Genomic DNA, 54,608 nt, shown 5'->3' on the forward strand with positions numbered 1-54,608 from the left:
GTGGCGTGTGCTGACGTTGGCCAGGGCGGCCAGGGCGGGGGTGGAGTGGTGGGCGGCCGGGTCGGCGGCGATCGCGTCGAGGACGGCGCGGAGCCGGTTGTCGCGGGTGGGCGGGGTGCGGGAGGGTGCGGAGAACTGGGACTGTCCGCCGGGGCGGTGGAGGAAGACGACCAGGTCGCGGGCGGTGTCGCGGGCGGGTTGGGGGCCGTGGTCGTCCTCGACCAGGGACAGGGTCAGGTCGATGCCCGCGCTGACTCCGGCTGAGGTGAGGATGTGGCCGTCGCGGACGTGGAGGGCGTCGGGTTCGACGCGGACGCGGGGGTGGACGCGGGCCAGGAGGGCGGTGTGGCGCCAGTGGGTGGTGGCGCGGCGGCCGTCGAGGAGTCCGGCGCGGGCCAGGGCGAAGGCTCCGGTGCACACCGAGGCGACGCGGGTGGCGCGGTCGGCCAGGGTGCGGAGGGCGGTGGCGAGCCCGTCGGGGGTGGGGGTGCGGGGCAGGGTGGGGGATCCGGGGACGATGAGGGTGTGGAGGGTGTCGATGTCGGTCGCCGCGGTGTCGGCGACCAGGCGGGTGCCGGTGGCGGTGGTGACGGGTCGGCCGTCGGGCGAGCAGAGGACGGGGCGGTAGTGGGCGCCGAGCCCGGAGGCGGTGCTGAGGACCTCCAGGGGTGCGGTGACGTCCAGCAGGCGTGCCCCGTCGTAGGCCAGGACGGCGATGGTGCGTGGCGGCATGCGGGGTACGGTACCGCACCGTCGTGTCCGAATGTGTGGGTTTGATGTCGGTTGGGACATCGTGCGTGGAGTGGTGGTGCGGGCAGTCTCGGTGTCGTTGGCGAGGTTGCGAGTATGAGGAGAGTTGGCCATGAGTCGTCCGCCCGTTCCGCCGTTCACCGAGTCCGATGCCAGGGTCAAGGTGCAGGCCGCCGAGGACGCGTGGAACACGCGTGAGGCGGCCGGGGTGGCGTTGGCGTACACACCGGATTCGGTGTGGCGCAACCGGGGCGAGTTCGTCACCGGCAGGGCCGGGATCGAGGCGTTCCTGCGGCGCAAGTGGAAGCGTGAGCTCGACTACGCGTTGCGTAAGGAGCTGTGGGCGTTCGGACCGGACCGGATCGCGGTGCGGTTCCAGTACGAGTGCCGTGATGCCGGGGGCCGGTGGTGGCGCAGTTACGGCAACGAGCTGTGGGAGTTCGACGGGCAGGGGTTGATGCGGCGCCGGGAGGCGAGCATCAACGACGTGGAGATCGCTGAGGGCGAGCGGCGGATCTTCGGTCCCCGTCCGGTCGGGGAGCACGGGAGGCCGTTCCCGCTGGCGTGATCAGCGGTGGGGCGGGGGCGGGTGCTGGGCGAGGTGGTCGGCGAAGGTGGTGCGCCCGACGTCGCGTGCGGGGGTCAGGTGGTGTCCGGCCGCGTAGGCGGCGTAGGCCGCTCCGGGCAGGCGCACGGGTAGGACGCGGTGGTGGTCGCCGGTGGCGTCGAGGTAGGCGCGGGCCAGGTCGGGCATCGACTCCACGCGGGGGCCGCCCATGTCGGGGACGCGTCCGGCGGGGTCGTGCCCGGCCAGGTGGGCCAGGCGGGCGGCGACCTCGCCGACGGCGACGGGTTGGACGTCGACGTCGGGTACGGGCACCAGGGGCAGGCGGGCGGCCGCGGCGAGGACCCGCACGATCAGGTCGTGGAACTGGGTGGTGCGCAGGAGGGTCCAGCCCAGACCGGAGGCCTCCAGGGCGCGTTCGACCGTGTACTTGGCCCGGTGGTGGCCCAGGGGGATGCGGTCGGAGCCGACGACGGAGATGTGCACGAGGTGGGCGACTCCGGCGCGGCGGGCGGCGCGGATGAGGTGGGTGGCGGCGCGCAGGTCGCCGCCGGTGGGGGTGGCGGCGCAGTGCACGACGGTGTCGGCGCCCTCGACGGCGTCGTCGAGTCCGGTTCCGGTGCGCAGGTCGACGGCGTGGGGACGGGGGTCGTCGGGGTGGGGGTGCCGGCTCAGCGCGCGCACGTGGTGTCCGGCCTGGCGTAGCCGGGCGGTGACGGGTCGGCCCAGGGTTCCGGTGGCGCCGGTGACGAGGATCGTGCGCATGGGTCCCCCTCCTCGCGTGCCGGGTTTCGACGCTAGCACCCGGGGTGGGGCGGGTCCGGGTTGTGGTGCCGGGGTGTCGTCGGTGCGCGGGTCAGACGGGTTGGAGCGGGATGTGCGGCCCCTGTGGCGGGTGCACGGTGATGTGCATGCCGGGTTCGACGGTTCCGCTGGTCAGGACGGTGCCCATGATTCCGGCTCGGCGGGTGATGGTGCCGTCGTCCTCGCGGCGGACCATGTGCGCGAGGAGGCCGGGGGCGAAGTCGTTGATCTGGGTGCAGGGGTTGCGCAGCCCGGTGACGCGGACCCGGGCGTCGGGGCCCAGGTGCAGGACGGTTCCGGTGGCCAGGGAGAGCGGGTCCAGGCCGCGGGTGGTGATGTTCTCGCCGAGTTGGCCGGGCCGGACGCGAAACCCTGCGGCGGCGACCTCGTCGAGGAGTTCGGCGTGGATGAGGTGGACCTGGCGCAGGTTGGGTCGGCTGGGGTCCCGTGCGACGCGGGAGCGGTGCTGGACCGTGGCGCCCAGGTGGGCGTCGCCCTCGACGCCGAGTCCGGCCAGGAGGCGGACGCTGGTGTGGGTGGGTTTGGTGAAGGTGTGGGTGGGGTGGGCGCTGACCGCGGTGACGGTGGGGTGCATGTTGGCCCTTCACGCTCGGGGTGTGGCCGGGGCTCGGCACGGGCGCATGGTGGCACGTGGGGCGGGGTGTTCGTCGCCGCGGGGTCAGGGGGTCAGGCGTGCCGGGAAGCCGGTCCAGCGCAGGTCGGCGTCCAGGTGGGAGACGTCGTTGTAGGCCAGGAGCGCGGGGGCGCGGTCGGGGGCGTAGCGGATGACGGTGAGTGCCGCGTTGGCGGGGGCGAGGCCGGTCCAGGACCAGGCCGGGGCGCCGAGGGCCGCGCACACGATCCACCCGACGAGGTAGGCGTGGGTGATGACGATGTCGTGGACGTCGTGGTCGCCGTCGGCGGGGCCGGTGAAACGGGCCAGGGCGCGGCGGGCCAGCGCGGGGCCGGGGTCGCGTTCGTCGGCCGGGTGGGCGTGGACGAAGTCCAGGATCCGGTCGGCGTGTTCGGGGGGTAGTTCCTGGCGGGTGGGGGTGTGCGGTACGTAGTCCCCGGCCTCGGGAGCGGGGTGGGGGTGGACACCGGGGAGGTGGTCGGCGATCAGGCCCGCGGTCCGGGCGGCGCGGGGCAGGGAGCGGGGGCTGAGGGCGCTCAGGCGGTGGCCGAGTCGGGCCGCCTGGCGTCGTCCCTGTTCGGTGAGGTCTCCCGTGGCGGGGTCGGCGTTGGCGTGGCGGGCCAGGTAGAGGTGGCGGGCTGCGGGCATGGGGGGTCCTCGGAATGGGCCGGGGCGGCGGGGTGTCCGCCGCCCCGGGTGGGTCGTTCACTCCTGGTGTTCGGGTTCCTCGGGGTTGCGGCGCAGGTTGACGATGGCCGCGGCGAGGCCGCCCCAGAGCAGGACGATGGAGACGACCATCATGACGATGGCGCTGGTGGACATCACTGGTCCCCTTCCGTGGTGGGGGTCTGGTCGGCGCGCGCGTCCTGGGCGGCGAGTGCGTCGGCCCGCCTCCAGGGCACGAGCGAGACGATCACGCCGATGACGATGGCGCCGATGGCCACGCCCCAACCCGCGCTGAGCAGGAAGGACTCGGGGTAGTCGCCGTAGGCGGCGGTCAGTTCGGTGCGCAGGCTGTCCCACATCATGATGCCCAGCAGGACGGGGGTGACCACGCCCAGGGTCAGGCGCCACCACAGTCCCAGGTGCAGGGAGGACACCGCGTTGGCGTGGTCCTGGAACAGCGGCAGCTTCCGGGCGATCCAGGCGACGGTGACGATGAGGACCAGACCGGCCAGGGCGATGCCGTACTGGTTGATGAAGTGGTCGAACACGTCGAGGAAGAACAGTCCCTCGTGTGTGGGGAAGAGCAGGATCGAGGCCAGGGCGGTGGCGCCGCCGACGGTCAGGACGGTGGGGACGCGGCCCAGGCCGGTGCGTTCGTGTACGGCCGAGACGATGACCTGGACGATGCTGAGCAGGGAGCTGATGCCGGCGACGACCAGGGAGCCGAAGAACAGCACGCCGAAGAGGTCGGCGCCGAGGGGCAGGCTGGAGATGATCTGGGGGAAGGCGACGAAGGCCAGTCCCAGCCCGGAGGTGGCGACCTGGTCGACGCTGGTGCCCGCGCTGGTGGCCATGAAGCCCAGGGCGGCGAAGACGCCGATGCCGGCCAGGAGTTCGAAGGAGCTGTTGGCGAAGCCCGCGACGAGGGCGGAGCCGGTCAGGTCGGACTTGCGGCGCAGGTAGGACGCGTAGGTGACCATGATGCCGAAGCCGATGGACAGGGAGAAGAAGATCTGTCCGTAGGCGGCGATCCACACGCTGCCGTTGAGCATGGCCCCCCAGTCGGGGGTGAACAGGGCGTTGAGGCCCTGGCTGGCGCCGTCGAGGGTCAGGGCCTGGACGACCATGACGAGGAAGAGGACCAGCAGCAGGGGGATGAAGATCCGGTTGGCCTTCTCCACGCCGTTGCGGATGCCCAGGGCCAGCACGCCCAGGACGACGACCCAGACGCCGATGAGGGGCCAGGCCACGCCGGAGACGTAGCCGGAGACCATGCCGGGGGTGTCGCCGACCTGTAGGAACTCGCCGAAGAAGAAGGCGTTGGGGTCATCGCCCCACTGCTGCCCGAAGGAGAAGACGGTGTAGCGGATCGCCCAGGCGATGATGACGGCGTAGTAGACGGCGATCACGAAGCAGATCGCGACCTGCCACCAGCCGATCGCCTCGGCGGGGCGGAAGAGCCTCCGGTAGGACAGGGGCGCTGAGGAGCGGTACCGGTGTCCGATGGCGTATTCGAGGATCAGCAGGGGGATGCCCGCTGTGAGGAGGGCGACGAGGTAGGGCACCAGGAAGGCGCCGCCACCGTTCTCGTAGGCGATGTAGGGGAATCGCCAGATGTTGCCCAGGCCGATGGCGGATCCGATCGCCGCCATGAGGAAGCCCGCGCGCGTCCCCCACTGCTCGCGCGTCTGTTGGACCATGTTCAGGTCTCCTAAATCATCACGTTGTTCGCGATCCGCACGCTAGCAGGAGTTGGCCGGTTGGGCACTGTCGAAGGGTGCGGAGCGACGTGTTGTCATGCCCTGTCGGGTCGCTTGGCGGAGATTGTCTAGCGTCCGGGGCGCGACGGCAAGGGCAACCCGGACTTACCGGGGGGTTTCAGAAGGACTGTGGTGCCGACGGACCCGGTCGGCCGCGCCCCCCGGTTCGGTGCGGGCCGCGGGGAGCCCTCAGGGACGGTGGCGCGGGCGCGGGCGCATGCGGGCGGTGGGCAGCTCCGGTGCGGGTAGCGCCGGTCCGGGGTCGCCGGTGACGGGGGTGAAGCGGGTGCCCTGGCCGGTGCGGTCGCGTTCCCAGTCGGCGCGGGCCCGGACGATCTCGTCGTGGTCGCGGCCGACCAGGTTCCACCACATGAGCAGGTCCTCGGTGAAGGGGACGCCGCCGATGAGCAGGAGGCGGGCGCGGACCGGGCAGGTGAGGCCGATACCGGTGCGTCCGGGTCCGAGGTAGAGCAGGGCCCCGGGGTCGACACGGTGCCCCAGGAGGTCGAGCGGGGTGTCCAGGGGCAGGACGCCGTGTTCGAAGTCGGGGTTCAGGGGCAGGTCCAGGCGGGCGCCGGGGTCGAGGACGACCTCGGCGCCCATGAGCGGGGTGTGGACGCGGGCGGGTGAGGAGTGGCCGTCGACGGTCCCGGCGATGACCGTGACACGCGCCCCGGGGCGGGTCAGGACGGGCAGGTCGGCGTGGTGCGCGAAGGCGGGCTCGCCGTGGCGGTCGGGTTCGGGCAGGGCGATCCACAGTTGGGCGCCGTGCAGGACCGGTGGTGCGTCCCGGGGTGTGCGTTCGGAGTGGGCGATGCCGTGGCCGGCGGTCATGATGCTGAGTTGGCCGGGCCGGACGATTTGGTCGGAGCCGAGGCTGTCGCGGTGGCGCACACGCCCCTCGACCAGCCAGCTGACGGTCTGCAGGCCGGTGTGGGGGTGCGGGGGGACCTGCATACCCGCCTGGCGGGTGAGGTCGGTGGGGCCGTAGACGTCGGCGAAGCACCAGGCTCCGACCATGCGGCGGTTCCTGCCCGGCAGGGAGCGCAGCACGGGCATGGCGCGCGGCCCGCCCAGGGGGACCTCGCGGGGGTGGAGGAGTTCGGTGTCCGGGCAGGTGGCGGGGGGCTCGGCGGTGCACACGCGTTCTTCGCCGGGGTGGCGTTCCTGGTTACTCACGCGGTCGACCGTAGCCCGGAGCGGTGCGCGGTGGCGGGGTGGGCGTGCCGACGGTGACGCGGAAAAGGGATGGCGGACCCGGCGGCGGCGTGTGAGGGTGAGGGAACTCTCCAGCCAGGAGGCCTCTGTGAGCGACTGCGTGTTCTGCCTGATCCGGGACGGTCGGGCCCCGGCGAGCCCGGTGTACTCCGACGACCTGGTGCTGGCGTTCATGGACCTGTACCCGGTGACTCCGGGGCACATGCTGGTGGTGCCGCGTGAGCACGTGGTGGGGCTGGGCGAGGTCGACGACGCGGTGGGCGCGCGGATGTGGCGTACGGCCCGCCGGTTGGGCGGGGCGCTGCGCGGCGGCGCGGTGCGCTGTGAGGGAGTGAACCTGTTCCTGGCCGACGGGGAGGCCGCGGGGCAGGAGGTCTTCCACGCCCACCTGCACGTGTTCCCCCGGTTCGCGGGGGACCCGTTCTCGGTGCACGCCATCTGGGACCGGGCCGAGCGCGCGGTGTTGGACACCCAGGCCGAACGGTTGCGCGGGTTGTTGGGCGCGGCCGGGGGCTGACCCGGGGAGGGCGGGGCGTGTCGTGAGTACGCCTACCCAGGAGCGGTGGGTGCGGGTACCGATGTGGCGGGCCGGGGCGCGCGCCTAGGTTCGGTGCATGTTCTCCCTCCTGGTGGGCCATACGGCGATGGCCCTGCACTTCGCGTTCCTGTCCTTCGTGGTCTTCGGCGGCTTCCTGACCTGGCGGTGGCCCCGGATGTGGTGGGTGCACGCGGGGGTGGCCGCCTACGCGTTGGGGATCGTGATCGTGGACTGGCCGTGTGTGCTGACCGAGGTCGAGAACTGGTCGCGGGCGCGGACGGGGCGGGCGGTGATGGAGACGGGGTTCCTCGACCACTACCTCACCGGGACGCTGTACCCGCGCGAGCACGTGCTGACGTCACGGGTGGTGATCGGTGCGGTCATCGGCCTGTCGTGGGCGGGGGCGCTGTGGCGGTCCCGGCGGCGCGGCCGGGGACCGTCCCGGAGCGACTCAGCGCTGGAGGGCCGGGTGCCCCTGGTGTGAGGGGATGGTTTACCGTACGCTGGAAAGCGCTTTCACACGGAAAGGCGGTAACCACCCATGGGTGATCACGTGCTGGGTGTGGCCATGAACGGCGTCACCGGACGCATGGGGTACAGGCAGCACCTGACCCGGTCGATCCTGGCCATCCGCGAGGCGGGAGGCACACCCCTGCCCGACGGGACCCGGGTCGTCCCCGAACCGATCCTGGTCGGGCGCTCCGAGCGCAAGCTCCGCGAGATCGCCGAGCGCCACGGGGTCGAGCGCTACTCGACCGACCTGGACGCGGTACTGGCCGACGACGACGTGTCGATCTACTTCGACGCGCAGATCACGCACGCCCGCGAGGCGGCCGTGCGTTCCGCGATCGCCGCGGGCAAGCACGTCTACGTCGAGAAGCCCACCGCCGGCACCCTGGCCTCGGCCCTGGAGCTGGCCAAGCTCGCCCGCGACGCCGGGGTGCGCAACGGGGTCGTCCAGGACAAACTCTTCCTGCCCGGCCTGCTCAAACTCCGCCGCCTGATCGAGTCCGGCTTCTTCGGCCGGATCCTGTCGGTCCGCGGCGAGTTCGGCTACTGGGTCTTCGAGGGGGACTGGCAGCCCGCCCAGCGGCCCAGCTGGAACTACCGCGCCGAGGAGGGCGGCGGCATGGTGCTGGACATGTTCCCGCACTGGCACTACATCCTGGAGCACCTGTTCGGCCCGGTACGGACGGTCACCGCGAAGGTGGCCACCCACATCCCGCTCCGCTGGGACGAACAGGGCCACCGCTACGACGCCACCGCCGACGACTCCGCCTACGGCATCTTCGAACTGGACGGCGGCGTCATCGCCCAGATCAACTCCTCCTGGAACGTGCGCGTGGCCCGCGACGAACTCGTGGAGTTCCAGGTCGACGGCACCCACGGCAGCGCCGTGGCGGGCCTGCGCACCTGCCGCGTCCAGCACAGGTCGGCCACGCCCAAGGCGGTCTGGAACCCCGACGTCGAGGACCCGGGCCGCTACCGCGACCAGTGGGAGCAGGTGCCCGACAACACCGAGTTCCCCAACGGCTTCCGCGCCCAGTGGGAGGACTTCCTCAGGCACGTCACCACCGGCTCCCCCTTCCCGCACGACCTGCTCTCCGGTGCCCGCGGCCTCCAGACGGCCGAGGCCGGGCTGCGGTCGGCGCGCACCGGTTCCACCGTCGAACTGGACGAGGTCACCCTGTCGTGAACACCCTGCGCATGCCCACCGCCGAGGGCGGTGTGGAGGACTACACGCTCACCGGCACCCCCGTGGACACCGCGCCCGCGCCCCCCGCGCGGTCCCGGACGGCCTACGCCGCCGCCCACGTGGTCGCCGACCCCCTGGCCCCCAACGCCCCGGGAGCACCCGCCCGCCTGGACTGGGACGCCACCCTGGCCTTCCGCCACCACCTGTGGGACCAGGGGCTGGGCGTGGCCGACGCCATGGACACCGCCCAGCGCGGCATGGGGCTGGACTGGGCGGCCACCGCCGAGCTCATCCGCAGGTCGGGTGCGGAGGCCGCCGCGCGCGGCGCCCCCCTGGCCTGCGGGGTCGGCACCGACCAGGCCGATCCTTCGCACGCCAGCTTGGAAAGCGTTATCACGGCGTACGGGGAGCAGCTCGACGTCGTCCAGGGCGCCGACGCCACACCCGTCCTGATGGCCTCCCGCGCCCTGGCGGCCGTCGCCTCCGGGCCCGACGACTACGCCGGGGTCTACGCTCACCTGCTCGGCCGGGCCGACCGGCCGGTCATCCTGCACTGGCTCGGCACCCCCTTCGACCCCGCACTGGCCGGGTACTGGGGGTACGCCGACCCGGCCGAGGCGATCGAACCGGTGGCCGCCCTCGTCGCCGAGCACGCGGAGAGAGTGGAGGGCGTCAAGGTCTCCCTGCTGGACGCCTCCCTGGAGATCCGGTTGCGCCGCCTGCTCCCCGAGGGGGTGCGCCTGTACACCGGCGACGACTTCAACTACCCGGAGCTGGTCCTGGGCGACGGACACGGCCACTCCCACGCCCTGCTCGGCATCTTCGCCGCGATCGCCCCGGCCGCCGCGCGGGCGCTGGCCGCCCTGGACGAGGGCGACACCGCCCGCTACCGGGCCCTGATGGACCCCACCGTCCCCCTGGCCCGGCACCTGTTCGCCGCCCCCACCTTCTACTACAAGACCGGGATCGCCTTCCTGGCCTGGCTCAACGGCCACCAGAAGGGGTTCCACATGGTGGGCGGCCTGCACAGCGCCCGCGACCTGCCCCACCTGGCCCGGGCGGTGCGCCTGGCCGACGCCGCCGGAGCCCTGGGCGACCCCGACCTGGCGGTGGCGCGCATGCGCTCCCTGCTGCGGGTGTCGGGGGTGGACCAGTGAGCACGGTTGCCTCCTCCACCCCCGCGGGCACGGGTCGGGTCGTTCCCGCCGCCGTGGACCTGCCCTCGGGGCGGCCCGCCGCGGTGCCCACCCCCCGGCCCGGGGACCCGGCCCTGTCCCGGCTGTCCCTCAACCAGGCCACCGTCAAGTACTGGAGCCTGGTCCAGGCCGTCGACGGCTGCCTGCGCGCCGGACTCCCCGCCATCGGCGTGTGGCGCGAGCCGGTCGCCGAGCTGGGACTGGCCCAGTCCGTCCGGCTGCTGCGCCGGTCGGGGCTGCGGGTGTCCTCCTACTGCCGGGGCGGGTTCCTGACCGGCCCCGACCGGAGCGCGGCCCTGGACGACAACCGCCGGGCGATCGACGAGGCCGCCGAACTGGGCGCTCCCTGCCTGGTCATGGTGGTCGGGGGACTGCCTGAGGGAGAGCTCGACCTGGCCGCGGTGCGCGGGCGGATGGTCGGGGCCCTGGCCGAGCTGGTGCCCCACGCCCGGGAACGCGGGGTCCGCCTGGCGTTGGAGCCCCTGCACCCGATGTTCTGCGCCGACCGCGCGGTGCTGTCCACCCTGGGCCAGGCCCTGGACGTGGCCGAGCGGTTCGACGCGGCGGAGGTGGGCGTCGTGGTGGACGCCTACCACGTGTGGTGGGACCCGGCGGTCCGCGAGCAGATCGCCCGCGCCGGTGCGGGCGGGCGCATCGCCTCCTTCCAGGCCTGCGACTGGGAGCTGCCGCTGCCCGCGGACACGCTGCTGGGCCGGGGCATGGTCGGTGACGGCCACGCCGACGTGCGCGGGCTGCGCCGGGCCGTGGACGCGGCCGGGTACACCGGCGACATCGAGGTGGAGATCTTCAACGAGCGCGTCTGGGCGGCCGACGGCGACGAGGTGATCGCGACCCTGGCCCGCCGCCACGTGCAGTACGTCCTGTGAGGTGCCCGGGGCGCGGAGCCCCCGGGCCCCGGCGACAGGCCCTCATCCACCGATCACACAGCGCACCTACCGAGGAGCGGTATGAACTTCGACGGAATCCTGTTCTTTCCCCTGACCCCCTTCGACACCCGGGGGCGGGTCGAGGAGGACGTGCTGGCCGAGCACGTGGCCTCGGGGGTCGGGCACGGCGCGGGCGGCGTGTTCGCGGCGTGCGGCACCGGTGAGATCCACGCGCTGTCGGCCGCCGAGCACGCGGCCGTGGTGCGGCGCTCGGTGGAGGTCACCGCGGGCCGGGTGCCGGTGGTGGCCGGTGCGGGCGGCAGCGTGGGCACCGCCGTCGAGCAGGCGCGCGCGGCCGGGGAGCTGGGCGCGGACGCGGTCCTGCTGCTGCCGCCCTACCTGGTGGGCGCCCCGCAGAGGGGGCTGGTGGAGTACGTGCGCACCGTGGTCTCGGCGGTGGACGTCCCGGTGATCGTGTACCAGCGCGGGTCGATGGTGTTCACGCCCCAGAGCGCGGCCGAGCTGGCGTCTATTCCGGCAGTGGTGGGGATCAAGGACGGTGTGGGCGACCTGGGGCGGATGCACCAGATCGTGCTGGCGGTGCGTGGGGTGCGGGGGGAGGGGTTCACCTTCTTCAACGGGCTGCCCACGGCGGAGCTGACCGTGCCCGCCTACCGGGCGGTCGGGGTGCCGCTGTACTCCTCGGCGGCGTTCGCGTTCGTGCCCGAGGTCGCCACCGCCTTCCACACCGCCGTCCGTTCCGGCGACCCGCTGGCCGAGACCCTGACGCGCGAGTTCTTCGAGCCCCTGGTGCGGTTGCGCGACCGCACGCCGGGGTACGCGGTGTCGCTGGTCAAGGCGGGGGCTCGGGTGCGCGGTGTGGACGTGGGCGGGGTGCGTGCCCCGTTCGTGGACCCCACCGCCGAGGAGGAGGCGGCCCTGGCCGCGCTCGTGGAGACCGGTCTGTCGCTGGTGGGGCAGGGCTGAGCGGCGTGCGTGTGAGCGAGGTGTCCGCGCGGGCCCACCGGTTGCCGCTGCACCGGGCGTGGGACGGGGGCGTGGACCGCAACGACCTGGTCGTGGTGCGGGTGCGTACCGACACCGGGCTGGTCGGGACGGGGTTCGCGTGGACGCCGCTGATCGGTGCCCGGGCGGTGGAGGCGCTGGTCAACGACGACTGTCCGGCGGCTCTGGTCGGGCGGGAGGCGCATCCGGCGCGGTGGGAGGAGTTGTGCTGGCATCTGCGTGAGGCGGGCACCAGCGGTCTGACGCTGATGGCGGTGGCGGGTGTGGACATCGCCCTGTGGGATCTGGTGGCGCGGTCGGCCGGGGTGAGCCTGGTGGACCTGGTGGGCCGGCGGCGGGACGAGGCGCGGTCCTACGGCAGCGGGGTGAATCTGGACTATCCGCTGCCGGACCTGCTGGAGCAGGTGCGGGGGTGGGTGGCGGCCGGTCACCGCGCGGTGAAGATCAAGGTCGGGTCGGCGGAGGTGGGCCGTGACGTGGAGCGGGTCGCGGCGGTGCGGGAGGTACTGGGCCCGGACCGGTTGCTGATGGTCGACGCCAACCAGCGGTGGGACGTGCCGACGGCGGCCCGGGCGCTGGCGGCGCTGGAGCCGTTCGACCTGCATTTCGTGGAGGAGCCGTTGGTGGCGGGGGATCTGGCGGCGCACGCGCGGCTGCGGGCGCGGACGGGTGTGCCGTTCGCGGTGGGTGAGAACCTGCGGACGGTGGAGGAGTTCGAGAGGGCGGTGGAGCTGGGGGTGTGTGACGTCGCCCAGCCCAACGTGGTGCGGGTGGGCGGGGTCACGCCGTTCCTGAGGATCGCGGAGTCGATGGCGCGCCGGGGTGTGCCGGTGGCTCCGCACCTGTTGCCCGAGCTGTCGGGGCAGTTGGCGCTGTGTCTGCCCCGGGTGGCGATGGTCGAGGACGTCGACCGGGCCTCCTTCGCCGCGCTGGGTGCGTTGGCCCGTCCCAGCGGGGTGGAGTTCGGCGGGGGGCGGGTGCGTGCCGACACCGGGCCCGGCCACGGCCTGGTGTTCGCCGACACGCTCGCCCCGGTCGTGTCCGCCTCCCCCTAGCAGCAACGGCGCGACCGGTGGGCCGGGGTGTCCCCCGTGTGGGGGCGCTCCGGCCCGTTGCGTGCTGGGCGGGGGTGGGGGGTGTTCCTGCTTCCCGGGGTCAGGAGGCGTGGGGCGCGGTGGCGCCGGTGAGGTCGAGGTGGCGCGAGAGTTCGGCTCCGGCCGCCAGCATGGCGCGGGAGCGTCGGGTGAGGTCGGCCCGCCAGGTGCGCAGGGCCTCGTCCAGGGAGGCCACCCCTCCGGCGTTCCTGATCTGGTCGGTGACGGTGGCGATGCGGGCGAGGGGGTGGCCGCCGCGCCGTAGCTGGCGGGCCAGATGGGCGTCGCGGACCGCGTCCGGGGGGTAGTGGCGGTGGCCGGTGGCGGGGTCGCGGTCGGGGCGCAGGATCCCGGCCTTCTCCCACTTGCGGAGGGTGGCCGGGCGGATGTCGAGTTGGTGGGCCAGGGCGCCGATGGTCGGGGGGTGGCCGTGTGCCGGGGCGGGGGGCTCGCCCGAGGTGAGGTCGTCCAGGGCCGCGGTGACCTCGTCGAGGGTGGTGCGGTCGCGCAGGGCCCGGACGTGGCTCTGGTCGACCAGGCGCAGGACGGTGTCGTGGTCGCCGGTGTTGGCGGCCCGCATGATCGCGGCGGCGGCCTGGTGGCCGTGCCCGGCGCGCAGGGCGAGGAAGGCGCGTAGTGCCTGGGCGTGGGTCGGGGTGTACTGGCGGAACCCGTGGTCGGTGCGCGGGGCGGCGGGCAGGATCCCGTCGTCCTCGTAGTTGCGGACGGCCTGGGTGGACAGGCCGTGTTCGCGGGCCAGGTCGACGGGCCGGAGCCGGTCGCGGTGCGGCATGGTTCTCCCCGGGTTTGAGGTTTGAGCGCGGGTTTTCCTGGTGATCGCGGTGAAAGTCTCCACCGAAGGTTCAAGGATACGGTCGAAGGTGTTGTCCGCGACCTTCGGAGGTTCACGATGTCGGTGTCATCTGTTGTCCGCCCGCTGGGATCACCCTCCGGCGGGTCCGCTCTCGTCTCGGGGTTGGACGCCTTCCTCGACTCCGGGCGGTGTCGGCCGCGGCTCCTGGGGCTGGGCGAGCCCACCCACGGTGTCGAGGCCTTCCCCCGTCTGCGCAACCGGGTGTTCCGTCACCTGGTGGAGCGGTGGGGGTACCGGTCGATCGCGGTCGAGAGCGACTGCCTGGCGGGGCTGGCGGTGGACGCCTATGTCCGAGGAGGCGACGGTGACCTGGACGAGGTCCTGTCGACCGGCTTCAGTCACGGCTTCGGTGAGCAGGCCGCCAACCGGGAACTCCTGGAGTGGATGCGCGGGTACAACGGGGGGCGGGAACCGGCCGACCGGGTCGGGTTCCACGGGTTCGACGGCCCGCTCGAGATCTCGGGTGCGGCGGGTCCGCGCACCGCTCTGGCCGGGCTGCACGCCTACCTGGCGGCCCGCCTGGACCCGGGCCGGATCCCGCACGGCTGGGAGCGTGTGGACGCACTGGTCGGGGACGAGGGGGAGTGGACCGAACCCGCCGCGATGATGGACCCCGGCCGGTCGATCGGCGGGAGCGCACGGGCGCGGGAGCTGAGAATCGTCGCCGAGGACCTGGCCGGGCTGCTGTGGTCCGAGGCTCCGGCCCTGGTGGCGGCCGGTTCCCGTGCGGAGTACCGGCGGGCGTGTCTGTTCGGGCGTACCGCCCGGGGTCTGCTGCGGTACCACGCGGTCATGGCGGACTCCTCGGTCGACCAGGCCACGCGTGTGGGGCGGTTGGGGGGAGCCAGGGACGCCATGATGGCCGACCACCTGCTGGCCCTGGTGCGCGCCGAGCGGGACCGGGGACCGACGCTGGTCTTCGCCCACAACCAGCACCTGCGGCGCACGCGCGCCGCGATGACCATGGCGGGGGCGGAGGTGGGCTGGTGGTGCGCCGGGGCGGTCGCCGCGACGGCCCTGGGCGGGGAGTACGCGGTGATCGCCGCCGACGCCGGGACCGCCCCCTGGCCGGGCCTGGGGGATCCCGGGCCCGACACGGTGCGGGGGGTGCTGCGGGAGGCGACGCAGGACGCGGCGCTGTTCGCCGCCGACCGGGTGGCGGCCGCCCTGGACGGGAGGCCCGGAGGAACCGTAGCGGACACCGCGCGTGACTACCGCTACTTCCCGCTGGACCGTGCGGACCTGGGCGGGGTCGACGCGGTGGCCTTCCTCCAGGACGCGTCCTGCGGTACCGGTTGACAAAGGCGGTAGGTACCGGCCGTGGGGTCGGCGGCGGCCGCCGACCCCACGGTGCCGTTCCCGTGTCAGTACAGGTCGGTGCTGTGGGCGCCGACCAGGTCCCGCACGTGCCCGAGGACCTCCTCGGCGGGGCGTGGGTCGAGTCGGCGTCCGTCGCGCAGGCGCAGGGCGAGGTGGTCGTCGGCGGCCTCACGGGCGCCGATCACCGCCTGGTAGGGGACCAGCCGGGCCTGGCGGATCCGGGCGCCCAGGCTGCCGCGTCCGGGGTCCAGGACCTCGGCGCGCAGCCCGTGGTCGGCGCACCTGCGGGCGATGTCGCGGGCGTGGTCGTGCTGGTCGGCGGAGACCGGCAGGACGGCCACCTGGGTGGGGGCGAGCCAGGCCGGGAAGGCTCCGCCGTGCTGTTCGACCAGGTGCGCCACGGCCCGCTCCACGCTGCCGACGATGCTGCGATGGACCATGACCGGCCGGTGCCGGGCGCCGTCCGCGCCGACGTAGCGCAGGTCGAAGCGCTCGGGCTGGTGGAAGTCGACCTGGACGGTGGACAGGGTGGACTCGCGACCCGCGCCGTCGGTGACCTGCACGTCGATTTTGGGGCCGTAGAAGGCGGCCTCGCCCTCCTCCGCGTCGTGGGGCAGGCCGAGGTCGTCCAGGACCCGGGTCAGCAGGTCGGTGGCGCGGCGCCAGAGCCCGGGGGAGTCGACGTACTTGCCTCCGGGGCCGGGCAGGGAGAGCCGGTAGCGGGCCGGGGTGATGCCCAGGGCGGCGTAGGCCCGCCGGATCATCCCCAGCGCGGCCGCGGTCTCGTCGGCGACCTGGTCGAGGGTGCAGAAGACGTGCGCGTCGTTGAGCTGGATGGCCCGCACGCGGGTCAGCCCTCCGAGCACGCCGGACAGCTCGGAACGGTACATGGCGCCGAGTTCGGCGATGCGCAGGGGCAGGTCGCGGTGGCTGCGGGGGCGGGACCGGAAGATGAGCGCGTGGTGCGGGCACAGACTGGGCCGCAGGACGACCTGTTCGGACCCCAGCCGCATCGGCGGGAACATGTCGTCGCTGTAGTGCGACCAGTGGCCGGAGATCTCGTACAGTTCCCGTTTTCCCAGTACGGGTGAGTACACGTGGTGGTATCCGGCGCGCCGTTCCGCGTCGCGGACGTACTCCTCCAGGGTGTGGCGCACGGTCGCTCCGGCGGGCAGCCAGTAGGGCAGCCCTGACCCGATCAGCGGGTCGGTGTCGAACAGGTCCAGTTCCCGGCCGAGTGTGCGGTGGTCGTGCACGGTGGTCTCCTCGCGTTCGGGGGGCGAGTGACCGGACGACCAAGCCCCGGGGCACTCGCCCCGGGGCTTGGTGTCAGACAGTGATCAGCGCGCCGGGACCGGATCCGGCGTCGTCGTGACGGTGGCGCGCTGCTGCATGGTCGACACGGTAGCAAAGACCGCTCAGTGCGTGGGCGGCGCCGTGCTGGCGCGTTCGACGACCTGGCCCTGGACGGTCACCACGCGCGGTTCGTCGCTGGGTTCGCCGTCCAGTGCCAGGGCGGCGGCCCGGCGGCCCATGTCCTCCAGCGGGAGCCGCACCGTGGTCAGGGCCGGGCTGAGGTCGCGCAGGGTGGGGATGTCGTCGAACCCGGCCACCGACAGGTCCTCGGGAACGCGCAGCCCCAGGTCGCGCAGGGCCGCCATCGCACCGGTGGCCATGACGTCGTTGACCGCGAACAGGCAGGTGGCGTTGGTTCCCACGGTCATGAGGCGGCGGGTGGACTCGTAGCCGCCGTCGCGGGTGAAGGCGCCGTGGACCACGTTGTGGTGGGCCAGTTCCAGCCCGGCGGCCGAGAGCGTCGAGTGGAACCCGTCCAGGCGTTCGCGGGCGGTGCGCAGGTCGGTCGGACCGGCCAGGATCGCGAACTCGCGGTGGCCCTGGGCGATGAGGCGGCGGGCCAGGTCGGCCGCCCCGGTGTGGTTGTCGGGGCAGACGGTGTCGGCGGGCAGCCCCTGCTGGGACACGCACGCCACCCGGCCGCCCTGTCTGCGGAACGCGCCGATCTCCTCGGTCAGGCGGCGGTTGCTCCCCTCGTCGGTGGAGCGGGATCCGACCAGGATCACCGCGCGGGCCCGGTGCGCCCGCAGGGTGGCCAGGATCTGGCTCTCCTTCTGGGGGGAGCGTCCGGTGGTGCCCAGGACCAGGACCAGCCCCTGTTCCTCGGTGTGCCGGGTGACGCCCGAGGCGATCGAGGAGAAGTAGGGGTCGGCGATGTCGTGGACGATGAGCCCGACCAGCGAGCTGCTGTTGCGGGCCAGGGTCTGTGCCGAGGCGTTGGCCAGGTAGCCCAGTTCCCGTGCGCTGGTGGTCACCTTGTCGCGCAGGCGCTGGCTCACCTGCCGGGTGCTGCCGTTGATCACCCTCGACGCCGTGGCCAGGGAGACCCCGGCGTGCCGGGCGACCTGCTCCAGTGTCACGTGACCGGACTCCACGCCGTTTCGCCCCCTGCTGCGCGCCACGTTGGAAAACTCTTTCCCTTGTAGCGTAGCGGAGTCGTGCCCGCCACTTACGGACGGTCGGCCGCCGCACGGTCGGGCATCTGGTCGCGCCACGTGCGGGTGGGGTTCCAGCCCAGGGCGGTGCGGGCCCTGTCCGAGGAGAAGGCCGACCGGCCGTCGGCCAGGGCGGGGGCGGCGTCGGCGGTCGCGGGGTGGTGGCGCGGGAGCAGGGTGTCGATCGGTCCGGCGGCCAGCGGGTCGGGCGCCACGGCGTTGAACACCTGGCCGCCGGTCACCTTGTCGGGGTTCTCCACCACGAGCGCGAACAGTTCGGCGGCGTCGCGGGCGTCCACGTAGTTGAACAGGGACGTGGCGGCCAGGGCGGGGTCGGCCAGGCGCTCGGCCATGGTGTGGCCCTGCTGTGTGACCGCGCCGGCCCACTCCTCGGGGGCGACCACGTATCCGGGCCGTACGCACGAGAGCACGCAGTCGTCGGTGGTGCGGGCCAGCGCGCGCACGGTCTCCTCGATGATGGCCTTGCTCAGGCCGTAGGCGTGCCAGGGCTCGACCGGGTGGTCCTCGTCCAGCGGCAGGCGGCGGGGCCGCCAGGAGGGGGTGTTGTACCCGTAGACGGTGGGGCTGGAGGCGGCCACCGCCGAGTGCGCGCCGTGGGCCACCGCCCCGGAGAGCACCGCCCACGCCAGGCGGGTGTTGACCGACAGGGTGTCCAGGTCGGGGTGGGTGAAGGGCACCGCGATCCCGGCCAGGTGGACGACGGCCTCGGGGCGGGCCCGGGTGAGGACGTCCTCGCGGGCGGCCTCGTCGAGCAGGTCGGCGACGATCTCCTCCGCACCGGTGTCGGGGGAGGGGGAGGTGTCGGCCGAGACGACGTGGTGGCCGCGTTCGGTCAGGGTGGCCACGACACTGCGGCCGAGCCGTCCCGAGCCGCCGGTGACGAGGACGCGCATGGGCGCCGCCTTCCTGGGTCGGTTCTTCCTGGGTGCGGGGTGTGCGGGCGGGGCGGTCACGCCGGGTCGTGGGCGCGCCGGGCCAGGTCGCCGGGGTCGGTGGTGTGCCCGTCGTGGACCGCGGTGCGCAGCCTCCGCTCCAGGGTGGAGCCGCGGGGCACGGGCAGCCGGGTGTCCCAGGCCAGGGCGGGTCCCGCGCCGGGGTACTCCCGCGCGCGCAGGAACCAGGGGTCGGTGCGGGGGCCCGGCTGGAGGAGGACGAGGGTCCAGGGGGCGCCGTGGGCGGTGGTCCCGGCCATGGCGAGCCAGTCGGCGCGGGAGCCGTGCAGGGCCTTCTCCCCGTCGAGTCCCCCGGCGCCGGTGCAGGTGGGCGGGGTGGGGGCGGCGGGTGCGCGCCAGAACAGGCCGCCGTAGCCCGCGCCGGGGCGCCCGTGGGTGGCGGGGCTGCCCACGCTCAGGTCCCGGCCGCTGGTGTTGGTCAGCCGTACCCGCAGGTCCAGGACCCAGGTGCGCTCGTCCAGGGGCAGGGCGCGGGTGGTGCGCTCCTCCCTGAGCAGCTCCTGGCCCCCGGGGCCGGTCCACGACAGCACCTCCACGTGGTGGTCGGGTTCGCGGACCGTCCAGGCCACGTGGCTCTGGCGGCCGTGGTTGTCGAGCAGGACCGGTCCCCGGTCGGGGGTGAAGGTGGTGCCGCCCCAGAAGCTGGCCCCGGACACGTCGGGCACGGCCACGCTGACGCCGAGGTGGTGCGGATGGTCGTCGGGGTACTCCTCGGTGACCACCGTCCCGCCCGCGGTGCGGACGGGGTGCAGGTAGGGGCGGGGTGACAGGTGCGGTTCGGTCCGGCTGCCGTCCTGGAGGCGGGCCAGGACGGTGCCCCGGAGTGACAGGTCGACGGTGGTCACGTCCGGGCCTCCGTGGTGGGCTGGGGTGCTCGGTCTTCGGGGAGCCAGGCGGGGTCGAGTTCGGAGAAGAGCGCCAACTGTTCGGCGCTGCGGTGGACGAGGGTGTCGATTCCGGTGATCACGCGCCGGGTACCCTCGTGGCCCGGGCTGACCCGCTGGCGTGCGTCGGGGACCGCGACGGGGTCGGGGGCGGTGCGTACCGCCTCCAGTACGTGCATGAACGCGCGGGTGGCGCGGGGCGGGACCAGCAGCGGGGCGTTCCCGTCCACGTGGGCGAGGAGGTTCTCCAGCAGGCCGGTGCGCGGATGGGTGGTGGTCTCCGGGGCCCGGCCGGGGCGGTGGAGGGTGACCCGGTCCAGGGTGTAGTCGAGGTCGATCCGGCCGGCCGTGCCGTGGACGGTCAGCCGGGGCGGCAGGCTCTCCTGCGCGCACAGGGTCACGGCCACGGTGACGGGCGTGCCGTCGGGTGTGCGCACCCGCAGGCAGGAGGTGTCGTCGCTCTCGATGGGGTGGGCGTGGAACAGCTCCAGTTCGATGGCGGCCGGTGCGTCCGTGGCGGCTCCGGCCACGGACAGCGCGGTGGCCACCGCGTGCGCGAAGGGGTTGGTCAGGGCGCCGTCGACGACGTCGCGGCCGTCGAGTCGGCGCCGTCCCGCCCAGGGCGCCCGGTCGTAGTAGGCGGAGGTGCGGATCCACGTGCCCGCGCCGCCGATACCGCGGGGTTCTCCGACGGCCCCGTCGCCGATGAGCCGGCGGACGGTGTCCAGGGCGTGGGAGCCCAGGCTCTGGAAGCCGATCTGGCAGGCCAGACCCGAGGCGTCCACGGCTGCCGTGAGCTGGTCGAACTCGGCCAGGGTGGCGGTGGTGGGCTTCTCCAGCAGCACGTGGGAGCCGTGGTCGAGGGCGGTGCGGGCCAGCGGCAGGTGGGTGGGGATGGGGGTGGCGAGGATGGTCACGGTGGCACCGGTGGCGTCGATCGCCTCGCCCAGGTCGGCGAAGCGGGGGACGGCGCCGTGGCCCTCCAGGTCGTCGTCGGCGGCGGGGGGAGCGGGGTCGCAGACACCGGCCAGCCGCACGAGGCCGCGCTCGCTGAGGGGGAGCAGGGCTCTGAGGTGGTGGCGCCCGTGGCCGTGGACCCCGGCCAGCAGGATCGGGACGGGGGCGCTCACCGCCGGGCCCTGAGCAGGTCGTCGACCCTGACCGGGGCGCCTGAGGCGATGGAGGCGTTGGCGGCCAGGCCGGTGAGGAGCGCGTTGCCGCCGTCGGTGTGGTCGGGGCGGATGCCGTCGTCGGCGCCGCCGAACAGCGAGGAGAGCATGACCTGGTCGCCGCCGCCGTGGGCGCCCTCGCCGACCGCGATGGGGATCTCCTCGGGTGGTTGCCAGTGGCGCCGCAGCCGCAGGCGGGCGGTGGTGTTCTCCTTGGGGGCGGGCATGCCGCGCACCGGGGTGGTCGCGTCCTGGTGGGGGGAGGTGTACTCGAACTCGGTCATGTCCAGTTCCAGGCGTCCCCCGCTGCCGGTGAGGGAGATCCGGTAGCCCTCCCAGGGGGCGTAGGCGACCAGGTGGTAGCTCAGGCGGGCCCCGGTGTCGTAGGTGACCAGGACGGACATGTCGTCCTCGATGGTGATGCCGGGGCCGAAGACGTTCTGGTCGCGGTGGTAGCCGTCCTCGTGCTCGGCGTCCAGGTACAGGGCGCTGAGGTCGGGGCTGTCGCTCATGTGCAGGGCGAAGGGGTCGGCGTCGGCCGGGGACGAGCCGTGGGTGCGGCCGTAGTCGGCGGCCAGACCGTGGCGGCGCCCGTTGGCGTCGCCGTAGAAGAACAGGTCACCCCAGGCGAACACCTCGGTGGGGCGGGCGCCGATCCACCAGTTGACGAGGTCGAAGTGGTGGCTGGCCTTGTGGACGAGCAGGCCGCCGGACTGGTTCTTGTCGCGGTGCCAGCGGCGGAAGTAGTCGGCGCCGTGGCGCAGGTCCAGGAGCCACTCGAAGTGGACCGAGCCGACCTCACCGATGACGCCGGAGGCGACGAGCTCGCGCAACTGCCGGTGGACGGGGTTGTACCGGTAGTTGAAGCCGACGGTCACCCGGCCCCCGGTGCGGGCCTGGGCCTCGTTGATGCGGTGCAGCCCGTCGAGGTCGGCCGTGAGGGGTTTCTCGGTGATCGCGTCGACCCCGGCCTCCAGGGCGGCGACCACGTAGTCGGCGTGGGTGCGGTCGACGGTGCACACGATGACCTCGTCGACGTGCTCCTCGGCGAGCATGCGGGCGAAGCCGTCGGGGGTGTAGGTGGGAACCGTCTCGTACCCCGCGTCGGTGACGATCCGGTTGTGGAAGGCCATCCGGGTCCGGTTGGTGTCGCACAGGGCGACCAGCCGGCCCCGGTCCCGGTGGCTTCCGGTCAGCGCCCCGGTGTACATGCGGGCGCGGGACCCGGTTCCGACGATGGCGTACCTGCGTGGGGTGGTGTCGTTCACACACCGCAGGGTAAACGCTTTCCATGTCGTTCGACAAGGGCGAAGACCACCGTGGGGATCGTGCCGCGCGAGCTGTCGCCCTCGGCCGGGCGGGGCGGCACCGGGAACGGGGGGCGAAGCGCCCCTCCGGCGCCGCATCCGGCCTGGACCGGGGGCGCCGATCGGGTGCGGCGGGGAGGAAACCCGTCGTTGACACCCGTGTAACCCGATGCTAGAAACTGATCAATCTTAGTATCTGGATAGCGCTTACCAGGACGGCTTCGACCGATTCACCCCGTGTTCTCCCCCACACGGCCCACAAGCGCCCGTCCCCTCCGATCGAGATTGGCGGTCTCCAGTCATGAACCCAGGACCGAACACGCCCGCCACCGGGGCGCAGCCCCCACCGGGCGGTGGGGCTCCGTGAAAGCGCTGCTGGAACGCAAGCCCGCGGCGCAGACGGAGACCGACGCCCCCGCACCGCGCGCCGAGCGCCCCCGGAGCTCCGGGAACCGCACCAGGCGGGAGAACCTCGCCGCCTACGGCTTCCTGGCCCCGTGGTTCATCGGACTGCTCTTCATCACCGCGGGCCCGCTGCTGGCCTCCCTGTACTTCTCCTTCACCGACTACAGCCTCATCGGTGACCACGAGTGGGTCGGGTGGGACAACTACCGGCGGATGCTCGACGACGAACGGCTGTTCAGCGCGCTGAGGGTCACCTTCGTCTACGTGTTCACCTCGGTGCCGCTCCAGCTCGCCCTGGCACTGGCCCTGGCTCTGGTACTGGACCGGGGCGTGCGCGGCCTGGCGCTGTACCGGTCGGTGTACTACCTGCCCTCGCTGCTGGGCGGCAGCGTCGCGATCGCGATCCTGTGGCGGCAGGTCTTCGGTGCCAACGGCCTGATCAACCTGGTCCTGGGTTTCCTCGGGGTCGAGAACGCGCCGGGCTGGGTCTCCCACCCCGACTACGCGCTGGGCACGCTCATCGTGCTCAACGTGTGGACGTTCGGCGCCCCCATGGTGATCTTCCTGGCCGGTCTGCGGCAGATCCCCGCCATGTACTACGAGGCCGCGTCCGTGGATGGCGCCGGTCCGTTCCGCCGGTTCTGGAACATCACCGTCCCCATGCTCACCCCGATCATCTTCTTCAACCTGGTGTTGCAGATCATCAACGCCTTCCAGACCTTCACGCAGGCGTTCATCGTGAGCTCGGGCACCGGCGGCCCCTCGGACTCCACCCTCTTCTACACGCTCTACCTGTACCAGCGCGGCTTCGGCTCCTTCGACATGGGCTACGCCTCGGCGATGGCCTGGCTGCTGCTGGTGATCATCGGCGGGTTCACCGCGGTGAACTTCCTGGCTTCGAAGTACTGGGTCTTCTATGGCGACTGACACCACGGCCCCCACCCGGACACGGCCGACGACACGACAGGGCCAGGGGCGTTCGCGCGGCGAGCACGTCCGACGGCTGCTCACCCACATCGGCCTGGTCGCGGCCGGACTGGTGATGCTCTACCCGCTGCTGTGGATGCTCGCCAGTTCCTTCAAACCCACCGAGGAGATCTTCCGCGCCCCCGGCCTGATCCCGGAGACCTTCACCCCGGGCAACTACACCGACGGGTGGACGGCGCTCGAGTACCCGTTCCACCACTACCTGCTCAACTCGGCGATCGTGGTCGCCGGAGCGATCGTCGGCAACCTCATCGGGTGCTCGATGGCCGCCTACGCCTTCGCGCGGCTGGAGTTCCGCGGCAAGCGGCTGTTCTTCGCCGTCATGCTCGCCACGATCATGCTGCCGGTCCACGTGATCATCGTGCCGCAGTACATCCTGTTCTCCGAGCTGGACTGGATCAACACCTACCTGCCGCTGATCGTCCCCAAGCTCCTGGCCACCGACGGCTTCTTCGTCTTCCTGATGGTGCAGTTCATCCGCGGACTGCCCAAGGAACTGGACGAGGCCGCGCGCATCGACGGGTGCGGGCACGTGCGGATCTTCCTCCAGGTGATCCTGCCGCTGTCCCTGCCGGCCCTGGCCACCACCGCGATCTTCACCTTCATCTGGACCTGGAACGACTTCTTCAGCCAGCTGATCTTCCTGACCAGCCCGGACATGTACACCGTGCCCGTGGCGCTGCGCACCTTCGTCGACGCCACGTCGCAGACCTCGTGGGGTCCGCTGCTGGCGATGTCGGTGGTGGCGCTGGGGCCGGTCTTCGGATTCTTCCTGGCCGGCCAGCGGTACCTGGTCAAGGGCATCGCCACCACCGGAATCAAGTAGTCGAAGGGAAAACGAACCCATGCGAGCCATCCCCCGCGGCGGGCCCTCCCGCCGCCGCTCCGCCCTCCTGCCCCTCATCGCCGGGATGAGCGCCCTCGCCCTGACCGCCACCGCCTGCGGCGGCGGGGGAGGCGAGTCCGCGGACGGTGTGGTGGAACTGCGCTTCTCCTGGTGGGGAGCGGACGACCGGCACTCCACGACGCAGCAGGTGATCGACCTGTTCGAGGCCGAGAACCCCGACATCCGGATCGTCGGGGACTACAGCGACTGGTCGGGGTACTGGGACCGCCTGGCGACCAGCACCGCGGCGGGTGACGCGCCCGACATCATGACGCAGGAGGAGCGGTACCTGCGCGAGTACGCCGAACGCGGCGCCCTGGCGGACCTGGGCGAGTTGGCCGAGGTCCTGGACCTGTCGAGCATCGACCCCCTGGTCGCCGGGAGCGGTGACCTGGACGGGCGGACCTTTGGCGTGGCCACGGGTGTGAACGCCTACACGATCATGGCCGACACGCAGGCCTTCGAGGAGGCGGGCGTGGAGCTGCCCGACGACTCCAGTTGGACGTGGGAGGAGTACGTCGAACTCGCCGGGCAGATCAGCGAGGCCTCGGGCGGGGAGGTCGTGGGCGCCCAGAGCATGGCCTACAACGAGAACGGCTTCCAGATCTTCGCGCGGCAGCGGGGGGAGCGCCTCTACAACGAGGACGGCTCCCTGGGCTTCTCCCAGGAGACCCTGGAGGAGTGGTACGAGCTGACGGTGGAGCTGCTGGACAACGGCGGCCAGCCGAGCGCGTCGGAGAGCGTCGAGATCGAGGCGGGCGGCCCCGACCAGTCCGTCCTGGCGACCAACACGGGCGCGATGGCGCACTTCTGGACCAACCAGCTGGGCGGCCTGACGGGCTCGTCCGGGCGTGACCTCGAACTGCTGCGCTACCCCGGTGAGACCGAGGCGGACCGGACCGGCATGTTCTTCAAGCCGGCCATGTTCTACGCGATCTCGTCGGAGTCCGAGCACCCGGAGGAGGCCGCACGGTTCGTCGACTTCCTGCTCAACAGCCCGGAGGCGGCGGAGCTGATCCTGGCCGACCGGGGCCTGCCCGCCAACGTGGACGTGCGGGGGCAGATCACGGACGCGCTGTCGGAACCGGACGCGCGCAGCGCGGTGTTCCTGTCCGAGGTCGAGAGCACGGTCGTGGACGGCAACCCGCCGCCGCCGATCGGCGCCGGTGAGGTCGTGGAGATCACCAAGCGCATCGCCGACGATCTGGCGTTCGGCGACATCACCCCCGCCGAGGCGGCGGAGCGGTTCATGTCGGAGGTGGAGACGGCCACCGGTTCGGCCTGACGCCCGTTTTCCTGTGGGCCGTGCGGGAGCGCTCCCGCACGGCCCACAGCCGTGTGGGAGCGCTCCGCGCATCCGGTCCGCGGCGGCGGACCGCGGGTCCTATGCTCGGCGAAGGTCCGATCATCACCCCCTGGAGGTTCCCGTGTCCGTGCAGCCCGCCCGTCACCGGGCCTCGGGGTTGGCCTTCGCCCTGGCCGCGGCGTTGGCGTTCGGTGGCGCCGGGGTGGCGGCCCGGCCGTTGCTGGGGGCGGGGATGGAACCGTTGCAGGTGACGTGGTTGCGGGTGGCGGGAGCCGCGCTGGTGCTGGCGCCGGTCGCGGTCGTGCACTGGCGGCTGCCGTCGCGGCGGCCGTGGCTGGTATTGGGGTACGGGGTGGTGCCCATGGCGGGGGTGCAGGCGCTGTACTTCGGGGCGGTCGCGCGGATCCCGGTGGGGGTGGCGCTGCTGATCGAGTTCCTGGGCCCGGTGTTGGTGCTGGCGTGGTTCCGGGTGGTGCGCCGTACCCGGGTGTCTGCGGCGGCGATGGTGGGCGTGGTGCTGGCCGTGGCCGGTCTGGGGCTTCTGCTGGAGGTGTGGGCGGGGATGCGCCTGGACCCGGTGGGCGTGGGGCTGGCGTTGGGGGCCGCCGCGGCGCAGGCGGGGTTCTTCCTGTTGTCGGACGCCACGGGTGAGGACGCCGATCCCCTGGCGGTGATCGCGTTCGGCGCGGTGGTCGCCGCGGTTGTGCTGGGGGTGCTCGCGCGGCCGTGGACGCTTCCGTGGCGGACGTTGGGTGAGGCGTTGCCGTTGGGCGGGGCGGCGGTGCCGGGGTGGGCGCTGGTCGTGTGGTTGGCGGTGGTCAGTACCGCCGTGGCCTACGCCGTGGGGGTGATGGCGGTACGGCGGTTGTCGCCCCAGGTGGCGGGTGGTGTGGCCTACCTGGAGGTGGTGACGGCCATCGTGTTGGCGTGGGTGCTGTTGGGTGAGGCGTTGGGCCCGGTCCAGGCGGTGGGCGCGGTGGTGATCGTGGTCGGGGCGTTCGTGACCCAGACGGCGGTGCCGTCGGGGTCGACGGGCTCGGCGGGGACCGCCGATCGGAGCGGAGGGGGCGCGGCCGAGCCCGTGCCGGAGGAGGGTTGACCGGCGGCGCGGTCAGCGCGTGAGCGCGGTGAGGTCGAGTTCGGCCCAGGCGACGTCGTGCCAGGCGTCGTGCTTGTGGCCGACGCGGTGCATGGTGCCGACGGTGGTGAAGCCCATGGCGCGGTGGAGGGCGAGGCTGGCGTCGTTGGGCAGGGTCATGCAGGCCACGGCGGTGCGCATGCCGCGTGCGGCGAGTGCGGGCAGGAGGGCGCGGTAGAGGGCGCTGCCCCGGCCGGAGCCGCGGTGGGCGGGGTCGAGGTAGACGCTGACCTCGCACGACCAGGCGTAGGCGGCACGGGCGCGGAAGGGGCCGCCGTAGGCGTAGCCGACGACCTTGTCGTCCTCCTCCAGGACGAGCCAGGCGTGGTGGCGTTGGGCGGCGGTGATGCGCTGGGCCATCTCCTGGGCGTCGGGTGGGGTGAGTTCGAAGGTGATAGCGGTGTCGGTGGTGTAGGGCGCGTAGATCGCGGCGCAGGCGGCGGCGTCGCCGGAGGTGGCGTCGCGTACGTGGGTGGTGACGGTCCTCATGGTTCATCATGGTAAATCATCTGTGCACTATAGTGAACGCATGAGTGATCAACTGGGCTCCGCCCTCGCCGAGACCCTGCGCGATCTGCGTACCGCCCGCGGGCTGACCGGTGCCGCCCTGGCCGAGCGCGCGGGGGTGTCGCGGGCGATGGTCAGCCGGATCGAGCACGGGGACGTGCAGCCCACGGCGGTGCTGCTCGGCCGGTTGTCGGCCGCGTTGGGGATCACGCTGTCGGAGCTGATCGCCCGCGCCGAGCACGAGGACCGACGGTTGGCCCGCGCGTCCGACCAACCGGTGTGGACCGACCCCGAGACCGGCTACCGTCGGCGGGCGCTGTCCCCGCAGGCGGGCGGTGCGATGGAGTTGATCGAGGTCGAGCTGCCGCCGGGGGCGCGCGTGGCCTATCCGGCCGACGCCTACGCCCTGCGCCACCACCAGGTCTGGGTGATCCGGGGCTCCCTGGCCTTCACCGAGGGTTCGGTGGAGCACCGGCTCGGGACCGGTGACTGCCTGGAGTTGGGCGCGCCCGCGCCGTGCGTGTACCACAACCCGACCGACGCGGCCTGCCGCTACCTGGTGGCGATCACGCGTCGTCACCCCTGACCCGGGGCGGAGGCGATCACGGGTGGGCGTCGACGAGGGCGCCCAGGGCGGCCACCCCCTCGCGGATGGCCGTCTCGGTGCGTCCGGCGTAGCCCAGGACGAGTCCGGGCGGTCCCGGGCGCTGGCGGTGCCAGGTGAGCGGGTGCGTCTTGACGCCGCGGTCCAGTGCTGCGGCGGCCAGGTCGGTGTCGGTGACGGGGGCGTCGAGGGTGACGGTCAGGTGGAGTCCCGCGGCGGCGCCGTGGACGCGGGCCCGCGGCAGGTGGGTGCGCAGGGCGTCGATCATGGTGTCCCTGCGGCGGCGGTGGCGTCCGCGCAGGGTCCGCAGGTGGCGTTCGAGGTCGCCTGAGGCCATGAGGTGGGCCAGGACCAGCTGCGGCAGTGTCGCGTTGCCCAGGTCGTCGAAGCGTTTGGCCTCGACCAGGGCGGGGCGCAGGTGCGGTGGGGCCACGATCCAGCCCAGGCGCAGGGCGGGGGCGAGCAGTTTGGACACGCTGCCGGCGTAGCAGACCCGGTCGGGCGCGGCGGAGGCCAGGGCGGGGACGGGGCGCCGGTCGTAGCGGTGTTCGGCGTCGTAGTCGTCCTCGATGACCAGTCCTCCCTCGACCGCCCACCGGACCAGGTCGCGGCGGCGGCGCCCGCCGAGGACGACGCCGGTGGGGAACTGGTGGGCGGGGGTGACCAGGACCGCGGTGGCGCCGGTGGCGCGCAGGGCGTCGACGCTGATGCCCTCCTCGTCGACCGGGACGGGCGGGGTGCGCAGTCCGGCGTGGTCGAGGTGGTGCCGTACGCCCAGGGACCCGGGGTCCTCCACGGCGACCGTGTCGGTTCCCCGGTGGCGCAGGACCGCTCCGAGGAGGCCGAGGGCCTGGGCGGTGCCGGAGACGACGAGGACGTCCTCGGGCCGGGCGCGGATGCCGCGGGTGCGGGCGAGCCAGTGGGTGAGGGCGGTGCGCAGCCGCGGGGCGCCCTGGGGGTCGCCGTAGCCGAGTTCGGTGGCGCTGGTGTCGGCCAGGACGGCGCGTTCGGCGCGCAGCCAGGCGGCGCGGGGGAAGGCGGCCAGGTCGGGGACCCCGGGGGACAGGTCGACGCGGGCGCGGGCCCGGCGCAGGCGGTCGAACACGTCCGGGCGGGGGTGGGGGGAGAAGAGGGTGCGTGGGGCGGGTTCGGAGCTGGGGCGGTGGGTGCGCTCCGGTGGGGGAGCCGTGGCCGACATGACGACGGTTCCGGCCCGTCCCCGGCCGCGGACGCGGCCGTCCTCGGCCAGGCGCCGGTAGGCCTCGGCGACCACGCCGCGGGACACGCCCAGGTCGGTGGCGAGGGTGCGGGTGGCGGGTAGGCGGCTGCCCCGGGGCAGGTCGCCGCGGTCGATCGCGGTGCGGATCCGGTCGGTGAGCCAGTCGGTGAGGTGGCCGGATGGGGCGTGGGCGGGGTGGAGGTTGAGGAAGTCGGCACCCACCGGTTTGGACCTGTCGGATACGGCTTCATTGGACCTGTTCACTGGTCCATTGTGGCGGAAGGCTGGGGGCATGCACACAGCCGTTCCCTTGTTCAGACACCGCTTCCCGTCCGTTCCCGTGCGCGGGGAGGTGGCGGTGTGAGCGTGGAGTTCCTGTTGACCGCGCTGGTGGTGGTGGCCGTGCCGGGGCCCGGGGTGTTGTACACGGTGGGGGCGGGGTTGTCGCGGGGGACGCGGACGGCGGTGTTGGCGGCGTTCGGGTGCACGTTGGGCATCGTCCCGCACGCGTTGGCCGCGGTGACGGGTGCTGCGGCGCTGCTGCACGCCAGCGCGACGGCCTTCCAGGTGCTCAAGTACGCGGGGGTGGCCTACCTGCTGTTCATGGCCTGGAGTACGTGGCGTGACCGGGGGGCGCTGGCCGTGGAGGGCGGAGCCCCCCGGTCGGGGGTGCGGTTGGTCGTCTCGGGTGTGCTGCTCAACCTGCTCAACCCCAAGCTCACGATCTTCTTCCTGGCGTTCCTGCCGCAGTTCGTGGACTCGGGTGCGGACGGGCCGCTGGCGCGCATGCTCGCCCTGAGCGGGGTGTTCATGGCGCTGACGTTCGCGGTGTTCACGGTCTACGGGCACCTCTCGGCTCTGGTGCGCGACCGGGTGGTGGGCGACGAGCGCGTGCTGGTCTGGTTGCGGCGTGGTTTCGCGGGGGCGTTCGCCCTGCTGGGACTGCGGCTGGCGGCGGCGCAGCCCTGAGGTTCGACCGGCGGGGGTCCGTCGACGCGGGCGGCCCCGCCGTGGTTCGGGTCGGTGTCAGTCCCGCTGGCCGTGGTCGGTCGCGGTGGGGGCGAGGCGGCGTTCGATCCCGTCCAGCAGCGCCTCCAGTCCGAACCGGAGTGTCTCCCAGGCCTCCTGTTCGAGGTAGGGCTCGTTGTCGTTGTCGTTGGTGAAGGCGCCCTCCTCGGCCATGGCGGTGAGGGTGGGGAAACGGTCGGCGAAGTCCGGTGCGACCTCCTCCAGCTGCGCCGAGCGCGCGTACCACCACTCGTCCTCGGCCATGCCCGTGGCGGTGTGGGCCTGGCGGGCCTCGGCGCTGGTGCGGACCAGTCCGCGGGTGAGGTTGTACAGGCTGCCGAAGGCGTTGCGGATGTCGCCGGAGGCGAGTCCGGCCCGGCGCAGGACCAGGGCCAGGGCCTCGAAGACCCGGTACTCGTGGGGGCCCAGGACGGGGCGGGCGTGGGAGACCTGGAGTGTCCAGGGATGGCGCAGGCTGAACCGCCACAGGTGTTCGGTCCAGGCGGTGGCGGCGGCCCGCCAGTCACGGTGGGTGCCGTGTTCGACCCTGTCGGCCAGTTCGGCGAAGGCGTGGTCGTACATGAGGTCGACGAGCTCGTTCTTGCTGGCGACGTAGGTGTACAGGGACATCGCCGACCGTTCCAGGCGCTCGCCCACCGCACGCATGGACAGGGCCGTCATGCCCTCCTCGTCGGCCACGGCGATGGCCGTCTCCACGACCAGGTCCACGCTCAGTTCGGGGCGGGGGCCGGGGGCGGGGGCCGGGTTCCGTTCCGGATCCGCGGCCCCTCGCCACAACAGCGCCATGGACCGGCGCGCGTCCCCCTGCCCGGCGTAGACGACCACGGCTTCCTCCTTCGGTTCGCCACTGCTCCGGGTGATCACTTTAGTGCATAAGGAGATGTTCCCCTTCCGGGCGTTCTCCGCCTGTCTCCGTATGGCGTAAACTGTCGCTTTCCATCATTGGTTTACCCCCTAAGGATTTGTGAGGACCAGCGTGCGCCCCGACCCCCTCGCCCTCGCGGACACCCACGACACCATCCAGGTCAGAGGTGCCAGGGAGAACAACCTCACCGACGTTTCCGTGGACATCCCCAAACGCAGGCTCAGCGTCTTCACCGGTGTGTCCGGATCGGGGAAGTCCTCACTGGTGTTCGGCACGATCGCCGCCGAGTCCCAGCGTCTGATCAACGAGACCTACACGACCTTCGTGCAGTCGTTCATGCCGAGTCTGGGCCGACCCGACGTGGACACCCTGCGCAACCTCAGCGCGGCGATCGTGGTCGACCAGGAGCGCATGGGCGCCAACTCCCGCTCCACCGTCGGTACCGCCACCGACGCCGCCGCCATGCTGCGGATCGTCTTCAGCCGGGCGGGCAGCCCGCGGGTGGAGCCCTCCAGCGCGTTCAGCTTCAACAACGCCGAGGGGATGTGCGGCGAGTGCGAGGGGTTGGGCCGCACCCGGCGCGTGGACGTCGAGGAGCTGGTGGACCGGGACCTGTCACTGAACGAGGGCGCCATCACCGTGCCCGGATTCGCGGTCGGCAACTGGTACTGGCAGTCGATGGCCCACTCCGGTCTGCTCGATCCGGACCTGCGGTTGCGCGACTACTCGCCCGAGCAGTGGGAGACCTTCCTGAACGCGCCCGCCACACGCGTCAAGGGGGAGAGCAACTCCTTCACCTACGAGGGTCTGCTGGTGAAGATCAAGCGCACCCACCTGTCCAAGGACCGTGAGGCCATGCAGCCCCACATCCGCGCGTTCGTGGACCGGGCGGTGACCTACGCCAGCTGCCCCGAGTGCGGGGGGAGCCGGCTCAACGCCAGGGCGCGGTCCGTGCGGCTCCGGGGGCGCAGCATCGCCGAGTGCGCGGCCATGCAGATCGACGACCTGGCCGCGTTCGTGCGCACCATCGACGACCCCTCGGTCAAACCCCTGGTGGACAACCTCGGCCACACCCTGGACTCCCTGGTGGACGTGGGGCTGGGGTACCTGAGCCTGGACCGGGAGTCGGGGACCCTGTCGGGCGGGGAGGCCCAACGGGTGAAGATGGTCCGCCACCTGGGGTCCAGCCTCAGCGACGTCACCTACGTCTTCGACGAACCCACGGTCGGCCTGCACCCGCACGACATCGAGCGGATGAACCGCCTGCTGCTGGGGCTGCGGGACAAGGGCAACACGGTCCTGGTCGTCGAGCACAAACCGGAGACGGTCGCCATCGCCGACCACGTCGTCGACCTGGGCCCGGGGGCGGGGCCCGACGGGGGCCGGATCACCTACACCGGGGACGTGGCGGGGCTGCGCGCCTCGGACACCCTGACCGGCCGCCACCTGGACCACCGGGTCGCCCTGCGCGGGACGGTCCGCACCCCCACCGGGGTCATCCCCATCACCGGGGCCGACGCCCACAACCTGCGCGACGTGAGCGTGGGCATCCCGCTCGGCGTGCTCACCGCGGTCACCGGCGTGGCCGGTTCGGGCAAGAGCTCACTCATCCACGGGGCCCTGCCCGGCCGTGAGGGGGTGGTCGTGGTCGACCAGTCACCGATCCGCGGCTCCCGGCGGTCCAACCCGGCCACCTACACCGGGCTGCTCGACCCGGTCCGCACCGCCTTCGCCCGCGCCAACAAGGTCAAGGCGTCGCTGTTCAGCGCCAACTCCGAGGGGGCCTGCCCCGAGTGCAAGGGCGCCGGGGTCGTCTACACCGACCTGGCGATGATGGCGGGGGTGGCCTCCACCTGCGAGCGGTGCGAGGGCACCCGGTTCCGTTCCGAGGTCCTCACCCACACGCTGCGGGGCAGGAACATCAGCCAGGTGCTGGCCATGTCGGTGGAGGAGGCGCGCGGGTTCTTCACCACCGGCCAGGCGCGCGCGGTCCTGGACCGGCTGCACGACGTGGGCCTGGGGTACCTGGGGTTGGGCCAGCCCCTGACCACGCTGTCGGGAGGTGAGCGCCAGCGCCTGCGGCTGGCCGTGCACATGGCCAAGGAGGCGTCGGTGTACGTGCTGGACGAACCGACGAGCGGGCTGCACCCGGCCGACGTGGACCGGTTGCTGGCGCTGTTGGACCGGCTGGTGGACGCCGGTGGGACGGTGGTGGTGATCGAGCACCACCAGGCGGTCATGGCGCACGCCGACCACATCGTGGACCTGGGGCCGGGAGCCGGGCACGACGGAGGGCGGATCGTGTTCGAGGGCACGCCCGCACGGATGGTCGCCGAGGCCGACACCCTCACCGCCCGGCACCTGCGCGCCTACCTGGAACGGTAGTTCGGTTCCGATCCACCCCCGGTGTGGACGCCGGGGCACGCCCGGATGGGACGGGTAGCGGACGGCACCCTCATCCGACGGGGGTGTGGTGCGTCGGGCCGCCCGCGCCGGGAGGTTCCGGTGCGGGCGGCGCCGCGGCTCACGGTACCGGCGGGACCGCACGTGTCCGGGAACCGCACGGGTCGGGGGCGTCCAGGGGCAGGGAGGCGACGACCTCGAAGCCGCCGTCGGCCCGCGGGCCGACGCGGAGGGAGCCTCCGTGGGCGGCGACCCGCTCACGCATGCCGACGAGCCCGTGCCCGGTGCCGGGCCGGGCGCCGGGCGGGGCGGGTGCGCCGCGGCCGTCGTCGCACACGCGGATCTCCAGGGCGTCGTCGCCCATCCGCAACCGTACCCGGGCCCGTGCGGGGCCGGCGTGCCTGCGGATGTTGGTGAGCGCCTCCTGCACGACGCGGTAGGCGGCCAGTTCCACGCCGGGCGGCAGGTTCCGGCGGTTCCCGGCCACGGTGAGTTCCACGGGCAGGCCGGAGCCCCGTGCGTCCGCGACCAGCTGGTCGAGTCGGTCCAGGCCCGGTTGCGGCGCGTAGGGCTGGTCTCCGGTCCCGTCCTGGCGCAGGACGCCCAGCATGTGCCGCATCTCGGTCAGGGCGGCGCGGCCGGTGCCGCGGATCGTTTCGAGGGCCTGTTCGGCGAGGTCGGGGCGGGCGCGCAGGCTGTGGGCGGCCCCGTCAGCCTGCACCACCATCACGCTGAGGCCGTGCGAGACGACGTCGTGCATCTCCCGGGCGATCCTGGCCCGTTCCTCGGCCGCCGCGAGCCGCGCCCGGTGTTCGCGCTCACACTCCAGGAGCCGGGTGCGCTCCTCCAGCGCCGCCACGTAGGCGCGGCGGACGCCGGTGGTGCGCCCCCAGACCCACACGGTCGCGATCAGGACCGTGCAGGTGAGCAGGTTGAACGCGTACTGTCTCGGGTCGGACTCCCAGCGCAGGAGGGTCGCGGCGACGCCGGCCTCCAGGGTCGCCGCCGCCGCGACGGACACGCGCCGGTCGCCGCGTGCGGCGAGGTTGTGCAGCGCGAGCAGCAGCATGGCGCTGGAGTAGGTCGGAAGCACCCCCAGCCACCACTGGACGAGGGCGGTCAGGGCCATGGCCGCGAACACCCCGGTGGGGTGGTTCCGGCGGGCGAGATAGGGCAGGCACAGCCCCGCGGACAGCACCACGTCGAGATGGGGCGGGTGCGCCGGGACGTAGGCGGCCTGGATCGGGAGGTTGACCAGGAACACGGCCACGGCCACCGTGCCGTCGAGGAGGTGGGGGTGGTGTCGTGTCCACGCGCGCACGGTGCCGTCCATCACCTCACCCTAGGTCCGCCGGGGCCGTCACCGGATGTCACGCCGGTCCAGGAGGGCGGCGGCACCGGCGGTGAGTACGGCGGTGAGCGCGAGGGCGGCCGCCGCGGGGACGGCCAGGGAACCGGTGGTGACGGTCCCGGTGTCGGCGAACATGCCCGTTCCCAGCTGGGTGGCGCGGCTGAGCAGACCGTACGGCAGGGCCACCGCCGCCGCGTCGAGCCGCGCCATCAGCAGGACCGTCCCCACCGCGGCCCCGAGAAGTGCCACCGCGATGGGGGCCGCGAAGGACCGCATGAGCATCGACAGAGCGGACTGGAGGGCCGCCACCGGCAGGCACGCCAGCACGATCACCGCGCTGACCAGGAGGTACCGGGGTGGCAACATCCCGGGGAGCGCGAACACCACCTTGCCGACCATGACGACGCCCGCCACCAGTACGGCCTGCGTGGCCGCCGCGAGCACGGCCAGCGCCGTCGTCTTGCCGAGCACCACGTGCAGGCTCGACACCGGCCGCCCCATCAGCGCGTTCCAGTTGCCGCCCCGGTGTTCGGCCCGCCACACCAGTGAGGCCAGCAGGGCCACGCCGACGGCCAGGGGGAACAGGCCGTAGAAGACCACCACGCGCATCCACAGGGTGTGCCAGTCGTCCTGGAGCGGCTGGTCGCCCGTGACCGTGTCGGCTGCGCCGGTGGCCACGGCCATGAGGGGCAGGAATACCACCACCGTCCAGGTCAGCGAACGGCGCAGTTTGAGGAACTCGGCTCGGACGGCGCCCATCACCGCTCCTTCCGGTCGAGCAGGCGGGTGGCGATCAGGAACAGTGCGCCGCCCGCGACCGCCAGGGCGGCCGCGCTCGCGTACGACGGGTTCAGTGCGACGGCGCCGGATGTGCGGAGGTCGACGGGTGTGACCAGGGCGTAGTACCCCCAGGGCGGTAGGAGGTGGGCCAGCCACGCGGGCATCCCCGTGGCGGAGACGGTGACGAACACCCCCAGGACCCCCGTTCCCAGCACCACGAGCTGGTTCTCCACATGTGCCGACAGCAGCAGGTGGAGCGCGAGGAGCACCAGGTGCACGGTGAGTGCCGCCGCAGTGTAGCCGAGCCACAGCCCGGCCGGGAAGGGCGCCGCGACGCCGACCAGCGGCCCGATCGCGGCCACCAGGCCGCTCTGGGCCAGGGTGGCCGCCGCCACGACCGCTCCGACCGCCGCGAACTTGGCCCGGCACAGCTGCCCGGGGGCCAGTCCCGCGGTGCGCGACGCCAGCCAGCCGTTGCCCTGGTGCTCGATGTCCACCTGGCGGCTGGCCAGGACCGCCAGCAGGAGGGGCGAGACCGTCGCCACGGCCGTCGACAGGGAGCCGAGCAACCAGTACCAGGCGCGCCCGGAGGGATCCCCGGCCGATTCCAGGAGGCCTGGTGTTCCCAGCGCATGGAACGACAGCAGCAGAACACCGGACACCAGGAGGACCGCGACGGGCACCACACGCAGGCGGCGCATCTTGGCGAACTCGTTCAGCACGGCGCGCCCGGTCACAGACCCCGCCCCCCGGTCAGGTCCATGAACACGTCCTCCAGGGACCGGGCGTCGCGGCGCACGCCGTACACGTCGACGTGTTCGTGCACGAGGTGGGCGACCACGCGCGCGGTGGCCTCGTGGTCGAGGCCGGGCAGGCGCACGGCGGTCCCGTGGCGTGTCGCTCCCCAGGAGGCGGCCAGGCGGGCCGCGCGTTCGGGCTCGGGGGTGTCGACCAGGACGTCGGGGGTGGAGCGGGCCAGCAGTTGGTCGCGGGTTCCCTGGAAGAGGAGTCGGCCGTCGGCGAGGATGCCGAGGACCGTGGCGGTGCGGTCGATCTCGTCCAGCAGGTGGCTGGAGACCATGACGGTGGTGCCCTCGTCGGCCAGGCGGGTGAGCAGTGCGCGGATCTCGTCGATGCCGGCGGGGTCGAGGCCGTTGGTGGGTTCGTCGAGGACGAGGAGCCGGGGGCGGCGGGCCAGTGCCATCGCGATGCCCAGCCGCTGCCTCATGCCCAGGGAGTAGTCGCGGACGCGTTTGTCGAGTTGGGCGTGCAGGCGCACGGTGTGCACCGCGTGGTCGACCTGCGCGTCGGTCAGGTCCAGCAGGCGCTGGACCAGGCGCATGTTCTCGCGTCCGGTCAGGTGGGCGTAGGCGGGCGGGGACTCGATGAGGGAGCCGATGTCGCCCAGCAGGGCGCGGCGGGTGGAGCGTCGCATGGGGCGGCCCATGACGTGGATCTCGCCGGTGGTGGGGCGTACCAGTGACAGGAGCATCTTCATCGTGGTCGTCTTCCCCGACCCGTTGGGGCCGAGGAAGCCGTAGACGCACCCTGTCGGCACGCGCAGTTCCAGGTTCTCGACGACCGGGCGGCGGCCGTACGTCTTACCGAGGGCGTGGGTGCTGATGATGTGGGTCACGGGTTCATCGTGTCGGTCACGGCGCGGCCGGTCGTCGGACCGGGGGACGATCTTCGCGGTCGTCCCCCGGGAGGACCCGACGCGCCGAAGGTCACGGCGGCGTGGCGGAGCGGGGTGTGGACCCGGTGTCCGCGCGCTCGTGCGCGGGAGTCCGGGACCGGTGCGCGTCGGCCAGGCCGGTCTCGTGGGCGACCACCACCGCCTGCACCCGGTCGCGCAGGCCGAGTTTGGTGAGAATCCGTCCCACATGTGTCTTGACCGTGGTCACGGACACGAACAGGCGGTCGGCGATCTCGGTGTTGGACAGGCCGCGGGCCACGAGGGTGAGTACCTCGCGTTCGCGGGGTGTGAGCGCATCGAGCCGTTCGGGGCGGTAGGGCGGCGCGTCCGCGGTGTGCGGCGGTCGGACGTGGCGGTCGATCAGCCGCCGGGTCGTGCTGGGGGCCACCACCGCCTCTCCCGAGTGCACGGAGCGGATCGCCGAGATCAGCTCCTCCGGTCGGGCGTCCTTGAGCAGGAACCCGCCGGCTCCCGCGCGCAGGGCCGCGTAGGCGTACTCGTCCAGGTCGAAGGTGGTCAGGATGAGTACGCGCGGGCCGCCGGCGGTGTGCAGGCGGCGGGTCGTCTCCACACCGTCCAGGCGGGGCATCCGCACATCCATCAGGACGACGTCGGCGGTGAGGGTGCCCAGCAGCTCCAGGGCGGTGTCGCCGTCGGCGGCCTCGCCGACGACGCGGATGCCGGGCTGCGCGTCCAGGACCATGCGAAAGCCCGTCCGGACCAGGTCCTGGTCGTCGACGAGGGCGACGCGGATCGGCGCGCCGGTCCTCTCCTGCGGTGTGTCCACGGTGCCGCCTCTCCCGTCGCCCGTGCCCGGTCGCTCTGCTCTCGCAGCCTACGGTCCCGCGGTGGGGCGGGGCCGCCTCCCCGGTGTGGCGCCACCGGGGAGGCGGGGTCGGTGGTGGTGGCCCGGTTCAGGGGGCGTGGGACGGTTCGGGTTCGTCGGTGGCGAACTGGGTGCGGTACAGCTCCGCGTAGCGGCCGCCGCGGGCGAGCAGTTCGTCGTGGGTGCCGCGTTCGGTGATCCGTCCGCCCTCGACCACCAGGATGGCGTCGGCGGCGCGGATGGTGGACAGGCGGTGGGCGATGACCAGGGAGGTACGACCGCGCATGGCCTCGGCCAGGGCGCTCTGGACGGCGGCCTCGGAGGTGGAGTCCAGGGCGGAGGTGGCCTCGTCGAGGATGACCACCTCGGGGTTGGTCAGCAGGAGGCGGGCGATGGTCAGGCGCTGGCGTTCGCCGCCGGAGAAGCGGTAGCCGCGTTCGCCGACGACGGTGTCCAGTCCGTCGGGCAGGGCGGAGACGAGGGTGTCCAGGCGGGCGCGGCACAGGGCGCCCCACAGGTCGGCGTCGGTGGCGTCGGGGCTGCCCAGGGTCAGGTTGGCGCGGATGCTCTCGTGGAAGAGGTGGCCGTCCTGGGTGACCATGCCCAGGGTCTGGCGGAGGGTGTCGAAGGTCAGGTCGCGCACGTCGTGCCCGCCGAGGCGGACGGTGCCGGAGTCGGTGTCGTAGAGGCGGGGGGCGAGTTGGGCGATGGTGGACTTGCCCGCCCCGGAGGAGCCGACGAGGGCGACCATCTGGCCCGGTTCGACGCGGAAGGACACGCCGTGCAGGACGGGGCCGTCGCTGGTGGTGTCGAGGGTGGGCACCTCCTCCAGTGAGGCCAGGGACACCTTCTCCGCGCTGGGGTAGCCGAAGGTGACGTCGTCGAACTCCAGGGAGGTGGGGGCCCGGGGCAGGGCGCGAGCGCTGGGGTGTTCGGCGACCAGGGGTGTGAGGTCGAGGATCTCGAACACGCGGCCGAAGCTGACCAGGGCGCTCATGACCTCGACGCGGGCGCCGGCCAGCGCGGTGAGGGGGGCGTACAGGCGGGTGAGGAGCATGCCCATGGACACGACCGTGCCCGCGTCCAGCTGCCCGCGCAGGGCGTAGAGGCCGCCCAGCCCGTAGACCAGTGCCAGGGCGAGGGCGGAGACCAGGGTCAGGGCGGTGAAGAAGACCTCCTGGACCATGGCGGTGCGCACGCCGATGTCGCGGACGCGTCGGGCGCGCCGGGCGAACTCGGCGGACTCCTCGTGGGGGCGGCCGAAGAGTTTGACCAGGGTGGCTCCGGGGGCGGAGAAGCGTTCGGTCATCTGGGTGCTCATGGCCGCGTTGTGCACGGTGCGTTCGCGTTCGATGCGGGCCAGGCGGGCGCCCATACGTCGGGCGGGCAGGACGAACACGGGGAGCAGGAGCAGGGCGATCAGGGTGATCTGCCAGGACAGGCTGACCATGACCGCCAGTGCCAGGACGAGGGTGACGAGGTTGCTGATGACGCCGGACAGGACGTCGCTGAAGGCGCGTTGGGCGCCGATGACGTCGTTGTTGAGGCGGCTGACCAGGGCCCCGGTGCGTGTGCGGGTGAAGAAGGCCACCGGCATGCGCTGGACGTGGTCGTAGACGGTGGTGCGCAGGTCGAGGATGAGCCCCTCGCCGATACGTGCCGAGAGCCAGCGCACGACCAGTGCCAGGGCCGCCTCGGCGACGGCGATGGCCGCGATGGCGGCGGCCATCAGGAGGATGGGGCGCAGGGCGGAGCCGTCGATGATGGCGTCGACGACGTGTCCGGCCAGGAGCGGGGAGGCGACGGCGAGGGCGGCGGTGGCCACGCTCAGGGTGAGGAACCAGGTGAGGTGGCGGGCGTGGGGGCGGGCGAAGGAGGCGATGCGCCGTAGGACGGGCGGGGAGAAGGGGCGCTGGTCCTCTCGGGCGTGCATGGCGTGGTAGATGGAGTTCCACGCGGCCATTTCCATGCTCATGGGTTCGTGGGGCGGGGCCCCGGCCTCCTCGGTGTGCGGTGTGGGCGGTGACCGTCACCGGTGCGGGCGGGTGTTGCGCCGCGCCCGGTTCGGTTACCACCGACCGTAGAACCTCAACCATTATTGAGGTCAACTGTGCGCGGAGGGAGGTGGCCGCCTGGACCCCCTCGCGGCGGTGGAGGCCTCGGGGTACCCGTCAGCGCCCCGCCTGCGCGGCGATCCCCGGGACCGCGTCATCGCGGCCGCCCCCGCGCCGCACAGCGTCCTCGCCGCCGACGGGGTCGTCGGGCACCTCGACGCGTTCCAGGCGCCGCGCCTGGCCGGTGTCGGCGGCCGGTGTCCCGTACCGACCGCACGGGACGTCGATCCGCAGGGGCTTGGGGTGTTCGTCGACGGCCTGCTCGCACACGCCGTACCGGAGAACCCTCCCCGGGGATGAGCGGGCTGCCCGGGCGGCCGGACACGGGGCTCAGGCGCGGGTGGGAACGCGGTGGCGGACCGGGTCGCGCTCCTGGGCGCGGCCGGAGGACCGGGTGTGCACCCGCACGGCGTCGTCGGTGGGGTCCAGCAGGAGCGCCCGGCCCGCGGTGGCCTGGACGCCGGCGCCGACGCGCGCCACGGCCGGGACGGTGAGGGTGAACAGCGCGCCCGCGAACATGTGGATCAGGGTCGTGGCCAGGAGGGGGGAGTCCGGGAGGACGTACTCGCCGACACCGGTGTAGCCCGGGATGTGGTGGAGCGCCCAGCCCCACAGGGGGTACAGCAGCCCGGCCACGCCCGCCGTCCACCAGGCCAGGACCAGGACGAAGGTGACCAGCGACAGCGGGAGGACCACCAGCGCGTGGAGGGCGTCCAGCCAGGTCTGCCGACAGGCCAGGGGGGTCAGGGCGCGGCGCAGGGGACCCGCTCCGGGACGGGCGGCACGGTAGGCGCGCCGGACCACGGGCGCGTCCAGCAGGTCGGCCAGGCGGATGCGTTCGACGTGGGCCGCGCCGCGTGCGGTGTGGAGGGTGCCGACCAGGACGAACAGGCCCACGAAAGCCACGGCGGAACCGGCTCCGGCGGCCAGTCCGGCCAGGACCAGCGCGAAGGCCGGGATGGTCAGGGCCGGTCCGAGCAGTACGTAGCGGGTGTCGGTCATGAGCCGCGCGAAGGGGTTGTCGTCCATGGCAGCGAACCTACGCTCGCGGGCCGTCCCGGGTCAGGGCGGTTGGGGGGCGGAGTCGGGGTGGTGCTGACCCCACCGCGCGTTGGCGCCGGGGGCACCTCGGGTGCGAGGCCCGGTTCCGGTGCCCGATACTGGGGGCGCAAGATTCGGAGCCACCGGGGGAGGCGTGTGTGACCACCACTGAGACCGACGACGCGGCGACGCGGGGCGAGCCGGAGCTGCGGTACCGGGCGGCCGTGCCCGGTGACGTCCCCGCGCTGGTGGAGTTGGTCAACTCCTGCTACCGGGGTGACTCCTCGCGGCAGGGGTGGACGACCGAGGCGGACCTGCTCGACGGCCAGCGCATGGACAAGGACGGCATGGGTGAGCTGCTCGCCCGCACGAACACGCTCGTCCTGGTGGCCGAGTCCGACGGGGAGCTGGTGGCCTGCTGCGAGCTCCAGCGGGGGACCAGCGGCGCCTACTTCGGGATGTTCTCCGTGCGTCCCGCCACCCAGGGTTCGGGGCTGGGGCGGCGCGTGCTCGCGGAGGCCGAGCGCACCGCGGTGCGTACGTGGGGGTGCCGCCTGATGCGGATGAAGGTGCTCAAGCAGCGTTCGGACCTCATCGCCTGGTACGAGCGGCGCGGATACACCAACACGGGTCGGATCACCCCGTTCCCGTACGGTGACGAGTCGTTCGGTGTGCCCAGGCGCCCCGACCTGGCCTTCGTGGAGCTCACCCGGGAACTGCCCGCCGACCTGGCCTGAGCCCGGGCCGGTTCGGAAACCCTCGGCGGAACCGTTCGGGGCCGGTGGTCGTCGTGGAGCGCGACCCGACCGCGACGACGAGGGGAGACCGATGGACACGGGTACCGGTTCCGGGACGGATCCGTCCGAGGGGCTGCTGGAGCGGCTGCGCGGGAGCGGCGCCGCCACGGTCCTGCCGTGCTCGCCCTACGACTTCGACCTGGACCGCGCCGGGTACGCCGACGACTGGCCACTGGAGCTGGAGTCGGGGGAGAGGCTCGTGGGGCTGGCCTCGGAGGGTGACGGCTCCGCTTTCTTCCTGTGCGGCGGGGACGAACGGCGGCCGGTGATCCACTACGACGGTGCGAGCAGCATGACGGTCCTCGGGCGGGACCTGGCCGAGTCGTTGGAACTGCTCCTGGGGGTTCCGCGCTCCGGGGACGTGACGCGGGCCCTGGAGCGGGACGGCGGGGACGCCGCCCTCGCCGCGTACGAGAGGTCCATGGCCGAACTCGCCGCCGAGCACGCCGAGGCCCCCGAGGACGAACTCGACGTGGTCGCCACGTATGAGGAGGTGGCCGGGGAGCTGGGGCTGCGTGTCCTGCCGGGGCCCGAACTCATCGACCGGTGGGCGCGGTCGTCGGCGGAGCTGGGCCCCGCCCTGACCCTGCTGTGGGTGGAGGAGCCCGAACCTCCGGTCGTCGTGGAGTCGCGCCAGCCCCGCCACCGGGGCGCGGGGTGCTCGGGCGGGTGAGGGTCAGCCGCGTTCGAGGTTGGCCGACATGCGCTCCAGCACGTCCACCACGGCGCGGTACTCCTGGTCGCTGATGCCCTGGCCCAGGCGGCGGCGCGCGTCACTGACCTTCTCGAAGAGGGCTTCGTGCGCGGTCTCGCCCGCCGCGGTCAGGGACAGCGACCGCTCTCCCTCCACCCACCCGCGTGCGCGCAGGTGGTCGACCACGGGCGCGACGGTGGGCTCGTCCTCCTCCAGGAAGGGGGCCAGGCGACGGTCCAGGTCGGCGACCGTCCCGGGGTCCTTGTGCAGGGAGGTGAGTACCTGCCAGTGGCGGCGCCCCAGGGACTCGGTGGACAGCGCCCGGTCGAAGTCGCTCTCGATCAGCCGGTCCAGGTGCTTGAGCCAGTAGCCGATCGGCAGGTCGGTCATGGTGCCTCCATCAGGAACAGCGGTGTCCGCGCGGGTGGGAACGACGCTATATCGCCGCCGCCCGTGCTGGCCAGCGACGGGGTGCGGTGTCGCCTGGCCCGCCCCTGGCGTCGGCGGTGGCACGGTGGCGGAGCCGGTGCGCCGGTTCAGACGCGACAGACCAGGGCGCCGCGCGGGACGACGAACACGCCGTCGGGCTCCCGGCTCCACCGGTCCCAGCCCGCCGAGATGTCCTCCAGCTCCTGTCGGGTGGCGTACCCCTCGGCGACCGCCTGGCGGCCCATGTCGGACTCCAGGATCCTGCGGGACCACATGGATCCCCACCACTCGCGGCGTTCGGGGCAGGAGTGGCTCCAGGCCTCGGCGACGTAGGTGACGTCGGTGAACCCGGCCCGGTGCGCCCAGGCGACCATGTGCCGCCCGGCGTCGGGTTCGCCGCCGTTGGCTCGGGCGACGCGCTGGTACAGGGACATCCACGCGTCCAGTTCGGGCGGGCGGGGGTACCAGAACATGCCGGAGTAGTCGCTGTCGCACACGGCGACCACTCCTCCGGGGCGGGCGACCCTGCGCATCTCGGCCAGGGCGCGCACGGGGTCGCTGACGTGTTGCAGGACCTGGTGGGCGTGGACGACGTCGAAGGTGTCGTCGGGCAGTCTCAGGTCGTGGGCGTCGTGGACCTGGAAGTCGATGGTGTCCACGCCGGTCTCCCGGGCGGTGGCCCGTGCCAGGTCGACGGCCTCGGCGGAGGAGTCCACGGCGGTGACGGGCCCGGGGGCGACGCGCTGGGCCAGGTCGACGGTGATGGTGCCGGGGCCGCAGCCGACGTCCAACAGGGAGCGGCCGGGGAGCATCTCGTCCAGCGCGTAGGCGGTGGAGTTGGCGGCGTTGCGCCAGCGGTAGGAGTCGGTGACCGACCGGTGCTGGCCATGGGTGTAGCGCGGCATCGGGCCTCCCCTTCCTGGGGGTGTCGTGGAGTTCCTGTGGTGGGAACCCTACACCTCCGTCTCTCTTCTTGAGATTTGATTCTCAATATTTGAGACGCACGTCCGGGGTGGGGAGTTCGCGCGTGTGCCGCGCACCCCGTCCCCTATGCTCCCCGTGAGGCCGCCACCGCCCCCCGGCGGACCGAGCCCGCGGCCCACCCGAACGCGGCGAGGAGTCAACGATGACCGTCAGGCACAGGGACGTCGAGGTCAACGGAGTCCGCTTGCACATCGCCGAACAGGGGGAGGGGCCGCTGGTCCTGCTCCTGCACGGTTTCCCCGAGAGCTGGTACTCCTGGCGCCACCAGTTCGCCCCGCTGGCCGAGGCCGGATACCACGTGGTCGCCCCCGACCAGCGCGGCTACGCCCGCAGCGAGAAGCCCGGGTCCGTCGACGCCTACACCCTGCTGCACACCGTCGGCGACGTCACCGCCCTGATCCACGAGCTCGGTGCCTCCGGTGCCGTCCTGGTCGGCCACGACTGGGGGGCGCCCGTGGCCTGGGCGACCGCGCTGCTCCGCCCCGACCTGGTGCGCGGCGTGGCGGGGCTCAGCGTTCCCCCGGCGCCCCCGGCGATGATGCCTCCGCCCTCGGTCACCCGTGACCTGTACGGCGAGGGCTTCTACCAGATCTACTTCCAGGAGCCCGGTAGGGCCGACGCCGAACTCGCCCGGGACCCGGCCGCGACGCTGCGCCGCATCCTGTTCAACGCCTCGGGGGACAACCCCCGGGTCGAGAAGCCCGAGCCCTGGGTCATTCCCGAGGGGCAGACCCTCCTGGACACCATGCCCGAGCCGGACGCGCTGCCCGACTGGCTGACCGAGGATGACGTGGCCGCGTTCGCGGAGGACTACCAGGGCGCCGACGCGTTCACCGGACCGCTCGGCTGGTACCGCAACATCGAACGCAACAACGAGCTCATGGCCGCCTTCCAGGGCCGCACGGTCGACCCGCCCGCGCTGTACGTGGCCGGTGACAAGGACATGGTCATGTCCCTGGAGGGCGTGGACTTCCTGCGCGAGAACCTGCACCTGGTCGCGCCGCGCGTGCACGCCAACATCACCCTGCCCGGGTGCGGGCACTGGACGCAGCAGGAGCGCCCCGAGGAGGTCAACGCCGCGCTGCTGGACTTCCTCGCCCACGTGGAGGAGGACGCCGCGTCCTAGGCTCCCTCGCGGGAACCGGGGCCGCGGGCTTCCCCGCGGCCCCGGCAGTGGCGACCGACGGACAGGGGGGCACGCGCCCGCGGCGACGGTGAACAGGAGAGCCGGTGCGGCTGACCCAAGGACCGCTTCGGGCTGTCCTGGCAGCCCGTCCCGCTCCGGCTGCACGCGCTGTCGGGGCCCGAGCCGGGTCGGCGCCGGTTGGGCAGGTGACCGCCCGTGGCCGGGGGCGCTCACGGGGGTCAGCCCTGGACCTGCGTGTTCTGGCAGGCGGTCAGGAGCCAGCGGCCGTCCTCCCTGGACATCACGTACAGCGGCGTGCCCTCGGGCTGGTCCTCGGCGGGGGCGCCGTCGCGGGTGAGGTAGCGCTGGCGGACCTTGACCGCGGCCACGTCCGGCCGGATGAACTGGACGTGGTCGACCTCGTAGACGGGGACGAGGTTCCCCATCGCCCCGGGCAGCACTCTGCGGGTGAAGTCGCTGATCTCCTGCCGTCCGAACAGTCGCCGGCCGTGGCCGGTGGTCCAGATGGCGTCCCGGCGGAACAGCGCGGCGAACGCGTCGGGGCGTTCGTCGCGCTGCGCGCGTTCCACCTCGGCGACCACCTGGCGGATGGCCTCGATCTCGCTGTCGCGGTCGGGGGTGTGCGTTGTGTCCATGGAGGAGAGCCTGCTTCCTTAAGTTAGGTTGAGGTCAACCCCGGTCCGCGGACCTCGACAGTTCGGCGAGCCAGTCCTCGAACGTGGTCGGCGCGATCCGGGCCCCCTCGCCCGGGAGGAGGACGTTCCCGGCCATCTCCTCGTCCAGGACGCCCGACCACGTCGGTACCAGCGTGACCCGGCGCCCCTGCGCCCGGTGGGTGCGCCGGGCCATGTCGACCAGGTCCTGGGGTCCGGGTCCGGCCAGGTCGGCGTGGCGCCCCCGCGGTCGGCCGAGGGCGACCTCGGCCAGGACGTCGGCCACGTCGGCGGGCGCGACGGGCTGTACGAGCAGCGGGGCGAGGGTGGCGACACCGTCCCTCTCGGTCCAGCCGACGACCATGGCGGCGAAGTCGTGGAACTGGGTGGCCGGGACGATCGTCCACGGCACCCGGCCCTCGGCGACCAGACGCTCCTGTTCCCGCTTGGCGGCGTAGTGCGGGTTGCCCTCGACACGGTGGATCCCCACGATCGAGAGCAGCACGTGGTGGCGCACGCCCGCGCGCTCCTCCGCGGCGAGCAGATTGCGGGTCATGGTGCCCAGCTGGCCGACCGCGGCGGAGCGGTCGGCGGCGGTGGTGTTGGTGGCGTCGATGACGGCGTCGACCCCGGCCAGGGCCCGGTCGAGCCCGTCCCCGGTGGCCAGGTCCACGCCCTGGGAACGGCTGATGCCCACGGCCTGGTGTCCGTCCCGTTCCAGGGCCCGGACGGCGAGGGATCCGATGTTGCCCGTGGCTCCGGCGACCGCGATCCGCATGGTGTTCACTCCTCGTGTCGGCTACCCCGCAGCCTATACAGGATAAAAAAGGTCCGCAATATCTTTAATAGACTGGAGGGCATGAAGCTGCCTGTGAGTACCGAGTGGGTGTTGCACTGCGCCACGACCCTGGCCCAGCTCGAACCGGGGGCCACCGCACCCGCGACACGCCTGGCGGAGTACTACGACATCCCGGCGCCCTCGCTCGCCAAACAGCTCCAGGCTCTGGTCAGGGCGGGTGTGCTGGACGCGACCACGGGCCCGCGCGGCGGGTTCCGGCTGGCCCGGGCCACCTCCGACATCACCCTCCTCCAGATCGTCGAGGCCGTCGACGGCCTCTCCTCGCCCTACGTGTGCCGCGAGATCCGCCAGAGGGGGCGCGGGGCGCTACCCGCCGAGGACTGCCAGGACAGGTGCGTCCTCGCCCGGAGGATGGACGAGGCCCACCAGGCCTGGCGGGACAGCCTCGCCGGGGTCTCGCTGGCCGACGTCCTGGACAGCCTGCCGCCCGGCGCGCCCGAACGCACCCGGGCACGGCTGGCCGCCCGGCGCTGACCCCCTCGCCGTGTTCGGGTGGCGCGGCGGCGCCACCCGAACACGGCGGTCAGACCAGCGGGTCGCCGTAGGTTGCCCTGATCGGGGCGAGGTCGGGTTCGCCGAACCTTTCGACCATCTCCCCGAACCTCCGCACCTTGTCCTCTCCGAAGCGCCTCAGCCGCTCCTCGCAGGAGGCGCGCGAAACGAAGACCGGCGGATCCGTCTTGCTGTGGAACTTGTCCGCGAACATGACGAGCTCCTCCTCCGGCGACTCCGCCAGATAGTCCTCGGCCGGGATCGCGAGCCCCTGGGTGAGAACGTCCGAGCGGCTCAGGCCGACGCCCGTGTGGCAGGAGCAGAAACGCCGGATCTCCTCGGGGAGCCCCTCCTCGGCGAGGATGTCGCGCCCCAGCACCCCGTGGCGGACGTAGTTCGCGTGGTCGATCCTGCCGGAGCCGTCGTAGAGCGCGTACACACCGATGTCGTGGAGGAGGCTGCCCGCGCGCACGAGAGGGGCGTCCAGGCCGTCCGGGCGGCGTGCGAGCAACTGGTCGGCGATGTCGCGAACGATCCGGCAGTGCCGGTGGACGAGTGCGAACGCCTCGGGTGTGGGAGCGTACCTCTGGTGCAGGTCGCGGATCCGGGCGTCCGTGGGAATGCGCATGGCCACGACGCTATCCCGCCCCGACCCCGCCGGGGCCGTGCCCCAAGGCAGGGCGCCGACCGGGCGGATCCCGTGGTCAGGGGCGCAGGGCGCAGTCACCGCACTTCCCGTACCCGGGCAGCCGGTAGTACAGGCAGCACGTGGTGCGCCGGAACACCGCCAGCCCCTCCGCGTCCGTACCCGTGTACCCGCCGGTGCCGGCCAGCGCCGGACGGGCCAGGAGGGTACGCGCCAACTCCTCGGCCGCCGGGCGCACACCGGGGCGGTCGGTCCCCAGCGCCCGGACCGCCCCGGCCAGGGCCGCCGCGGTGTTGCCGCGCAACAGGCCGGGCGCGACCCTGCCGACCCTGGGCAGCACCCGGGCGATACGGCCCAGCACCCCGGTGACGACGGTCTGTTCGACCCAGTCGGCCAGTTCCCCTGCGGGGGCGGTCCCGGCGTACTCCTGGTCCGTGCGCAGGACCACCGGGCCCTCGCGCCCGGGGTCGTGGTGGAAACGCGCCGCGTCCACCAGGGCGCCGTGGCACAGTCCGGCGGCCAGCACCGGGGAGAGCAGCCGCGCGGCCAGTCCCTGGTGGAGGATCGAGGCCGCCACCCGCCACTCCACGTCCCCGGGCTCCTGACCCGACATCGCCGCGAGCTGGACGCGCACCCGGTCCACCTCCGCCGCGATCACCCCCTCGGAGGCCCCGGCGCCGTCCAGGGAACGCCACCGCGGCCCCGGTGCCTCCTGCTCCAGCCGGAAGAGCATGTTGATCCGTCCCGTGTCGGCCAGGACCGGCCGTACCCGAACGTGAGCCATACCGGACGCGCCTCCCCTTCCTGGTGGTGCTGCCACCACCGTGACTCCACGTGTTGACGGCCTCGCCGTGGGAGGGCCGCGATCACTACGTTGGTCCTGTGAACGGCCGCGACATCCCCACCACCGCCGGGGACGGCCAGGGTGAGCCCCTGGTGTCCGCGTTGGCGAACCTGTCCCGTGCCGCCGAGGCCTACGGGCCGACCTGGCGGGTGCGGCTGGTCGCGGTGCTGCACCTGATGACGTCCCTCACGCTGGCCCCTCTCTACCTGCTGCCGGGGTTGGTGCTCGTTCTGTCGGCCACCTGGATCGGCATCGTCCTCATCCTGCCCTGGCTGCCCGACGCGCAGCCGATCGGCCCCGCCCGTATCGCCCTGGGCACGTCGCTCGCCGTCCTCGTGGCGCTCACGGCGGGTCCTCTGGCGCGGCTGGCGTGCCGGGTGCAGCGCGGCCGCCTGGGGTCGGTGTTCGGGATCGTGGAGACCGGGCCGCTCGGCCCCCTGCCCCCCGACTGCCTCCCCGCCCGGGCGGTGCACCTCCTGTTCGGCCGTGACGCCTGGACGCGGGTGGGGCGCAGCGTCGTCGCCGGCCTGCACGCCCTGCTGTCGGGGGCGCTCGTGGTGGTCCTGGTGGTGGGCGGTGGCGCCGGTGCGATGGGGGCGCTCCTGGGGGTGATGTACGCGCTGGTCCTGGGGTCGCCGGGGGAGGCGGTCGGACTGCTGGGCCTGGTCGTGGTCGGGCCGCTCGCGGCCCTGGCCGGTCTGCGTCTGGCTCCGTACCTGGTGGCCACGGAGGTCATGCTGCACCGGGCACTGCACCTGGACGCGCCCGAGATCCGGGTCCTGCGTCGGCTGATGCACGTCCAGGACAGCCGCCTGCGCATGGTCGACGCGGCCGAGGCCGAGCGCAGGCGGATCGAGCGGGACCTGCACGACGGCGCCCAACAACGGCTGCTCGCGCTCTCCATGACCCTGACCCGGGCCCGTACCCAACTGGCGCGCGACCCCGACCGCACCCTGGCACTGATCACCGAGGCCCAGCGGGAGTCCAAGGAGGTCATGGAGGAGCTGCGGCAGGTGGCCCGGGGCCTGCACCCCCGCGTGCTCACCGACCACGGTCTGCCCTCGGCCCTGCCGGTGGCCGCGGGACGGTCGCCGGTACCGGTGGAGGTCGACGTGGAGCTGGCGGAGCGCCCTTCCCACCGGGCCGAGGGGGTGGCCTACTACGTGGTGTGCGAGGCGCTGACCAACGTGGCCAAACACGCCTCGGCGGGGCGGGTCGCCGTGCGCGTCCGGTGCGTGTCCGCTCCGGGGCCACGGGGCGGGTCCCTGCTGCGGGTCACCGTGACCGACGACGGTTCCGGCGGTGCCGACCCCGAGGTCGGAACCGGCCTGTACGGGCTGTGGGACCGTGTGGACGCCGTCGACGGAACCCTGACCGTCCACAGTCCGACCGGCGGGGGAACCACCCTGACCGCCGACATTCCATGGAGGGCGTGAACGTGCACGACACGTCGGGTACGGGCGGGCCTGGGACGGGCCCGCGGGTCATCATCGCCGAGGACTCGGTGCTGCTGCGCAGCGGCATGGCCCGGTTGTTGGAGGACGCGGGCGTGGAGGTGGTCGACCAGGTGGGGGACGCCGAGGCCCTGGTGGCGTCGGTGGCGGCCCGACCCGACGTCGACCTGTGCCTGGTGGACATCCGGATGCCGCCGACCTACTCGGAGGAGGGCATCGAGGCGGGGGTGCGCATCCGCCGGGAGCACCCGGGGGTGGCGGTGCTGCTGCTCTCGCAGCACGTGGTCAGCAGGTACGCGGCCGATCTGCTGGGCGGCGGCGCCACCAGGGTCGGCTACCTGCTCAAGGACCGGGTCGCCGACATCGAGGAGTTCCTCACCGTCCTGCGCAGGGTCGCGGACGGGGGAGCGGCCATCGACCCGGAGGTGGTCTCCCAGCTGCTCAGCCGCCACCGCGACAGCGCCCTGGAGCGGCTCACCCCCCGGGAGGCCGAGGTGCTGGGGGCCATGGCGGAGGGGCTCAACAACGCGGGGATCGCGGCGCGGCTGACCGTGACCGAGCGCGCGGTCGAGAAGCACATCCGCTCGATCTTCACCAAGCTCGACCTGGGCCAGGACGACCACGACCACCGCAGGGTCCAGGCGGTCCTGCGGTACCTGCGCGGCAGCGAACGGAACTGAACCGACACACGGGGAAGGGCACGGCCCTTCCGGAAAGGAAACGACGTGTCATTCAAGGCGCGGGGCCTGTACGCCTCGTCGAGCAAGGAGCAGGGCCGGTTCCGGAGGGGGCCGTGGATGCTGTTGGGCGCCGTGCTCGTGGTGGTGCTGATCGGCGTCACCGTGGTCTCGGTCCTGGGCAACGTGACCGTGGACCGGGACAGCCGGAGTGACTCGTTCTCCGGCGTGACCTTCCTGGAGGTCGACAACAGGACCGACGGCGAGGTGGTCCTCGTCGGCGGTGACGGGAACGAGGTGACCGTGGACCGCAGTCTGCGGGGCGGTCCGCTCAAGGCGCCGCACGAGGAGATCGACGCGGACGACGGCGAGGAGCTGTCCCTGGACGCCGGCTGCGAGGGCGTGCCGTTCTTCGGCACGTGCGCGGTCGACTACGAGATCGCGGTGCCCGAGGGGACGTCGGTGGAGGTGGAGACCATCAGCGGCCGGATCCGGGCGGAGAACGTCAACGGTGAGCTGGACCTGTCGAGCACCAGCGGTGCGGTGCTGGTGAGCGGCAACGTCGGTGACGTGTCGGTCTCCTCGACCTCCGGCGGTGTGGAGCTGTCCGGGGTGGAGGGCTCGGTCGCGGTCGAGACCACCTCGGGCCGCATCACGGCCTCCGGTTCGGGGGAGTCGCTGGTCGCGGAGTCGGTCTCCGGTGGTGTGGACGTGTCGGGGTTCACCGCCCGGGTGGTGGAGGCCGAGGCCACCAGCGGGGCCGTCGCCGTGGGCGGGGGCTTCTCGTCGGCCGAGGTGTCGACGACCTCGGGCAGCGTCGAGGTGACCACCAACGCCCCCTTCGAGCTGCTGTCGGTCGACTCCACCAGCGGCGCGGTCCGGCTGTGGGTCCCGGAGGGCTCCTACACGGTGACCGGGGACTCGGTGACGGGCGGCCGCGACATCGGCGTGGACACCTCCGCGGACGCCGGGGCGCGCATCGACGTGAACACGGTCAGCGGGTCGGTGCAGGTCGGGGTGTCCTGAGTCAGCGTTCGAAGCGCAGTGCCGCCCAGTCCGAGTCGATCGGGACCCGGGCGGTACTGCGCCACCCCGCCTCGTCCAGCGGTTCCCACCCCTGGTCGGCGGTCAGGTCGGTGATGATGGTGCCACCGCGTTGGGGGAAGCACATCCACAGCCGGGTCCGGGGGCCGGTGATCTCCAGAACGGCGGGGGTCTCGCGGTTGACGGTCCCCCGGTCCAGGGCGAACAGGTGGATGTCGTCGTAGTCGGCGCCCTCGATGGGACCCAGGTCGATGTGGATGTCCTGCGGCGGTTCCAGCAGGCGCAGGTAGCGTTCGGGAGCGTTGAGGACGAGCAGCCGGTCCCCGGGTCGCACCCCCAGCCTCTGTGCGAGCGTGTCCGACATTCCCCCTCCGTTCGGTGACCCGCGCGAGCGGCCCTGCGATCCTCCCGACACCGTACGGGCCCGGAGCGCCGAAACCGAGCGGCATCCCCCACTCGACCATGACATGACCGGGTTTTTAGGGTTCTCCGGGACGGGTGCCCAGGAGAGCCGACCATCCCCTGTCGCACCGGGCCAAAAGCGCTACGCCGCCACGGAAGTCGCTTCGCCCCGAGCTTCTCGGCCCGGATGCGGAGCAGATCCGGAGCGGATCTCGGCCGAGGGCCGGCCCACCCGCTCCGCCCCCTCCCGCGGTCGCGGGCTCACGGCGTCCGTCGGACGCGGGTACCGCTTGCAGGCTCTGCCCGCCCCGTCTCGTTCCTCATGCCCCAGGCGTTCCTCGTTGGGATCAGGACGCGGGAGCCCTGGCGGACACCGGGGAAGACGCAGACATGGCCGGTCCGCTGCGGTCAGGCGAACAGGTGCAGGACCCGCTCGGCGATACGGCGCGCGGTACCGGGTGGGTTGTGCGGTGTGGCGGTACCCGTGGGTCCGAGTTGGAGGAGCCAGCAGAGCGCGACCAGACGGCGGAACCCGCGCACGCGCGCGGCTTCCCCGGGGCCAGGTCGACGTGGGCCAGCAGCGCGTCGGGGTCCAGGGCGCCGTCGGTGTGGGAGATGTGCTCGGTGAGCTCGCCGAGTTCGAAGGCGCGGTCGTTGCGTCCGGAGTCCTCCCAGTCGATCAGCCGCACGCACCGTGCCCGCTCGTCGTAGAGGAGGTTGGCGTGGTTGCCGTCGGCCAGGCCCAGGACCGGGGGGTGGGGGTTGTCCAGGAGGAGGTCGGGGTCGGTGGTGGCCATCCAGGCGGTCCCCTCGTGGTACGCCTCCCGGACCAGCGGGTCGCTGCCGAGATCGGGGCGGGCGGCGAGAAACCTGCGGACCTTGGCCACCGCCACCCGTGGCCCCCAGGGAGCGGGGTCGAGTCCGGTGACGACCCGGGCGGGGATCCGGTGCAGCCGGTGCAGGCTTCGCGCGATCGCCTGGACCTGTTCGTCGGTGGTGTGCTCGCCGCGCAGGACACGGCCGGGCAGGCGGCTCATCGTGATGACGGGCGGTTCGGCGTCCAGACGGGCGTGGAGCGGGCGGGGAGCCAGGCCGGGAGCGTGCCGGTCCAGGACCTGGAGCGCCGTCCACTCCCGCCGCGGCTCTCCCCGACTCCAGTCGCCGTAGCGCTTGACCACGACGTCGTCGCGGATGTCGATGTGGTGGGTGTGGAATCGGTTGGACACGCGCTCTCGTTCACCGTGGTCGCCGCGGAGGCCGTCCTCGGCCCGGCGCCCCGGACCGGGCGCTGCGAGGCTACCCCAGCCCGCCCCCGCCACCAGGAGAACTGACCGGTGGCGGGCCACGGCAACGCTTCGGTCGTACCTTCCGGACGGCGCGTACGGCGTCGATGCCGCGGAAGGTCTGGTCGTCGGGCAGGACCGGGCTCAGCTCGTAGGTGCGGGGTTCGACGTCGGCGGGGCCGGGGCGGACGCCGAGGAACCCCTGCGGAGGAGGACCGGCCGTGGGCCCCTGGGGTGACGGAACCGCCCTGGCGTTGTCGGCGTCCACGGCCTGGGCGGTGTAGAACCCGCCCATGCGGGCGGCGGCCGCGGCGGCACGTACGAGGTGGTCCACCACAGCCGGCTCCCGGCCGAGCTGGTGGACGAGGCGCTGACCACCAACCCCGGCACCGTCGCGACCGCGTGCCCGTTCTGCCAGGTCATGCTCGGCGACGCGATCAACGAGAAGAAGTCGCGGGGCGAGGCCGAGGAGTCGCTGGAGGTCGTGGACGTCTCCCCGCTCCCGCAGCGCTCGGTCAGGGGCGAGAGCCCGGTCGCGGGCGGAGTCGAGGAGAGGGCCGAGGGAGGTCACGCCCGGGCCCCCTCAGGGTGTGTCACCGCCCCTGCCCCGGGCCTCGGCGACCAGCCGTTCGGACTGGCGCAGCCCGGCCACGCACCACACGGTGAGACCGGCCAGCAGGACCACGTAGTACAGCGTGCGCCCGCCGAGGCCGCCGACCGCCGCGGCGTGGACCAGGACGGCGGCCAGCAGCGCCAGGACGGCGGCCGTGCTCACGCGGCCGAGGTTGCGGGTGCGCAGGTGCATCCCCAGGCGGGCACGGTCGGCCTCCGCCCTGGAGATCTCCCCGCGCGCGAGCCGCTCGGAGACCCCGGCCTGCGCCCTGGACCCCCGCCGGGCGGCGATCGCGACGCCCAGGCCCACGGCCACACCGACGAGGGGGAAGATCAGATCGAACACGTCGGCCTCCTCCGTGCGGGGGAGCGTGCGGGGACGGGCGGCGCATGCATGGGGCGGTCCTCACTGTGTCGGGGATGTCAGCGGTGCGTCTCCAGACATACCGGATCGGGGCCGGCGGCGCCTCCCGCGCACCGCGGCGCCAACAGCTCCAGCACCACGAGCAGCGCGAGCGGGACCGACTCCGCTCGGAGCGTCGCTTCCGAGGCGGACGGCGTT

57 protein-coding genes and 1 pseudogene (1 of these 58 only partly in view) are annotated in these 54,608 nt (G+C 73.0%); 24 read left to right on the forward strand and 34 right to left on the reverse strand.

The genetic code is table 11. From position 1 onward, the window contains the following. A protein-coding gene (locus ACTVAJ_RS03945; RefSeq protein ID WP_470386651.1) for a GlxA family transcriptional regulator crosses the window boundary here: on the reverse strand, positions 1-732 show its 5' portion. Its footprint begins 225 nt before the window's first position; 732 of the gene's 957 nt are visible here — the first part of the coding sequence; it begins with the start codon at positions 730-732; the stop codon falls past the left edge of the window. Between the two features lie 130 nt (positions 733-862). Between ACTVAJ_RS03945 and ACTVAJ_RS03950 the strand changes: the two genes are divergently transcribed. Beyond that, positions 863-1,318 (forward strand): nuclear transport factor 2 family protein, encoded by a 456-nt coding sequence (locus tag ACTVAJ_RS03950; protein WP_470386652.1) that lies wholly within the window; start codon positions 863-865, stop codon positions 1,316-1,318. Here ACTVAJ_RS03950 and ACTVAJ_RS03955 read toward each other — a convergent pair whose 3' ends face one another. The 6 genes from ACTVAJ_RS03955 to ACTVAJ_RS03980 form a co-directional block, all read right to left on the reverse strand. Continuing rightward, on the reverse strand, positions 1,319-2,080 hold the full coding sequence (locus ACTVAJ_RS03955) for an SDR family oxidoreductase (protein ID WP_470386653.1): 762 nt from the start codon (positions 2,078-2,080) through the stop codon (positions 1,319-1,321). A gap of 91 nt (positions 2,081-2,171) precedes the next feature. After that, a complete protein-coding gene (locus ACTVAJ_RS03960; protein ID WP_470386654.1) occupies positions 2,172-2,714 on the reverse strand; it encodes an MOSC domain-containing protein in 543 nt (180 codons plus the stop codon). An 84-nt stretch (positions 2,715-2,798) separates the two neighbouring features. Further along, complete coding sequence (locus tag ACTVAJ_RS03965; RefSeq protein ID WP_470386655.1) at positions 2,799-3,401, reverse strand: histidine phosphatase family protein; 603 nt, start codon at positions 3,399-3,401, stop codon at positions 2,799-2,801. Between the two features lie 57 nt (positions 3,402-3,458). Then, positions 3,459-3,575 carry a methionine/alanine import family NSS transporter small subunit gene (locus ACTVAJ_RS03970; RefSeq protein ID WP_470386656.1) on the reverse strand — a complete coding sequence of 39 codons (117 nt, stop codon included), beginning with the start codon at positions 3,573-3,575 and terminating at the stop codon, positions 3,459-3,461. Then, positions 3,575-5,119: a sodium-dependent transporter gene (locus ACTVAJ_RS03975; protein WP_470386657.1), complete on the reverse strand. Its 1,545-nt coding sequence runs from the start codon at positions 5,117-5,119 to the stop codon at positions 3,575-3,577. Before ACTVAJ_RS03975 ends, ACTVAJ_RS03970 begins: the two co-directional genes overlap by 1 nt. Positions 5,120-5,368: 249 nt before the next feature. Continuing rightward, positions 5,369-6,358 carry a pirin family protein gene (locus tag ACTVAJ_RS03980; protein WP_470386658.1) on the reverse strand — a complete coding sequence of 330 codons (990 nt, stop codon included), beginning with the start codon at positions 6,356-6,358 and terminating at the stop codon, positions 5,369-5,371. 127 nt (positions 6,359-6,485) lie between these two features. Here ACTVAJ_RS03980 and ACTVAJ_RS03985 point away from each other — a divergent pair, with 127 nt between their 5' ends. The 7 genes from ACTVAJ_RS03985 (at position 6,486) to ACTVAJ_RS04015 (ending at position 12,795) form a co-directional block, all read left to right on the forward strand. Then, positions 6,486-6,914 (forward strand): HIT family protein, encoded by a 429-nt coding sequence (locus ACTVAJ_RS03985; RefSeq protein ID WP_470386659.1) that lies wholly within the window; start codon positions 6,486-6,488, stop codon positions 6,912-6,914. A gap of 97 nt (positions 6,915-7,011) precedes the next feature. Beyond that, positions 7,012-7,419: a DUF2784 domain-containing protein gene (locus ACTVAJ_RS03990; protein WP_470386660.1), complete on the forward strand. Its 408-nt coding sequence runs from the start codon at positions 7,012-7,014 to the stop codon at positions 7,417-7,419. 57 nt (positions 7,420-7,476) lie between these two features. Continuing rightward, on the forward strand, positions 7,477-8,631 hold the full coding sequence (locus ACTVAJ_RS03995) for a Gfo/Idh/MocA family protein (protein ID WP_470386661.1): 1,155 nt from the start codon (positions 7,477-7,479) through the stop codon (positions 8,629-8,631). Further along, entirely contained in the window at positions 8,628-9,788 is a 1,161-nt protein-coding gene (locus ACTVAJ_RS04000; protein WP_470386662.1) for a dihydrodipicolinate synthase family protein, read from the forward strand. Before ACTVAJ_RS03995 ends, ACTVAJ_RS04000 begins: the two co-directional genes overlap by 4 nt. Continuing rightward, the gene (locus ACTVAJ_RS04005) at positions 9,785-10,714 is read left to right on the forward strand and encodes a sugar phosphate isomerase/epimerase family protein (protein WP_470386663.1); all 930 of its coding nucleotides are present in this window, start codon (positions 9,785-9,787) and stop codon (positions 10,712-10,714) included. The genes ACTVAJ_RS04000 and ACTVAJ_RS04005 overlap by 4 nt, the downstream gene beginning before the upstream one ends. A gap of 81 nt (positions 10,715-10,795) precedes the next feature. After that, positions 10,796-11,701, forward strand: coding sequence for a 5-dehydro-4-deoxyglucarate dehydratase (locus ACTVAJ_RS04010; RefSeq protein WP_470386664.1), 906 nt, complete (start codon positions 10,796-10,798; stop codon positions 11,699-11,701). A 5-nt stretch (positions 11,702-11,706) separates the two neighbouring features. Then, positions 11,707-12,795 (forward strand): mandelate racemase/muconate lactonizing enzyme family protein, encoded by a 1,089-nt coding sequence (locus ACTVAJ_RS04015; protein WP_470386665.1) that lies wholly within the window; start codon positions 11,707-11,709, stop codon positions 12,793-12,795. 100 nt (positions 12,796-12,895) lie between these two features. On the opposite strand, the gene ACTVAJ_RS04020 is transcribed toward ACTVAJ_RS04015, so the two are convergent. Next, positions 12,896-13,627 carry a MerR family transcriptional regulator gene (locus tag ACTVAJ_RS04020; RefSeq protein ID WP_470386666.1) on the reverse strand — a complete coding sequence of 244 codons (732 nt, stop codon included), beginning with the start codon at positions 13,625-13,627 and terminating at the stop codon, positions 12,896-12,898. A 117-nt stretch (positions 13,628-13,744) separates the two neighbouring features. Between ACTVAJ_RS04020 and ACTVAJ_RS04025 the strand changes: the two genes are divergently transcribed. Beyond that, positions 13,745-15,007, forward strand: coding sequence for an erythromycin esterase family protein (locus tag ACTVAJ_RS04025; protein ID WP_470386667.1), 1,263 nt, complete (start codon positions 13,745-13,747; stop codon positions 15,005-15,007). 65 nt (positions 15,008-15,072) lie between these two features. On the opposite strand, the gene thrS is transcribed toward ACTVAJ_RS04025, so the two are convergent. From thrS to ACTVAJ_RS04055, 6 genes are all read right to left on the reverse strand, one after another. After that, positions 15,073-16,365 (reverse strand): threonine--tRNA ligase, encoded by a 1,293-nt coding sequence (gene thrS / locus ACTVAJ_RS04030; RefSeq protein ID WP_470386958.1) that lies wholly within the window; start codon positions 16,363-16,365, stop codon positions 15,073-15,075. Between the two features lie 81 nt (positions 16,366-16,446). After that, complete coding sequence (locus ACTVAJ_RS04035; protein WP_470386959.1) at positions 16,447-17,478, reverse strand: LacI family DNA-binding transcriptional regulator; 1,032 nt, start codon at positions 17,476-17,478, stop codon at positions 16,447-16,449. 74 nt (positions 17,479-17,552) lie between these two features. Further along, complete coding sequence (locus tag ACTVAJ_RS04040; RefSeq protein WP_470386668.1) at positions 17,553-18,452, reverse strand: NAD-dependent epimerase/dehydratase family protein; 900 nt, start codon at positions 18,450-18,452, stop codon at positions 17,553-17,555. 56 nt (positions 18,453-18,508) lie between these two features. Continuing rightward, positions 18,509-19,357 (reverse strand): DUF6807 domain-containing protein, encoded by an 849-nt coding sequence (locus tag ACTVAJ_RS04045; protein WP_470386669.1) that lies wholly within the window; start codon positions 19,355-19,357, stop codon positions 18,509-18,511. Beyond that, entirely contained in the window at positions 19,354-20,526 is a 1,173-nt protein-coding gene (locus ACTVAJ_RS04050) for a Gfo/Idh/MocA family protein (protein ID WP_470386670.1), read from the reverse strand. The genes ACTVAJ_RS04045 and ACTVAJ_RS04050 overlap by 4 nt, the downstream gene beginning before the upstream one ends. Next, positions 20,523-21,833 (reverse strand): Gfo/Idh/MocA family protein, encoded by a 1,311-nt coding sequence (locus ACTVAJ_RS04055; RefSeq protein ID WP_470386671.1) that lies wholly within the window; start codon positions 21,831-21,833, stop codon positions 20,523-20,525. Before ACTVAJ_RS04055 ends, ACTVAJ_RS04050 begins: the two co-directional genes overlap by 4 nt. 402 nt (positions 21,834-22,235) lie before the next feature. Here ACTVAJ_RS04055 and ACTVAJ_RS04060 point away from each other — a divergent pair, with 402 nt between their 5' ends. From ACTVAJ_RS04060 to ACTVAJ_RS04075, 4 genes are all read left to right on the forward strand, one after another. After that, positions 22,236-23,204 (forward strand): carbohydrate ABC transporter permease, encoded by a 969-nt coding sequence (locus ACTVAJ_RS04060; protein ID WP_470386672.1) that lies wholly within the window; start codon positions 22,236-22,238, stop codon positions 23,202-23,204. Next, positions 23,194-24,090 (forward strand): carbohydrate ABC transporter permease, encoded by an 897-nt coding sequence (locus ACTVAJ_RS04065; protein WP_470386673.1) that lies wholly within the window; start codon positions 23,194-23,196, stop codon positions 24,088-24,090. Before ACTVAJ_RS04060 ends, ACTVAJ_RS04065 begins: the two co-directional genes overlap by 11 nt. A gap of 19 nt (positions 24,091-24,109) precedes the next feature. Then, positions 24,110-25,435, forward strand: a complete 1,326-nt coding sequence (locus ACTVAJ_RS04070; RefSeq protein WP_470386674.1) for an ABC transporter substrate-binding protein — start codon at positions 24,110-24,112, stop codon at positions 25,433-25,435. Between the two features lie 142 nt (positions 25,436-25,577). Further along, positions 25,578-26,555, forward strand: a complete 978-nt coding sequence (locus ACTVAJ_RS04075; protein WP_470386676.1) for an EamA family transporter — start codon at positions 25,578-25,580, stop codon at positions 26,553-26,555. Positions 26,556-26,567: 12 nt separating this feature from the next. Here the strand turns inward: ACTVAJ_RS04075 and ACTVAJ_RS04080 are convergent, their stop codons facing one another. Beyond that, the gene (locus ACTVAJ_RS04080) at positions 26,568-27,083 is read right to left on the reverse strand and encodes a GNAT family N-acetyltransferase (protein WP_470386677.1); all 516 of its coding nucleotides are present in this window, start codon (positions 27,081-27,083) and stop codon (positions 26,568-26,570) included. 40 nt (positions 27,084-27,123) lie between these two features. Between ACTVAJ_RS04080 and ACTVAJ_RS04085 the strand changes: the two genes are divergently transcribed. Beyond that, positions 27,124-27,687 (forward strand): helix-turn-helix domain-containing protein, encoded by a 564-nt coding sequence (locus ACTVAJ_RS04085; protein WP_470386678.1) that lies wholly within the window; start codon positions 27,124-27,126, stop codon positions 27,685-27,687. A 16-nt stretch (positions 27,688-27,703) separates the two neighbouring features. On the opposite strand, the gene pdxR is transcribed toward ACTVAJ_RS04085, so the two are convergent. Beyond that, positions 27,704-29,188: a MocR-like pyridoxine biosynthesis transcription factor PdxR gene (pdxR, locus tag ACTVAJ_RS04090; RefSeq protein WP_470386679.1), complete on the reverse strand. Its 1,485-nt coding sequence runs from the start codon at positions 29,186-29,188 to the stop codon at positions 27,704-27,706. A gap of 96 nt (positions 29,189-29,284) precedes the next feature. Between pdxR and ACTVAJ_RS04095 the strand changes: the two genes are divergently transcribed. Continuing rightward, positions 29,285-29,893: a LysE family translocator gene (locus ACTVAJ_RS04095; RefSeq protein WP_470386680.1), complete on the forward strand. Its 609-nt coding sequence runs from the start codon at positions 29,285-29,287 to the stop codon at positions 29,891-29,893. A 57-nt stretch (positions 29,894-29,950) separates the two neighbouring features. Here ACTVAJ_RS04095 and ACTVAJ_RS04100 read toward each other — a convergent pair whose 3' ends face one another. Beyond that, positions 29,951-30,778 carry a TetR/AcrR family transcriptional regulator gene (locus ACTVAJ_RS04100; RefSeq protein ID WP_470386681.1) on the reverse strand — a complete coding sequence of 276 codons (828 nt, stop codon included), beginning with the start codon at positions 30,776-30,778 and terminating at the stop codon, positions 29,951-29,953. A gap of 151 nt (positions 30,779-30,929) precedes the next feature. Here ACTVAJ_RS04100 and ACTVAJ_RS04105 point away from each other — a divergent pair, with 151 nt between their 5' ends. Then, positions 30,930-33,203: an ATP-binding cassette domain-containing protein gene (locus ACTVAJ_RS04105; protein WP_470386682.1), complete on the forward strand. Its 2,274-nt coding sequence runs from the start codon at positions 30,930-30,932 to the stop codon at positions 33,201-33,203. Positions 33,204-33,342: 139 nt separating this feature from the next. Here the strand turns inward: ACTVAJ_RS04105 and ACTVAJ_RS04110 are convergent, their stop codons facing one another. The 8 genes from ACTVAJ_RS04110 to ACTVAJ_RS04145 form a co-directional block, all read right to left on the reverse strand. Further along, positions 33,343-34,554 carry a sensor histidine kinase gene (locus ACTVAJ_RS04110; RefSeq protein ID WP_470386683.1) on the reverse strand — a complete coding sequence of 404 codons (1,212 nt, stop codon included), beginning with the start codon at positions 34,552-34,554 and terminating at the stop codon, positions 33,343-33,345. 27 nt (positions 34,555-34,581) lie between these two features. Further along, entirely contained in the window at positions 34,582-35,331 is a 750-nt protein-coding gene (locus ACTVAJ_RS04115) for an ABC transporter permease (protein WP_470386684.1), read from the reverse strand. Beyond that, positions 35,331-36,074, reverse strand: a complete 744-nt coding sequence (locus ACTVAJ_RS04120; RefSeq protein WP_470386685.1) for an ABC transporter permease — start codon at positions 36,072-36,074, stop codon at positions 35,331-35,333. Before ACTVAJ_RS04120 ends, ACTVAJ_RS04115 begins: the two co-directional genes overlap by 1 nt. An 11-nt stretch (positions 36,075-36,085) precedes the next feature. Continuing rightward, entirely contained in the window at positions 36,086-36,988 is a 903-nt protein-coding gene (locus ACTVAJ_RS04125) for an ABC transporter ATP-binding protein (RefSeq protein ID WP_470386686.1), read from the reverse strand. A gap of 91 nt (positions 36,989-37,079) precedes the next feature. Further along, on the reverse strand, positions 37,080-37,835 hold the full coding sequence (locus ACTVAJ_RS04130) for a response regulator (RefSeq protein ID WP_470386687.1): 756 nt from the start codon (positions 37,833-37,835) through the stop codon (positions 37,080-37,082). A gap of 127 nt (positions 37,836-37,962) precedes the next feature. Continuing rightward, positions 37,963-39,849, reverse strand: coding sequence for an ABC transporter ATP-binding protein (locus ACTVAJ_RS04135; protein ID WP_470386688.1), 1,887 nt, complete (start codon positions 39,847-39,849; stop codon positions 37,963-37,965). A 196-nt stretch (positions 39,850-40,045) separates the two neighbouring features. After that, positions 40,046-40,258 (reverse strand): hypothetical protein, encoded by a 213-nt coding sequence (locus ACTVAJ_RS04140; RefSeq protein ID WP_470386689.1) that lies wholly within the window; start codon positions 40,256-40,258, stop codon positions 40,046-40,048. Positions 40,259-40,318: 60 nt separating this feature from the next. Beyond that, complete coding sequence (locus ACTVAJ_RS04145; RefSeq protein WP_470386690.1) at positions 40,319-41,017, reverse strand: sensor domain-containing protein; 699 nt, start codon at positions 41,015-41,017, stop codon at positions 40,319-40,321. 170 nt (positions 41,018-41,187) lie between these two features. Here ACTVAJ_RS04145 and ACTVAJ_RS04150 point away from each other — a divergent pair, with 170 nt between their 5' ends. After that, positions 41,188-41,766, forward strand: coding sequence for a GNAT family N-acetyltransferase (locus tag ACTVAJ_RS04150; protein WP_470386691.1), 579 nt, complete (start codon positions 41,188-41,190; stop codon positions 41,764-41,766). A gap of 91 nt (positions 41,767-41,857) precedes the next feature. Further along, positions 41,858-42,499 (forward strand): hypothetical protein, encoded by a 642-nt coding sequence (locus ACTVAJ_RS04155; protein WP_470386692.1) that lies wholly within the window; start codon positions 41,858-41,860, stop codon positions 42,497-42,499. A gap of 3 nt (positions 42,500-42,502) precedes the next feature. Here the strand turns inward: ACTVAJ_RS04155 and ACTVAJ_RS04160 are convergent, their stop codons facing one another. Then, positions 42,503-42,910, reverse strand: coding sequence for a MarR family winged helix-turn-helix transcriptional regulator (locus ACTVAJ_RS04160; RefSeq protein WP_470386693.1), 408 nt, complete (start codon positions 42,908-42,910; stop codon positions 42,503-42,505). 146 nt (positions 42,911-43,056) lie between these two features. Beyond that, on the reverse strand, positions 43,057-43,854 hold the full coding sequence (locus ACTVAJ_RS04165; RefSeq protein WP_470386694.1) for a class I SAM-dependent methyltransferase: 798 nt from the start codon (positions 43,852-43,854) through the stop codon (positions 43,057-43,059). Positions 43,855-44,075: 221 nt separating this feature from the next. On the opposite strand from ACTVAJ_RS04165, the gene ACTVAJ_RS04170 reads away from it, so the two are divergent. Continuing rightward, a complete protein-coding gene (locus ACTVAJ_RS04170; RefSeq protein WP_470386696.1) occupies positions 44,076-45,059 on the forward strand; it encodes an alpha/beta fold hydrolase in 984 nt (327 codons plus the stop codon). A gap of 239 nt (positions 45,060-45,298) precedes the next feature. On the opposite strand, the gene ACTVAJ_RS04175 is transcribed toward ACTVAJ_RS04170, so the two are convergent. Both ACTVAJ_RS04175 and ACTVAJ_RS04180 read right to left on the reverse strand, forming a co-directional pair. Further along, a complete protein-coding gene (locus ACTVAJ_RS04175; RefSeq protein WP_470386697.1) occupies positions 45,299-45,715 on the reverse strand; it encodes an SgcJ/EcaC family oxidoreductase in 417 nt (138 codons plus the stop codon). 34 nt (positions 45,716-45,749) lie between these two features. Beyond that, a complete protein-coding gene (locus tag ACTVAJ_RS04180) occupies positions 45,750-46,511 on the reverse strand; it encodes an SDR family oxidoreductase (protein ID WP_470386698.1) in 762 nt (253 codons plus the stop codon). 81 nt (positions 46,512-46,592) lie between these two features. On the opposite strand from ACTVAJ_RS04180, the gene ACTVAJ_RS04185 reads away from it, so the two are divergent. Next, positions 46,593-47,066 (forward strand): RrF2 family transcriptional regulator, encoded by a 474-nt coding sequence (locus ACTVAJ_RS04185; RefSeq protein ID WP_470386699.1) that lies wholly within the window; start codon positions 46,593-46,595, stop codon positions 47,064-47,066. 49 nt (positions 47,067-47,115) lie between these two features. On the opposite strand, the gene ACTVAJ_RS04190 is transcribed toward ACTVAJ_RS04185, so the two are convergent. Next, positions 47,116-47,712: an HD domain-containing protein gene (locus tag ACTVAJ_RS04190; RefSeq protein ID WP_470386700.1), complete on the reverse strand. Its 597-nt coding sequence runs from the start codon at positions 47,710-47,712 to the stop codon at positions 47,116-47,118. 76 nt (positions 47,713-47,788) lie between these two features. Further along, positions 47,789-48,514, reverse strand: a complete 726-nt coding sequence (locus tag ACTVAJ_RS04195; RefSeq protein ID WP_470386701.1) for a (2Fe-2S)-binding protein — start codon at positions 48,512-48,514, stop codon at positions 47,789-47,791. A gap of 98 nt (positions 48,515-48,612) precedes the next feature. Between ACTVAJ_RS04195 and ACTVAJ_RS04200 the strand changes: the two genes are divergently transcribed. Genes ACTVAJ_RS04200 through ACTVAJ_RS04210 form a run of 3 tightly spaced genes read left to right on the forward strand, consistent with a single transcriptional unit; the run spans position 48,613 to position 51,731 of the window. Next, positions 48,613-50,010, forward strand: coding sequence for a sensor histidine kinase (locus tag ACTVAJ_RS04200; RefSeq protein WP_470386702.1), 1,398 nt, complete (start codon positions 48,613-48,615; stop codon positions 50,008-50,010). Then, positions 49,998-50,708 (forward strand): response regulator transcription factor, encoded by a 711-nt coding sequence (locus ACTVAJ_RS04205; protein ID WP_470386703.1) that lies wholly within the window; start codon positions 49,998-50,000, stop codon positions 50,706-50,708. Before ACTVAJ_RS04200 ends, ACTVAJ_RS04205 begins: the two co-directional genes overlap by 13 nt. Positions 50,709-50,753: 45 nt before the next feature. Further along, the gene (locus ACTVAJ_RS04210; protein ID WP_470386704.1) at positions 50,754-51,731 is read left to right on the forward strand and encodes a DUF4097 family beta strand repeat-containing protein; all 978 of its coding nucleotides are present in this window, start codon (positions 50,754-50,756) and stop codon (positions 51,729-51,731) included. A 1-nt stretch (position 51,732) separates the two neighbouring features. Here the strand turns inward: ACTVAJ_RS04210 and ACTVAJ_RS04215 are convergent, their stop codons facing one another. Then, complete coding sequence (locus ACTVAJ_RS04215; RefSeq protein ID WP_470386705.1) at positions 51,733-52,113, reverse strand: hypothetical protein; 381 nt, start codon at positions 52,111-52,113, stop codon at positions 51,733-51,735. 385 nt (positions 52,114-52,498) lie between these two features. After that, on the reverse strand, positions 52,499-53,377 hold the full coding sequence (locus ACTVAJ_RS04220) for a phosphotransferase family protein (protein WP_470386706.1): 879 nt from the start codon (positions 53,375-53,377) through the stop codon (positions 52,499-52,501). 352 nt (positions 53,378-53,729) lie between these two features. On the opposite strand from ACTVAJ_RS04220, the pseudogene ACTVAJ_RS04225 reads away from it, so the two are divergent. Further along, positions 53,730-53,996: pseudogene (locus ACTVAJ_RS04225) on the forward strand (Fe-S oxidoreductase); the annotation flags it as partial. Between the two features lie 21 nt (positions 53,997-54,017). Here ACTVAJ_RS04225 and ACTVAJ_RS04230 read toward each other — a convergent pair. Then, on the reverse strand, positions 54,018-54,392 hold the full coding sequence (locus tag ACTVAJ_RS04230) for a hypothetical protein (RefSeq protein WP_470386707.1): 375 nt from the start codon (positions 54,390-54,392) through the stop codon (positions 54,018-54,020). Between the last annotated feature and the right edge of the window lie 216 nt (positions 54,393-54,608).

The sequence above is a fragment of the Nocardiopsis sp. KDC1DS13DA1 genome, from assembly GCF_055632325.1.

Excerpts from the sequence above, each read along its gene's own strand:
- ACTVAJ_RS03950 (WP_470386652.1), top strand. The coding sequence starts at position 863 with ATGAGTCGTCCGCCCGTTCCGCCGTTCACCGAGTCCGATGCCAGGGTC.
- ACTVAJ_RS03955 (WP_470386653.1), bottom strand. The coding sequence starts at position 2,080 with ATGCGCACGATCCTCGTCACCGGCGCCACCGGAACCCTGGGCCGACCC.
- ACTVAJ_RS03960 (WP_470386654.1), bottom strand. The coding sequence starts at position 2,714 with ATGCACCCCACCGTCACCGCGGTCAGCGCCCACCCCACCCACACCTTC.
- ACTVAJ_RS03965 (WP_470386655.1), bottom strand. The coding sequence starts at position 3,401 with ATGCCCGCAGCCCGCCACCTCTACCTGGCCCGCCACGCCAACGCCGAC.
- ACTVAJ_RS03970 (WP_470386656.1), bottom strand. The coding sequence starts at position 3,575 with ATGTCCACCAGCGCCATCGTCATGATGGTCGTCTCCATCGTCCTGCTC.
- ACTVAJ_RS03975 (WP_470386657.1), bottom strand. The coding sequence starts at position 5,119 with ATGGTCCAACAGACGCGCGAGCAGTGGGGGACGCGCGCGGGCTTCCTC.
- ACTVAJ_RS03990 (WP_470386660.1), top strand. The coding sequence starts at position 7,012 with ATGTTCTCCCTCCTGGTGGGCCATACGGCGATGGCCCTGCACTTCGCG.
- ACTVAJ_RS03995 (WP_470386661.1), top strand. The coding sequence starts at position 7,477 with ATGGGTGATCACGTGCTGGGTGTGGCCATGAACGGCGTCACCGGACGC.
- ACTVAJ_RS04010 (WP_470386664.1), top strand. The coding sequence starts at position 10,796 with ATGAACTTCGACGGAATCCTGTTCTTTCCCCTGACCCCCTTCGACACC.
- ACTVAJ_RS04020 (WP_470386666.1), bottom strand. The coding sequence starts at position 13,627 with ATGCCGCACCGCGACCGGCTCCGGCCCGTCGACCTGGCCCGCGAACAC.
- ACTVAJ_RS04025 (WP_470386667.1), top strand. The coding sequence starts at position 13,745 with ATGTCGGTGTCATCTGTTGTCCGCCCGCTGGGATCACCCTCCGGCGGG.
- ACTVAJ_RS04040 (WP_470386668.1), bottom strand. The coding sequence starts at position 18,452 with ATGCGCGTCCTCGTCACCGGCGGCTCGGGACGGCTCGGCCGCAGTGTC.
- ACTVAJ_RS04065 (WP_470386673.1), top strand. The coding sequence starts at position 23,194 with ATGGCGACTGACACCACGGCCCCCACCCGGACACGGCCGACGACACGA.
- ACTVAJ_RS04070 (WP_470386674.1), top strand. The coding sequence starts at position 24,110 with ATGCGAGCCATCCCCCGCGGCGGGCCCTCCCGCCGCCGCTCCGCCCTC.
- ACTVAJ_RS04080 (WP_470386677.1), bottom strand. The coding sequence starts at position 27,083 with ATGAGGACCGTCACCACCCACGTACGCGACGCCACCTCCGGCGACGCC.
- ACTVAJ_RS04085 (WP_470386678.1), top strand. The coding sequence starts at position 27,124 with ATGAGTGATCAACTGGGCTCCGCCCTCGCCGAGACCCTGCGCGATCTG.
- ACTVAJ_RS04110 (WP_470386683.1), bottom strand. The coding sequence starts at position 34,554 with ATGGACGGCACCGTGCGCGCGTGGACACGACACCACCCCCACCTCCTC.
- ACTVAJ_RS04115 (WP_470386684.1), bottom strand. The coding sequence starts at position 35,331 with ATGGGCGCCGTCCGAGCCGAGTTCCTCAAACTGCGCCGTTCGCTGACC.
- ACTVAJ_RS04135 (WP_470386688.1), bottom strand. The coding sequence starts at position 39,849 with ATGAGCATGGAAATGGCCGCGTGGAACTCCATCTACCACGCCATGCAC.
- ACTVAJ_RS04145 (WP_470386690.1), bottom strand. The coding sequence starts at position 41,017 with ATGGACGACAACCCCTTCGCGCGGCTCATGACCGACACCCGCTACGTA.
- ACTVAJ_RS04155 (WP_470386692.1), top strand. The coding sequence starts at position 41,858 with ATGGACACGGGTACCGGTTCCGGGACGGATCCGTCCGAGGGGCTGCTG.
- ACTVAJ_RS04160 (WP_470386693.1), bottom strand. The coding sequence starts at position 42,910 with ATGACCGACCTGCCGATCGGCTACTGGCTCAAGCACCTGGACCGGCTG.
- ACTVAJ_RS04165 (WP_470386694.1), bottom strand. The coding sequence starts at position 43,854 with ATGCCGCGCTACACCCATGGCCAGCACCGGTCGGTCACCGACTCCTAC.
- ACTVAJ_RS04170 (WP_470386696.1), top strand. The coding sequence starts at position 44,076 with ATGACCGTCAGGCACAGGGACGTCGAGGTCAACGGAGTCCGCTTGCAC.
- ACTVAJ_RS04175 (WP_470386697.1), bottom strand. The coding sequence starts at position 45,715 with ATGGACACAACGCACACCCCCGACCGCGACAGCGAGATCGAGGCCATC.
- ACTVAJ_RS04180 (WP_470386698.1), bottom strand. The coding sequence starts at position 46,511 with ATGCGGATCGCGGTCGCCGGAGCCACGGGCAACATCGGATCCCTCGCC.
- ACTVAJ_RS04185 (WP_470386699.1), top strand. The coding sequence starts at position 46,593 with ATGAAGCTGCCTGTGAGTACCGAGTGGGTGTTGCACTGCGCCACGACC.
- ACTVAJ_RS04190 (WP_470386700.1), bottom strand. The coding sequence starts at position 47,712 with ATGCGCATTCCCACGGACGCCCGGATCCGCGACCTGCACCAGAGGTAC.
- ACTVAJ_RS04195 (WP_470386701.1), bottom strand. The coding sequence starts at position 48,514 with ATGGCTCACGTTCGGGTACGGCCGGTCCTGGCCGACACGGGACGGATC.
- ACTVAJ_RS04205 (WP_470386703.1), top strand. The coding sequence starts at position 49,998 with ATGGAGGGCGTGAACGTGCACGACACGTCGGGTACGGGCGGGCCTGGG.
- ACTVAJ_RS04215 (WP_470386705.1), bottom strand. The coding sequence starts at position 52,113 with ATGTCGGACACGCTCGCACAGAGGCTGGGGGTGCGACCCGGGGACCGG.